Annotated in this window: 50 protein-coding genes and 1 pseudogene (1 of these 51 cut by a window edge); 27 read left to right on the top strand and 24 right to left on the bottom strand. The window is 73.8% G+C overall.

What is annotated here, in order from left to right:
- A protein-coding gene (locus tag ACIQGV_RS01370; protein WP_402488773.1) for a phosphotransferase enzyme family protein crosses the window boundary here: on the top strand, positions 1-437 show its 3' portion. It extends 427 nt beyond the left edge of the window; only the last 437 of its 864 coding nucleotides appear in the window; its start codon lies beyond the left edge, outside the window; its stop codon occupies positions 435-437.
- A gap of 11 nt (positions 438-448) precedes the next feature.
- On the opposite strand, the gene ACIQGV_RS01365 is transcribed toward ACIQGV_RS01370, so the two are convergent.
- From ACIQGV_RS01365 to ACIQGV_RS01350, 4 genes are all read right to left on the bottom strand, one after another.
- Positions 449-1,180, bottom strand: coding sequence for a 3'-5' exonuclease (locus tag ACIQGV_RS01365; RefSeq protein ID WP_402488770.1), 732 nt, complete (start codon positions 1,178-1,180; stop codon positions 449-451).
- 100 nt (positions 1,181-1,280) lie between these two features.
- Positions 1,281-2,519 (bottom strand): SAV2148 family HEPN domain-containing protein, encoded by a 1,239-nt coding sequence (locus ACIQGV_RS01360; RefSeq protein ID WP_402488767.1) that lies wholly within the window; start codon positions 2,517-2,519, stop codon positions 1,281-1,283.
- A gap of 103 nt (positions 2,520-2,622) precedes the next feature.
- The gene (locus tag ACIQGV_RS01355) at positions 2,623-3,942 is read right to left on the bottom strand and encodes a copper amine oxidase (RefSeq protein WP_402488764.1); all 1,320 of its coding nucleotides are present in this window, start codon (positions 3,940-3,942) and stop codon (positions 2,623-2,625) included.
- A gap of 58 nt (positions 3,943-4,000) precedes the next feature.
- On the bottom strand, positions 4,001-4,828 hold the full coding sequence (locus ACIQGV_RS01350; RefSeq protein ID WP_402488761.1) for a Tat pathway signal sequence domain protein: 828 nt from the start codon (positions 4,826-4,828) through the stop codon (positions 4,001-4,003).
- Positions 4,829-5,009: 181 nt separating this feature from the next.
- Here ACIQGV_RS01350 and glgX point away from each other — a divergent pair, with 181 nt between their 5' ends.
- The 3 genes from glgX to ACIQGV_RS01335 all read left to right on the top strand — a co-directional run bounded on the left by glgX (position 5,010) and on the right by ACIQGV_RS01335 (position 11,056).
- Positions 5,010-7,133 carry a glycogen debranching protein GlgX gene (glgX, locus tag ACIQGV_RS01345; RefSeq protein WP_402488758.1) on the top strand — a complete coding sequence of 708 codons (2,124 nt, stop codon included), beginning with the start codon at positions 5,010-5,012 and terminating at the stop codon, positions 7,131-7,133.
- Positions 7,134-7,327: 194 nt separating this feature from the next.
- Positions 7,328-9,685, top strand: a complete 2,358-nt coding sequence (treY, locus tag ACIQGV_RS01340; protein WP_402488755.1) for a malto-oligosyltrehalose synthase — start codon at positions 7,328-7,330, stop codon at positions 9,683-9,685.
- Between the two features lie 120 nt (positions 9,686-9,805).
- Complete coding sequence (locus ACIQGV_RS01335; RefSeq protein ID WP_402488753.1) at positions 9,806-11,056, top strand: M14 family zinc carboxypeptidase; 1,251 nt, start codon at positions 9,806-9,808, stop codon at positions 11,054-11,056.
- Between the two features lie 213 nt (positions 11,057-11,269).
- On the opposite strand, the gene ACIQGV_RS01330 is transcribed toward ACIQGV_RS01335, so the two are convergent.
- The 3 genes from ACIQGV_RS01330 to ACIQGV_RS01320 form a co-directional block, all read right to left on the bottom strand.
- Positions 11,270-11,686: an SSI family serine proteinase inhibitor gene (locus tag ACIQGV_RS01330; RefSeq protein ID WP_402488750.1), complete on the bottom strand. Its 417-nt coding sequence runs from the start codon at positions 11,684-11,686 to the stop codon at positions 11,270-11,272.
- Positions 11,683-13,035, bottom strand: a complete 1,353-nt coding sequence (locus tag ACIQGV_RS01325) for a M14 family zinc carboxypeptidase (protein ID WP_402489473.1) — start codon at positions 13,033-13,035, stop codon at positions 11,683-11,685. The genes ACIQGV_RS01330 and ACIQGV_RS01325 overlap by 4 nt, the downstream gene beginning before the upstream one ends.
- Positions 13,036-13,153: 118 nt before the next feature.
- On the bottom strand, positions 13,154-13,708 hold the full coding sequence (locus tag ACIQGV_RS01320) for an FHA domain-containing protein (RefSeq protein WP_402488747.1): 555 nt from the start codon (positions 13,706-13,708) through the stop codon (positions 13,154-13,156).
- Positions 13,709-13,880: 172 nt separating this feature from the next.
- Between ACIQGV_RS01320 and treZ the strand changes: the two genes are divergently transcribed.
- Entirely contained in the window at positions 13,881-15,629 is a 1,749-nt protein-coding gene (gene treZ / locus ACIQGV_RS01315; RefSeq protein ID WP_402488744.1) for a malto-oligosyltrehalose trehalohydrolase, read from the top strand.
- Between the two features lie 508 nt (positions 15,630-16,137).
- On the opposite strand, the gene ACIQGV_RS01310 is transcribed toward treZ, so the two are convergent.
- On the bottom strand, positions 16,138-17,106 hold the full coding sequence (locus ACIQGV_RS01310) for an aminoglycoside phosphotransferase family protein (protein WP_402488742.1): 969 nt from the start codon (positions 17,104-17,106) through the stop codon (positions 16,138-16,140).
- A gap of 326 nt (positions 17,107-17,432) precedes the next feature.
- Here ACIQGV_RS01310 and ACIQGV_RS01305 point away from each other — a divergent pair, with 326 nt between their 5' ends.
- On the top strand, positions 17,433-18,188 hold the full coding sequence (locus tag ACIQGV_RS01305) for a metallophosphoesterase (RefSeq protein ID WP_402488739.1): 756 nt from the start codon (positions 17,433-17,435) through the stop codon (positions 18,186-18,188).
- On the opposite strand, the gene ACIQGV_RS01300 is transcribed toward ACIQGV_RS01305, so the two are convergent.
- Positions 18,181-18,735, bottom strand: coding sequence for a PDZ domain-containing protein (locus tag ACIQGV_RS01300; RefSeq protein ID WP_402488736.1), 555 nt, complete (start codon positions 18,733-18,735; stop codon positions 18,181-18,183). The genes ACIQGV_RS01305 and ACIQGV_RS01300 overlap by 8 nt on opposite strands.
- A gap of 98 nt (positions 18,736-18,833) precedes the next feature.
- The gene (locus tag ACIQGV_RS01295; RefSeq protein ID WP_402488733.1) at positions 18,834-19,700 is read right to left on the bottom strand and encodes a LysR family transcriptional regulator; all 867 of its coding nucleotides are present in this window, start codon (positions 19,698-19,700) and stop codon (positions 18,834-18,836) included.
- Between the two features lie 84 nt (positions 19,701-19,784).
- Between ACIQGV_RS01295 and ACIQGV_RS01290 the strand changes: the two genes are divergently transcribed.
- Positions 19,785-20,552, top strand: a complete 768-nt coding sequence (locus tag ACIQGV_RS01290) for a hypothetical protein (RefSeq protein WP_402488730.1) — start codon at positions 19,785-19,787, stop codon at positions 20,550-20,552.
- Here ACIQGV_RS01290 and cyc2 read toward each other — a convergent pair.
- Entirely contained in the window at positions 20,513-22,675 is a 2,163-nt protein-coding gene (gene cyc2 / locus ACIQGV_RS01285) for a germacradienol/geosmin synthase Cyc2 (protein WP_402488727.1), read from the bottom strand. The two genes, ACIQGV_RS01290 and cyc2, sit on opposite strands and share 40 nt — an antisense overlap.
- A gap of 155 nt (positions 22,676-22,830) precedes the next feature.
- Here cyc2 and ACIQGV_RS01280 point away from each other — a divergent pair, with 155 nt between their 5' ends.
- The gene (locus tag ACIQGV_RS01280) at positions 22,831-23,616 is read left to right on the top strand and encodes an alpha/beta fold hydrolase (RefSeq protein ID WP_402488725.1); all 786 of its coding nucleotides are present in this window, start codon (positions 22,831-22,833) and stop codon (positions 23,614-23,616) included.
- On the top strand, positions 23,613-24,878 hold the full coding sequence (locus ACIQGV_RS01275; protein WP_402488722.1) for a cytochrome P450: 1,266 nt from the start codon (positions 23,613-23,615) through the stop codon (positions 24,876-24,878). The genes ACIQGV_RS01280 and ACIQGV_RS01275 overlap by 4 nt, the downstream gene beginning before the upstream one ends.
- Positions 24,879-24,988: 110 nt before the next feature.
- Here the strand turns inward: ACIQGV_RS01275 and ACIQGV_RS01270 are convergent, their stop codons facing one another.
- Positions 24,989-26,791 (bottom strand): S8 family peptidase, encoded by a 1,803-nt coding sequence (locus ACIQGV_RS01270; protein ID WP_402488719.1) that lies wholly within the window; start codon positions 26,789-26,791, stop codon positions 24,989-24,991.
- Positions 26,792-27,192: 401 nt separating this feature from the next.
- Here ACIQGV_RS01270 and ACIQGV_RS01265 point away from each other — a divergent pair, with 401 nt between their 5' ends.
- The gene (locus tag ACIQGV_RS01265) at positions 27,193-28,182 is read left to right on the top strand and encodes a lytic polysaccharide monooxygenase (RefSeq protein ID WP_402488717.1); all 990 of its coding nucleotides are present in this window, start codon (positions 27,193-27,195) and stop codon (positions 28,180-28,182) included.
- An 18-nt stretch (positions 28,183-28,200) separates the two neighbouring features.
- Here ACIQGV_RS01265 and ACIQGV_RS01260 read toward each other — a convergent pair whose 3' ends face one another.
- On the bottom strand, positions 28,201-28,848 hold the full coding sequence (locus ACIQGV_RS01260) for a Tat pathway signal sequence domain protein (RefSeq protein ID WP_402488714.1): 648 nt from the start codon (positions 28,846-28,848) through the stop codon (positions 28,201-28,203).
- 392 nt (positions 28,849-29,240) lie between these two features.
- Here ACIQGV_RS01260 and ACIQGV_RS01255 point away from each other — a divergent pair, with 392 nt between their 5' ends.
- Both ACIQGV_RS01255 and ACIQGV_RS01250 read left to right on the top strand, forming a co-directional pair.
- Positions 29,241-29,921, top strand: a complete 681-nt coding sequence (locus ACIQGV_RS01255; protein WP_402488711.1) for a DUF6230 family protein — start codon at positions 29,241-29,243, stop codon at positions 29,919-29,921.
- Between the two features lie 4 nt (positions 29,922-29,925).
- Positions 29,926-30,351 (top strand): DUF6114 domain-containing protein, encoded by a 426-nt coding sequence (locus ACIQGV_RS01250; protein WP_402488709.1) that lies wholly within the window; start codon positions 29,926-29,928, stop codon positions 30,349-30,351.
- Positions 30,352-30,553: 202 nt separating this feature from the next.
- On the opposite strand, the gene ACIQGV_RS01245 is transcribed toward ACIQGV_RS01250, so the two are convergent.
- Entirely contained in the window at positions 30,554-31,513 is a 960-nt protein-coding gene (locus ACIQGV_RS01245; protein ID WP_402488706.1) for an ABC transporter substrate-binding protein, read from the bottom strand.
- A 379-nt stretch (positions 31,514-31,892) separates the two neighbouring features.
- On the opposite strand from ACIQGV_RS01245, the gene ACIQGV_RS01240 reads away from it, so the two are divergent.
- The 4 genes and pseudogenes from ACIQGV_RS01240 to ACIQGV_RS01225 all read left to right on the top strand — a co-directional run bounded on the left by ACIQGV_RS01240 (position 31,893) and on the right by ACIQGV_RS01225 (position 36,411).
- Entirely contained in the window at positions 31,893-34,535 is a 2,643-nt protein-coding gene (locus ACIQGV_RS01240; protein ID WP_402488703.1) for an ATP-binding protein, read from the top strand.
- Positions 34,532-35,008, top strand: coding sequence for a roadblock/LC7 domain-containing protein (locus tag ACIQGV_RS01235; protein WP_402488700.1), 477 nt, complete (start codon positions 34,532-34,534; stop codon positions 35,006-35,008). The genes ACIQGV_RS01240 and ACIQGV_RS01235 overlap by 4 nt, the downstream gene beginning before the upstream one ends.
- Positions 35,009-35,387: 379 nt before the next feature.
- Positions 35,388-35,816 (top strand): annotated as a pseudogene (locus ACIQGV_RS01230) (DUF742 domain-containing protein); the annotation flags it as partial.
- Complete coding sequence (locus ACIQGV_RS01225; RefSeq protein ID WP_402488697.1) at positions 35,803-36,411, top strand: GTP-binding protein; 609 nt, start codon at positions 35,803-35,805, stop codon at positions 36,409-36,411. The pseudogene ACIQGV_RS01230 and the gene ACIQGV_RS01225, both read left to right, overlap by 14 nt.
- Positions 36,412-36,417: 6 nt before the next feature.
- Here the strand turns inward: ACIQGV_RS01225 and ACIQGV_RS01220 are convergent, their stop codons facing one another.
- The 4 genes from ACIQGV_RS01220 to ACIQGV_RS01205 form a co-directional block, all read right to left on the bottom strand.
- A complete protein-coding gene (locus ACIQGV_RS01220; protein ID WP_402488695.1) occupies positions 36,418-37,086 on the bottom strand; it encodes an ABC transporter permease in 669 nt (222 codons plus the stop codon).
- The gene (locus tag ACIQGV_RS01215) at positions 37,083-37,763 is read right to left on the bottom strand and encodes an ABC transporter permease (protein ID WP_402488693.1); all 681 of its coding nucleotides are present in this window, start codon (positions 37,761-37,763) and stop codon (positions 37,083-37,085) included. The genes ACIQGV_RS01220 and ACIQGV_RS01215 overlap by 4 nt, the downstream gene beginning before the upstream one ends.
- Positions 37,760-38,920: an ABC transporter ATP-binding protein gene (locus ACIQGV_RS01210; RefSeq protein ID WP_402489470.1), complete on the bottom strand. Its 1,161-nt coding sequence runs from the start codon at positions 38,918-38,920 to the stop codon at positions 37,760-37,762. Before ACIQGV_RS01210 ends, ACIQGV_RS01215 begins: the two co-directional genes overlap by 4 nt.
- A 226-nt stretch (positions 38,921-39,146) precedes the next feature.
- Positions 39,147-40,319 (bottom strand): PP2C family protein-serine/threonine phosphatase, encoded by a 1,173-nt coding sequence (locus ACIQGV_RS01205; protein WP_402489467.1) that lies wholly within the window; start codon positions 40,317-40,319, stop codon positions 39,147-39,149.
- Between the two features lie 604 nt (positions 40,320-40,923).
- On the opposite strand from ACIQGV_RS01205, the gene ACIQGV_RS01200 reads away from it, so the two are divergent.
- Positions 40,924-41,919: a YbhN family protein gene (locus ACIQGV_RS01200; RefSeq protein ID WP_402488690.1), complete on the top strand. Its 996-nt coding sequence runs from the start codon at positions 40,924-40,926 to the stop codon at positions 41,917-41,919.
- A 107-nt stretch (positions 41,920-42,026) separates the two neighbouring features.
- On the opposite strand, the gene msrB is transcribed toward ACIQGV_RS01200, so the two are convergent.
- The 4 genes from msrB to ACIQGV_RS01180 form a co-directional block, all read right to left on the bottom strand.
- A complete protein-coding gene (gene msrB / locus ACIQGV_RS01195) occupies positions 42,027-42,434 on the bottom strand; it encodes a peptide-methionine (R)-S-oxide reductase MsrB (protein ID WP_402488687.1) in 408 nt (135 codons plus the stop codon).
- A 13-nt stretch (positions 42,435-42,447) separates the two neighbouring features.
- A complete protein-coding gene (gene murC, locus ACIQGV_RS01190) occupies positions 42,448-43,836 on the bottom strand; it encodes a UDP-N-acetylmuramate--L-alanine ligase (protein ID WP_402488685.1) in 1,389 nt (462 codons plus the stop codon).
- A gap of 92 nt (positions 43,837-43,928) precedes the next feature.
- On the bottom strand, positions 43,929-44,402 hold the full coding sequence (locus tag ACIQGV_RS01185) for an indole-3-glycerol phosphate synthase (protein ID WP_402488682.1): 474 nt from the start codon (positions 44,400-44,402) through the stop codon (positions 43,929-43,931).
- A gap of 154 nt (positions 44,403-44,556) precedes the next feature.
- The gene (locus ACIQGV_RS01180; protein ID WP_402488679.1) at positions 44,557-45,411 is read right to left on the bottom strand and encodes a pyrimidine reductase family protein; all 855 of its coding nucleotides are present in this window, start codon (positions 45,409-45,411) and stop codon (positions 44,557-44,559) included.
- 37 nt (positions 45,412-45,448) lie between these two features.
- Between ACIQGV_RS01180 and zapE the strand changes: the two genes are divergently transcribed.
- The 7 genes from zapE (at position 45,449) to ACIQGV_RS01145 (ending at position 52,647) form a co-directional block, all read left to right on the top strand.
- Complete coding sequence (gene zapE / locus ACIQGV_RS01175; protein WP_402488676.1) at positions 45,449-46,552, top strand: cell division protein ZapE; 1,104 nt, start codon at positions 45,449-45,451, stop codon at positions 46,550-46,552.
- 375 nt (positions 46,553-46,927) lie between these two features.
- A complete protein-coding gene (locus tag ACIQGV_RS01170; RefSeq protein ID WP_402488673.1) occupies positions 46,928-47,509 on the top strand; it encodes a carbonic anhydrase in 582 nt (193 codons plus the stop codon).
- An 8-nt stretch (positions 47,510-47,517) separates the two neighbouring features.
- Positions 47,518-49,002: a SulP family inorganic anion transporter gene (locus ACIQGV_RS01165; protein ID WP_402488670.1), complete on the top strand. Its 1,485-nt coding sequence runs from the start codon at positions 47,518-47,520 to the stop codon at positions 49,000-49,002.
- A 198-nt stretch (positions 49,003-49,200) separates the two neighbouring features.
- Complete coding sequence (locus ACIQGV_RS01160) at positions 49,201-49,977, top strand: slipin family protein (protein ID WP_402488668.1); 777 nt, start codon at positions 49,201-49,203, stop codon at positions 49,975-49,977.
- A gap of 86 nt (positions 49,978-50,063) precedes the next feature.
- Entirely contained in the window at positions 50,064-51,428 is a 1,365-nt protein-coding gene (locus ACIQGV_RS01155) for an alkaline phosphatase PhoX (RefSeq protein ID WP_402488665.1), read from the top strand.
- A 138-nt stretch (positions 51,429-51,566) separates the two neighbouring features.
- Entirely contained in the window at positions 51,567-52,448 is an 882-nt protein-coding gene (locus tag ACIQGV_RS01150) for a polysaccharide deacetylase family protein (protein ID WP_402488662.1), read from the top strand.
- Between the two features lie 19 nt (positions 52,449-52,467).
- Positions 52,468-52,647: a hypothetical protein gene (locus ACIQGV_RS01145; RefSeq protein WP_402488660.1), complete on the top strand. Its 180-nt coding sequence runs from the start codon at positions 52,468-52,470 to the stop codon at positions 52,645-52,647.
- Here the strand turns inward: ACIQGV_RS01145 and ACIQGV_RS01140 are convergent.
- Both ACIQGV_RS01140 and ACIQGV_RS01135 read right to left on the bottom strand, forming a co-directional pair.
- Positions 52,639-53,310: an ABC transporter gene (locus ACIQGV_RS01140; protein WP_402488657.1), complete on the bottom strand. Its 672-nt coding sequence runs from the start codon at positions 53,308-53,310 to the stop codon at positions 52,639-52,641. The genes ACIQGV_RS01145 and ACIQGV_RS01140 overlap by 9 nt on opposite strands.
- On the bottom strand, positions 53,307-54,185 hold the full coding sequence (locus ACIQGV_RS01135; protein WP_402488654.1) for an ATP-binding cassette domain-containing protein: 879 nt from the start codon (positions 54,183-54,185) through the stop codon (positions 53,307-53,309). Before ACIQGV_RS01135 ends, ACIQGV_RS01140 begins: the two co-directional genes overlap by 4 nt.
- Positions 54,186-54,269: 84 nt before the next feature.
- On the opposite strand from ACIQGV_RS01135, the gene ACIQGV_RS01130 reads away from it, so the two are divergent.
- From ACIQGV_RS01130 to ACIQGV_RS01120, 3 genes are all read left to right on the top strand, one after another.
- Positions 54,270-54,977, top strand: a complete 708-nt coding sequence (locus ACIQGV_RS01130; RefSeq protein ID WP_402488652.1) for a peptidyl-tRNA hydrolase — start codon at positions 54,270-54,272, stop codon at positions 54,975-54,977.
- Positions 54,978-55,065: 88 nt separating this feature from the next.
- Positions 55,066-55,854 carry a DUF4142 domain-containing protein gene (locus ACIQGV_RS01125; RefSeq protein ID WP_402488649.1) on the top strand — a complete coding sequence of 263 codons (789 nt, stop codon included), beginning with the start codon at positions 55,066-55,068 and terminating at the stop codon, positions 55,852-55,854.
- 127 nt (positions 55,855-55,981) lie between these two features.
- Positions 55,982-57,111, top strand: a 1,130-nt coding sequence (locus ACIQGV_RS01120; protein WP_402488647.1) for a DUF692 domain-containing protein, incomplete at its 3' end; no start/stop codon positions are given.

Genomic DNA, 57,111 nt, shown 5'->3' with positions numbered 1-57,111 from the left:
CCGCGGACGCGGCGTATCTGCGCGAGCGCCGCGACGGCTTCGCCGCGGCCGCGGCGGCGCTCACCCCTCATCTGCCGCCGGGCCCCATCCACGGCGACGCCCTGCCGCGCAATGTCCATGTCGGCCCCGACGGACCCGTCCTGGTCGACCTGGAGACGGTCTCCTGCGATCTGCGGGAGCACGATCTGGTCGTCATGGCCCTCTCCCGCGACCGCTACGGCCTCCCGGCCGAGGCGTACGACACCTTCACCGCCGCCTACGGATGGGACGTCCGGGCGTGGGAGGGCTGCGCCGTGCTGCGGGGCGCCCGCGAGACGGCGAGCTGCGCCTGGGTGGCCCAGCACGCGCCGAGCAACCCGAAGGCGCTGGCCGAGTTCGGACGACGGGTGGCGTCCCTGCGGGACGGCGACGAGTCGGTGCGCTGGTACCCCTTCTGAGCGGAAGGACGCTACGAGGCCCGCTCGGCGTCCGCCAGCAGCTCCCTCAGGGGCCAGGTGCCGTCCACCACGGCGGCCTCGTCGCCCTTGCGGCGCAGGAAGCTCTGGAAGTCCGCGGCCCAGTCGGCGTACCACTCGATCTGCCGGCGATGCAGTTCGGCCGGTGCGAGGGCGGCGACCTTGCCGTGGCGGTCGCCTATCGCGCAGGCGAGTCTCGCGGCGGCGAGCGCGTCGGCCGAGGCGTCGTGCGCGGAGTCGAGCGGGACGCCGTACTCGGCGCAGACCGCTTCGAGGTTGCGCTTGCCCCGGCGGTAGCGGTCGGCCCAGCGGTCGATGGTGTACGGGTCGACGACCGGCGCCGGGTCGCGGCCGCCGAGGCGGTCCCGCAGGGACGGCAGACCGTGCCGGTGCAGTTCCGCGGAGAGCAGGGTCAGGTCGAAGGCGGCGTTGTAGGCGACGACGGGGACGTCTGTCCTCCAGTACGTCACCAGGACGTCGGCGATGGCGTCGGCGACCTCGGCGGCGGGGCTTCCCTCGGCGGCGGCCCGCTCGTTGCTGATGCCGTGCACGGCGACCGCGTCGGCGGGGATCTCCACACCGGGGTCGGCGATCCACTCCCGGCGCCCGAGCTCCTGCCCGGCCCTGACCTCTGTCACCGCGCCCGTGACGATGCGCGCCTCGCGCGGATCCGTCCCGGTCGTCTCCAGGTCGAATCCGATCAGCAGCTCACGGTGCCAGCCCATGGGCGGTCCCCTCCTTGGTGGTGCTTTCCCCCGGTGGCCTCCACCTTCGCACGGACCACTGACAACGAGAGGAACGCGCTCCGCCCCACCGGGGGAATATTCAGGACACAGGCCGCGAATCAGCCCATGCCGTGTCGAATTCCTCGCGATAGGTCGGGAACAGCCCGGCCTCCTCCTCCTGCCCCGGCTTGACCACCCGGCTCCCGGCCCGCAGCACCAGCACCGGCGCCTCCATGCCGCGCGCGCGGCGCAGATAGGACTGCACGACCGCTATGCCGTCGGAGCCGTCGCCGTCCACGAGGTACGCGGTGGAGCGGGGGGTCTCGTCGTAGACCTGGATCTCGAAGGCACCGGGATCACGGAGCCGGGAACGCACCCGGCGCATGTGCAGGATGTTCATCTCCACGGACCGGCTCAGCTCGCCGCGCCTCATGCCGAGCTCGCGCTCGCGCCGCTTGACCGCGCTGGAGGCGGGGTTGAGGAAGAGCAGCCGCACCCGGCAGCCGGCCTCCGCCAGCCGGACCAGCCGGCGGCCGGAGAAGTTCTGCACGAGCAGGTTCAGGCCGATCCCGAAGGCGTCCAGGCGGCGGGCCCCGCCGAAGAGGTCCTCGGCCGGGAACTGGCGCAGCAGCCGCACCCGGTCGGAGTGCACCGCGACCACGTCCGCGTACCGGTCGCCGACCAGGTCCTCCACGGCGTCGACGGGCAGCCGGCGCGCGGAGGGCACGTCGCCGCCCGCCCCGAGCGTCTCCAGCAGCCGCGCCGAGGCCCGCTCGGCCTGGTTCAGCACGGCCTCGGACAGCGCCCGGTTGCGGGAGACGACGTTGCGGGTCACCTCCAGCTCGTCCAGGGCGAGTTCGACGTCACGGCGGTCGTCGAGGTACGGCTCGAAGCACGGCCAGTGCTGCACGATGAGCTCGCGCAGCTGGGGCAGGGTGAGGAAGCTGAGGACGTTGTCGTCGGCCGGATCGAGCAAGTAGCCCTTGCGGCGGCTGACTTCGCGCACGGCGACCGCGCGCTGCACCCACTCCTGCCCGGCGGGTCCGGCCGCGGCGACCACCCAGTCGTCGCCGTGGACCGGTTCGTAGATCGGCCGCAGCACCGCGGCGACGACCGCGCGCAGCCGCTGCTCGACCAGGTTCAGCCAGATGTAGGCCCGGCCGGCCCGCTGGGCGCGGGTGCGCACCTCGCGCCAGGCATCGGCGTCCCACTCCAACTCCGGCCCGATGGAACCCGTCTCCATGGGACGGGCCAGTGACACCGTGCCGGGCGGGACCTCTGCGGAGTCCCCCGCGTGACCCTCGTCACCAGGGGGCAGCTCCAGCCCTCCCGAGCCCACCCGCGCACCGCCTTCCGCTCCCCCGAGCTCTCCCCGTCCCAACGATCAAGGAAGGGTACTCCGGGAGCGGTCGGCGATGCAGCCCGATGGGCAGGGTCGTTTCTCAACTGCGCGGTCGCCAGTGGCCGTTCTGCCATTCGAGCTCACCGGGAGTGAGCGGATTCATAGCGGTGACGTCACGCGGGACGACGGAGAAGCCCTGCCAGTGGACCGGCATCGGCTGCTGGTCCTCGTCGCGGGCTATGTGGTGGAAGCCTACGTTCATCCACACCACGGGGTGCGTGAGGGTCTGTCCGTTCACCCACTTGTCCACGGACTTCGCCTGTCCGGCGGGGCAGCCGGGGTTGTGGCTGGCGAACTTCTCGCACGCGTTGTACTGGGTGACGTACATGTCGTGCTTGGTGTAGCTGCGGCCCGGGTACTTGGTGGTGGTGCCGGGGACGATCTCGTACGAGCGCGGGTGCAGGTCCTTGTTCTTGCCGGTCGCGCTGACGACCCGCCACCAGCGGTACGCCTTGGCGTCGCCGGCGAGTTCCTTGGTGACCTTGGTGCGGGTGGTCTTCGTGGTGGGGGCGCGGTTGCCGGCGACGGGCGCGGAGACGGCCGAGTCGTACTGCTCGACGCCGTTCTTCGTGGAGCCGTCCAGGGCGAAGTCGAGCCGCCAGAAGACGTTGTGGCTGTGGCTGGTGGCCTTGGCGCGGTCGCCCTTGCCGATGGGCCAGCCGCGGCCGTCCCCGGCGTCGTAGTCCTCGTAGGACAGGCTGCCGGTGGCACCGACGTTCATGGTGACGGTGCCGTCGTCCTGGAACCGCCACTCCGTCATGTACTCGTACCAGCCGACCTGGTTGACGGTGTAGACGAGCAGGTCCTTGCCCTGGGCCTGGAAGACCTTGTTGGCGGTGTCGCCCTGCATGCGGTAGGCGTGGCCGCGCGAACGGGTCGTGGTGCACAGGCCCTTGACGTTCGGGTCCTGCCAGGCGTCGGGGACCTTGACGGTCTTGATGGTGCCGCCGGGGCACTCGCCGGGCGCGAGGTTCATCAGGCCCTGGGCGAAGCCGAAGCCGGTGAGGTCGTCGTACTCGACGCTGCCGTCGTCGTAGGGGACGTGGATCTGGCCGAGGCGGGCGCTGTTGAGGACCTTGATCGGCTTGGTCTCGCCCTTGGGCTGGTAGGAGATCTTCTCCAGGACCAGGCCGGCCTTGCTGTCGTAGCGCCAGCACATGCGCCAGGTGGTGCCGCTGGTGAGCTTCTGCTGGATGCGGTAGGCCGCGCTGCAGTCGGCGGCGGGCGCGGGGGCGGCCTGCGGCCGGGCGGCGGGCTGGGCGGAGGCCGGGCCGGCGGCGGTCGTCGCCCCGGCGGCCAGCGCGGCCACGGACAGGCCGACGGCGGCCCGGCGGGCACGGCGGATTCGGTTCGCGCGCATGAAGAAATGGCTCCCTAGGAGGAAGTGCAAGTCGGTTTGAAAAGCGGACCGGGACGGCTCAGCCGAGATCGAGGCGGCCGACCTTGCGGGCGCTGAGGTCGACGACGAACGCCCGGGCGTCGATCCACGGGCCGTTCTTGACCTTCGGGAACAGCCGCACGCACCGGTGCTCGCCGCACTTGTCGAGCAGGGCCGGCTGGGCGCCCTGGGCCGCCCGGTACACGGCGCCGTTGAGCAGCAGCTGGTCCGGCCCGGTCAGTTCCTTGCCGGTGGCGTCCTTGTAGTCGGCCTTGAGGTCGGCGCCGAGCGGGTCGGCGATCAGCAGCCGGGCCGCCTCCGTGTACTCGGCGCGGCTCAGCGGCGGCTGGACGCCGCGCTCGGTGGCCGTCCTCTCGACCTTCCCCGTGTCGAGGTTGACCGTCTTGGTCACCAGGGTGTCGTTCTTGTAGTCGTAGAACGACACCTCCGCGCGACGCGCGGCGGGCGCGTCGGCCTCCGGTTCGGCGAGGTCCACGGCGAGACGCTGCGGACCGCGGTCCCCGTCGACGTCCTGGGCCACGTTGCTCAGCTGCGGGCCCGCCGCGAGCTTCGCGACCCGCTCGACCTCGTCGTCGGTCAGCGGGTCGCTGCCGGTGCCTTTCTCGCCCTCCTCGGGCGCCGCCTCGACGACGCCCGGCGCGACGGCCGGGGCCTGCCCGGGCGCCCCCTGGCCGCCCTCCTGGCCCGCCGCCGCGGACGAGCCGTTCCCGGCGCCCGTGGCGCCCCCGTTCTCACCGGCCCCGGCCGTGCCGGGCAGGGTGACGCCGACCATCACGGCGGTCCCGGCCACGGCGATGGCGGCACCGGCCACCACCTTGCCCAGATGGCGGTGCACTATCGTGCGCACATCTTCCCCCTACTCCCCGTACGTCCCCGGGAGTACCTGTTTGCCCCACAGATTCGGCATACGTCGTATGCACTGGTCGTTCGGTAAGAGGGACGTAAGTCATAGGTGGTTCCATCACTTTCCGGGAGACTCGGAGCCAAGGCGACCCCAGCCGGGGCTCACACCTGAAAGAGTCGTATCCATGCAGGTCTGGCCTGGAGAGGCGTACCCCCTCGGTGCCACGTACGACGGCGCCGGCACGAACTTCGCGGTGTTCACGGAAGCCGCGGACCGAGTAGAGCTGTGTCTGCTGCACGACGACGGCTCGGAGACGGCGGTGGAGCTGCGGGAGAGCGACGCGTTCGTCCGGCACGCGTACGTGCCGGGTGTGATGCCCGGACAGCGGTACGGGTTCCGGGCGCACGGCCCGTACGCCCCGGAGCGCGGGCTGCGCTGCAACTCGGCGAAGCTGCTGCTCGATCCGTACGCGAAGGCGATCAGCGGTTCGATCCAGTGGGGCGAGGAGGTGTACGGCTACCACTTCGACGCACCCGAACGGCGCAACGACCTGGACTCGGCCCCGCACACCATGTCGTCCGTCGTGGTCAACCCGTACTTCGACTGGGGCGACGACCGGCGCCCGCGCACCGACTACCACCACACGGTGATCTACGAGGCCCATGTGAAGGGCCTCACCATGCGGCACCCGGGACTGCCGGAGGAGCTGCGCGGCACCTACGCGGCCCTCGCGCACCCGGCGATCATCGAGCATCTGACCGAACTCGGGGTGACCGCCCTGGAGCTGATGCCCGTACACCAGTTCGTGAACGACCACCGACTGGTCGACATGGGACTGAACAACTACTGGGGCTACAACACCATCGGCTTCTTCGCCCCCCACAACGCGTACGCCTCCTGGGGCGACCGCGGGCAGCAGGTGCTGGAGTTCAAGTCGGCCGTGCGCGCGCTGCACGAGGCCGGGATCGAGGTCATCCTCGACGTCGTCTACAACCACACGGCCGAGGGCAACCACCTCGGCCCGACCCTGTCCTTCCGCGGCCTGGACAACCCGTCCTACTACCGGCTCACCCAGGACAAGCGCTACTACATGGACACCACGGGGACCGGGAACTCGCTGCTCATGCGGTCCCCGCACGTCCTCCAGCTGATCATGGACTCGCTGCGGTACTGGGTCACCGAGATGCATGTCGACGGGTTCCGCTTCGACCTGGCGGCCACCCTGGCCCGGCAGTTCCACGAGGTGGACCGGCTGTCGTCGTTCTTCGACCTGGTGCAGCAGGACCCGGTGGTGTCCCAGGTGAAGCTGATCGCCGAGCCCTGGGACGTCGGCGAGGGCGGCTACCAGGTGGGCAACTTCCCGCCGCTGTGGACCGAGTGGAACGGCAAGTACCGCGACACCGTGCGGGACCTGTGGCGGGGCGAGCCGCGCGCGCTCGCGGAGTTCGCCTCCCGGCTGACCGGATCGTCCGACCTGTACCAGGACGACGGACGCCGCCCGCTGGCCTCCATCAACTTCGTGACCTGCCACGACGGGTTCACGCTGCACGACCTGGTGGCGTACAACGACAAGCACAACGACGCCAACGGCGAGGGCAACCGGGACGGCGAGAGCCACAACCGGTCCTGGAACTGCGGAGCGGAGGGCGAGACCGACGACGAGGAGGTGCTGCGGCTGCGGGCCCGCCAGATGCGCAACTTCGTCGCGACGCTGATGCTCTCCCAGGGCGTGCCGATGATCAGTCACGGCGACGAGTACGCCCGCACCCAGGACGGCAACAACAACGCCTACTGCCAGGACAGCGAGCTGGCCTGGGTGCGCTGGCCGGAGCCCGGGGACGAGGAGGACGGCACCGGCCTGTTCGACTTCACCCGCGCGATGGCGCGGCTGCGCAAGGAGCACCCCGTCTTCCGGCGCCGGCGCTTCTTCCACGGACGGCCGGTGGAGGGCACGCACGACGACCTGTCCGACATCGCCTGGTTCACGCCCGAGGGGCGGGAGATGACCCAGCGGGACTGGGACTCGGCCCAGGCGTCGGCGCTGACGGTGTTCCTCAACGGCAACGCCATCTCCGAACCGGGCAGCCGCGGGCAGCGGATCTCCGACGACTCGTTCCTGCTGATGTTCAACGCCTCGCCGAAGGAGCTGGACTTCGTGGTGCCGGTCGATCACGGGCGGCAGTGGCAGGTCGTCGTGGACACCTCCAGCGTGGAGGGCGTCCCGCCGGGCAGCGGCCCGAAGGTGGCGGCCGGGGAACGTCTGACGCTGGCGGACCGCAGCCTGACGGTGCTCCAGCGGCCCGCGTAGGCGTCCGTCCGGACGGGGCCGGCAGACCCGCACGCGGGTGCGGCCCGCCCGGCGCCGACGGTGCCGCACCCGCGGGTGACACCGTCGGCGCTCACCCGTCCGGGCGACCTCGCCGCCCGGATCCGGCCATGCGCACGGACCCGGGTGGCGGGGGCGATGACAGAGAAGGCCGTCGGGCGGGTACGTAGGTCTGCATGACACCTGAGCGATCCGTCCCGCCGGTGCCCACGTCCACCTACCGGCTCCAGCTCCAGCCCGCGTTCCCGTTCGCGGCCGCCGCGGCGACCGTGCCGTACCTGGCCTCGCTCGGCGTCTCGCATCTGCATCTGTCCCCCGTGCTGGAGGCCGTCCCCGGCTCGACACACGGCTACGACGTCGTCGACCACGCGCGCGTGCGCGAGGAACTCGGCGGCGAGGACGGCCTGCGCGCCCTCGCGCACACCGCGCGGGAGCACGGGCTGGGCCTGGTCGTGGACATCGTGCCGAACCACATGGCGATGGCCCCGGCCCACAACCACGCCCTGTGGGAGGTGCTGCGCGAGGGGCCGAAGTCGCCGTACGCGCGCTGGTTCGACATCGACTGGGAGGCGCAGGGCGGCCGGCTGCTGCTGCCGGTGCTCGGGGGGCCGCTCGGCGCCGAGCTGGACGCCCTGCGGGTCGACGGCGACGTGCTGCGCTACTACGACCACTCCTTCCCGCTGCGCGAGGGCACCGGGGACCTGCCCCTGCCGCAGCTGCTGGACGCGCAGTGGTACCGGCCGGCCTGGTGGCGCCTGGCCCGTACGGAGCTGAACTACCGGCGCTTCTTCAGCATCTCGGAGCTGATCGGGGTGCGGGTGGAGGAGCCGGAGGTCTTCGACGCCACCCACGGCAAGATCCTCGCGCTGCTGGAGGAGGGCGTGATCGACGGGCTGCGGGTGGACCACCCCGACGGGCTCGCCGACCCCGACGCCTACCTCGCGCGGCTGCACGAGGCCACCGGCGGCCGCTGGACGGTCGTGGAGAAGATCCTCGCGGACCACGAGCGGCTGCCGCTCTCCTGGCCGGTGGCGGGCACCACCGGCTACGACGCGCTGCGTCGGATCGACGGGCTGTTCACGGACCCGGAGGGCGCCGCGGACCTGCTCGGCCACTACCGGCGGACCGCGGCCCCGCAGACGGACCGCGGCGGCGACTGGGAGGCGACCGTGCGGCGGGCCGCCTACGGCGTGGTCGGACACGAGCTGGCCGCCGAGCTGGACCGGCTCCTGCGGGTGGCGGTCCGGGTGTGCGCCTCCTCGCCCGACCTGGCGCTGCGCGACCGGGCCCCCTGGGCGCTGGCCACGGCCCTGCGCGAGCTGCTGGTCCGCATGGAGGTGTACCGCCCGTACGGGCCCGGGGACGCGGCCGCCGTCGTCACCGAGGAGGCCGCCGCCGAGGCCCGGCTCGCCTTCGTGGTGCCCGAGGAGGCCGGTGCCGTGGACGTCGTACGGGATCTGGTCCTCGGGCGGTACGGGGACGGGCCGGACCAGCTGGAGTTCCGTACCCGCTTCGCGCAGCTGTCGTCGGCGCTGCGGGCCAAATCCGTGGAGGACACGGCGTTCTACCGGTACGTGCCGCTGCTGTCGGCGACGGAGGTGGGCGGCGACCCCGGTGCACCCGCGGTGTCGCCGCAGGACTTCCACGCCCACTGCGCGCGCGTGCAGCGCGACTGGCCCGTGGCGGGCACGGTCGTCTCCACGCACGACACCAAGCGCAGCGCGGACGTGCGCGCCGCGCTGGCCGTGCTCACGCAGGTCCCCGGCCGCTGGGCGGACCTCCTGGAAGGGGTGTCGCGCACCGAGGACCACGTGCCCGACGGGCAACTGGCCTGGGCTGCCTGGCAGACGGTGTTCGGGCTGGGCCCGGCGGACCCGGAGCGGGTGCGGGACGCGCTGCTGAAGCACGTCCGGGAGGCCGGGCTGTACACGAGCTGGACCGAGCAGGAGCCGCCGTACGAGGAGGCGGTGGCGGCGTTCGTGACGGAGGGCCCGTGCGGGGTGCCGGGCGAGCGGGTGGCCGCCTTCCGGGCCTCGCTGGAGCCGCATGTCCGGGCGAACGTGCTGGGCACGGCGCTGGTGCATCTGACGATGCCGGGCGTGCCGGACCTGTACCAGGGCACGGAGGCCGAGTACCGGGCCCTGGTGGACCCGGACAACCGGCGGCCGGTCCCGCTGCCGCCGGACGAACCCGGCGACAAGGCGGCGGTGACGGCGGCCGCGCTGCGGCTGCGGTCGCAGCGGCCCGAGGCGTTCGGGGAGACGGCGACGTACGAGCCGCTGCACGCCGAGGGTCCGGCGGCGGCGCACTGCGCCGCGTTCGCGCGTACCAGGCAGGTGGTCACCGCCGTGACACGGCTGTCGCTGCGGCTGGCGGAGGCGGGCGGCTGGCGCGACACCGTGCTCCCGCTGCCGCCGGGCCGCTGGGCCGATGTGCTCACGCCGGGAAGGGAGTTCACCCGGCACGTGCGCGCGGCGGAGCTTTTCGGACGGCTTCCGGTGGCCCTGCTGGAGCGGGTCGGGGAGGAACGGTAGACGAGGGCGGCCGGCGGACCGCGCCTCCGGACGCCCCCCGGTCGCCCCTGCTCACATTCTTGACAGAGGCTCAACTCCGTGCGGTACTGCGGTTCCAAGGGCAGGCCGGACCAATCGGGGGTGAGTCTCCTGCCTGAGCTGCGCTACCCCAGTGTGCCCGAACTCGTCTCGTCCGCCCGGGCGCTGGCCGCTCTCCATCCCGGCCTGTGCGCCCTGCGCGAGGTGGGCGTGTCGCGGGAGGGGCGTCCGCTGCACCTGCTGTCCGTGGGCCGGGCCCGGCGGACCGTGCTGGTCGTCGCGGGCGCCCACGCCAACGAGCCGGCCGGTGGTCCCACGCTGCTGTCGCTGGCCGGACAGGTGCTGTGGGACAGGGCGTTGCGTGACGGCGTGTCCTGGCACTTCCTGCTGTGCGCGGACCCGGACGGAGCGAGTCTGCATGTCACGCCCGCGCCGCGCAGTCTGCTCGACTACCATCGCGGCTTCTTCCGCCCGGCCGGGCCCGAGCAGCCGGAGTGGTCGCCTTCGGTGCTGCCGCCGGACCGGCTGCCGCCCGAGACGCTGGCGCTGACCGGGGTGATCGACGAGCTGCGCCCCTATCTCCAGGTGACGCTGCACGGCACCGATCTGGGCGGCAGCTGGGTGCAGCTGACCAAGGACATCCCGGGGCTGGCCGAGCCGTTCGCCAAATCGGCGGCGGAGCTGCACATCCCGGTGGAGACGGGCGCGTCGGACGCCGCGGGCTGGCCGGCCTCGGGTCCCGGGGTGCATGTGATGCCCGCGCGGGGGTCGGGGACCGCGTACCCGAGCATGCCGGACGACGCACGGCACAGCACCTGGTACCACGCCCACCGCTACGGCGGTCTCACGGCGGTCGTGGAGGTGCCGATGTGGGCGAGCGACCTGGTGGACGACGTGGCGCCGCATCCGGATCCGGCCGCGGCGCTGCGGCTGCTCGCCGGGCGGCTGCTGCGGGACACGGCGCAGGTGGAGCGGGTGCTCGCCGACGCGCTGCCCCGGCTGGAGGGGCCGGAGGGTCCGCTGCTGCGGGCCGCGAAGTGGGCGCTGGAACTGGTGCCGGGGCTGGCCGCGGACTGGATCCACACCCCGCCCGCGGAGGACTCCCGGGCGTACGTGGGCAGCGTGGACGCCTTCGCGCGGCGGCTTCCGCTGCGGGCCGCGGCGATGCTGCTGCGGGTGCTGCGGGAGACCGACGACCCTGCGGCCCCGCTGCTGGAGCGGCTGGTGGTGGAGTGGAGCGACTCCTTCGCCGAGCGGTTCCACGCGCGCTGGGTGCCTCTGGAGCACCAGGTCGAGCATCAGTCGCGCACGGTGCTCGCGGCGGCGCTGCACGCGCGCGAGCGGGCGGCGTGACAGGTCCCACCACCCGCCCGTGACACCGGCGGCCGGCCACCCGGGACGCCGGCGACCGCCCGCCCGGAACGCCGGCGACCGCTCGCCCGGGACACCGGGGCGTCCGACTCCCCGTGGCACCTACGTCCGACCACCCCCGTGACACCGGTACCCGGTGCCCCTGACATCGGCGCCCCGTGACACCGGCGCCCGGCGGCGCGGGCGCCCGGCCGCTCAGCCGTCCAGGGCGAACACCGGGCCCGTCCGGGCGGCCAGCTCGCAGTCGTTGCCGAAGGTCCGTTCGTAGGCGACGGGCCTGCCGTGCCAGCGCCCGTGCGCACGGACCGTCACCGGCGCGTAGACCATGGTGCACAGGGTGTCCCGCACCGGGATGCGGTCGATGTCGCCGCCGGCGGCGTCGAGCCGGTCGCACGCCTCGGCGGCACGCGCGTGGCCCCGGGGCGGGTCGCACAGCAGCAGGGTGCCCCGGGTGCCGCCGGGCCACGCGTCGCCGTGGGTGACGGTGAGGCGGAGCCAGTCGCCGGGGGAGGTCTCCTGACGGGCCGCCCGGGCCGGGGCGGCGGCGGCGAGCAGGAGAGCGGCCGCCAGCAGCACGCCGCGTACCGCTGTCGCGGTGGTGGTGTACGTCATTCCCGGTGCATCGGCACGACGGCCTGCGCACCCCACCCCGGCTCACCCGAACGGGAACCCGCGCGGGTGTCCTGTGCGGCGGCGAGCTCGAACGCGTCGAGGACGACACGGGTCTGGAACTCGGTCTGGAGCGCGACCGGGATCCAGCGCGCCCGGCAGCTGTCGCGGTAGTCGGCGCACCGCTGGTCGATGAGCCGGTCCAGCTCCGTCAGGGTCCCGGCCGGGACGTGTCGGGCGGCCCGCGCGAGCCGGCGCAGCAGCCCCGCGGTGCGCAGGGCGAGCCGCAGCCCGGCGATGCGCAGGGCGGCGAGATGGGCGTTGCTCAGGGCGGGAAGCGGGCGGGCGCCGGGGCCGGCGACGGTGTCGGGGTCCCAGTCGGCGGCGAGCCCGGGGCAGACCAGTAAATAGTCCTCGACGGGAGCCAGCAGGCGGGCCGCGTCCGGGACGGCGGCCAGATGCGGCCTCAGGCGGGTGAGGAGCAGTTCGAGGAGGCGGGTGTCGTGCCGCAGGGTGGTGGTGACGGCGCGCAGCACGGCGGCGGCGTCGGCGGGCTCGGAGTCGTCCTCGACGGCGGCCACGCCCCACATGGGGGCCTCGACGACGGCGGTGAGGGTGCCGTGGCGGTGCGGGTGGTACCAGGTCGACTCCACGGCGGCCTCGGTGATCGCTGCGGCCAGGTCGCCCCTGCTGGGCGGGGGGATCAGGTAGACGGCGGGGCCGAGCCGGGGCCAGTGCAGGGCGTCGAAGCAGCCGAGTTCGCGGGGGATGCCGAGACGGGCGGCGGTGCGGGCCAGCCGGCGGTCGAGTCCGGGCAGGTCGCGGGTGATCTCGACGAAGCCGCCGCCGACGTCGACTCCGTGCAGCGAGACCTGGAGGAAAGGTTTCAGCTCGTCCTGGAGGCGCAGCAGCGTGCGGGTCTCCGGCAGCGCGGCCGCGGCGGCGCCGTCGGGCAGCCACTCGGGCTGCTCCAGGAAGCCGGGCCGGAAGAAGTGGCGGAAGTAGTTGCCGAGGGTGTACGGACCGTGCAGCCAGTCCTCGTTGCGGCGCAGACCGTCCGGGTCGACGCAGAGCAGCAGGTTCCAGGTGACCCCGTCGGTGAGTTCGGGACGGGCGAGCACCCGCTCGGCCAGCCGCAGGGCGGTGGCGCCGCCCACGGGTTCGTTGGCGTGCGGCCCGGCCACCACGAGGACCTGGCGCTCGCCGTGCCCGGCGGACAGCAGCCACAGGGGTTCGCCGGCGCGGGAGGTTCCGGCCGGGGCCAGCCGGGCGTCGCCCGCACGGCGTTCGACGAGCGCGGCCGCGCGGGCGGCCAGTTCGCCGGCGGTGGGATAGCGCGGGAGGGGCGGCAGGGCACACCTCCACGGCGTGGGACCGGCAGTTCACCTGCTGTGCATGACGTACGCACAGTGAGTCACGAGCCGACCGGGTACGTCAACACCGCGGAAGGGGGCGAACTTTGCGGAACGGTCAGTTCACCGAGAGCCGGAACGCCATACGGCCGAAGCCGACCTGGTCGCCCTCGCGGACGACGGCGGAGCCGATCACCCTGCGGCCGTTGACGGTCGTGCCGTTGGTGGAGCCGAGGTCGCGCAGCACCCACATGCCGCCCTGGCGGGTCAGCTCGGCGTGCACACGCGAGACCGTCTCGTGGCTGAGCCGGAGCCCGCAGGCGGGGTCGCGGCCGATGCGCAGGGCGTGTCCGGTGGCCGGGTGGGGCAGCAGCAGCTTCGGCAGCCGCTCGGCCTGCCAGGCCCGGCGCAGGCGTTCGGTGAACCCGGACACCGCCTCGACGGTCCCGAACACCAGGCGGGAGACCCTGCCGCCCTCCTGGGGCAGATCGGCGGTGAGCGCCGCGAGCTCGTCGGGCCGGCGGGCGGCCAGCGCCAGCTCCATGCGCCGGACGAACGTGTCGTGCGACAGCCGTCCCATGGCGGCGCCGTCGCGCAGCACCTGCAGCGCCTTGTCGCGCTCCGCGTCGGACAGCCGCGCGGGGTAGACCGGGAACTCGAAGGACGACGTCACGCACGTGATTGTCGGTCAGTGAACCCCGGGTGTCCAGAAAACGGGGGACGGCCGCACGTGCGCACACCTCAGGACACCTGCGGGGAAAGGGGGGATTTCGAGCCCGGATCTCCCGTGGTTGGCGCACCATGGTGGGGCTACATCACGGTGAGCAGACGAAGGGGAACCGTCCGTGCAGTTCGAGGTGTGGGCACCGCAGGCCGGCCGAGTGACGCTCCAGTGCGACGGGGGCACGCACGCGATGGAACGCGATCCGCGGCGCGAGGGGTGGTGGACGGCACAGGCGGAGGCCGCCGACGGCTCGCGGTACGGCTTCGGCGTGGACGACGGCCCCGTGCGTCCGGACCCGCGCTCGCGGCGTCAGCCGGACGGCCCGCACGGGCTGAGCGCGGTCGTCGACCAGGGGCTCCACACCTGGCGCTCGCCCTGGGAGGGACGCCCGTTGCAGGGGGCGGTCCTGTACGAGCTGCATGTGGGGACGTACACGCCCGAGGGCACGCTGGACGCGGCCGCGGGGCGGCTGGAGCATCTGGCGGAACTGGGCGTCACGCACGTGGAGTTGATGCCGCTGTGCCCGTTCCCCGGGCGGCACGGCTGGGGGTACGAGGGGGTGTCGCTGTGGGCGGTGCACGAGCCGTACGGCGGCCCCGCGGCGCTGAAGCGGTTCGTCGACCGGGCGCACGGGCTGGGGCTCGGGGTGGTCCTGGACGTCGTGCACAACCATCTGGGGCCGGACGGCAACTATCTGCCGGTGTTCGGGCCGTACTTCACGGACACGCACCACACGCCGTGGGGCCAGGCGGTCAATCTGGACGCGCCCGGTTCCGACGAGGTGCGGGCGTATCTGCTGGGCAGCGCGCTGGCGTGGCTGCGCGACTACCGGCTGGACGGGCTGCGGCTGGACGCCGTGCACACGCTGGCGGACACGCGCGCGTACCACTTCCTGGAGGAGCTGTCGGCGAACGTGGACGCGCTGGCGGCGGAGCTGGGCCGGCCGCTGTTCCTGGTGGCCGAGTCCGATCTGAACGACCCGAGGACGGTCACCTCGCGCGAGGAGGGCGGGCTGGGGATGCACGCGCAGTGGAGCGACGACTTCCACCACGCGCTGCACGCCGCGGTCACCGGCGAGTCGCAGGGCTACTACGGCGACTTCGCGCGCGCCCCGTTCGCCGCGCTGGCCAAGACGCTCTCGGGCGGCTTCTTCCACGACGGCACGTACTCGAGCTACCGGGGGCGCCGTCACGGCCGCCCGCTGGACCGCAGCCGGGTCGCGGGGCACCGGCTGCTCGGCTACACGCAGACCCATGACCAGGTCGGCAACCGCGCCCAGGGCGACCGTCTCGCCGCGCTGGCCTCCTCCCCCGGGCTGCTGGCCTGCGCGGCGACGCTGGCGCTGACGGCGCCGTTCACGCCGATGCTGTTCATGGGCGAGGAGTGGGCGGCGGGCACGCCGTGGCAGTTCTTCACCGACCACACCGACCCGCAGCTCGCCGACGCCGTACGACGGGGCCGGCGGCGGGAGTTCGCGGCGTACGGCTGGCCCGAGGAGGACGTGCCCGACCCGCAGGACCCGGCGACCCGGGACCGTTCCTGCCTGGACTGGACCGAGCCGGGACGTGAGCCCCACGCACGCATGCTGGCCTGGTACCGGCGGCTCCTCACCCTGCGCCACGAGCTGCCCGACCTCACGGATCCCGACCTCGCCGACACCAAGGTGGCCTTCGACGAGGACGCCCGCTGGCTGGCCTTCCGCCGGGGCGACATCTGCGTGGCCGTCAACCACGGCAAGTCGTCCGCCGCGATCCCGATCGGCAGCCGTCCGGCCCGTCTGCTCGCCGCGTGGGAGCCGGTCGAGATGCCCGGCGACGACGGGGTGCTGCACCTGCCCGCCCAGTCGTGCGTGGTACTGGCCCGGGACTGACACCCCGGCGGACGACGGCCCGCCGGACAGGCCCTGACGCGCGGCGCCGGACACCCCACCGCACGCGACGGCCCGCCCGGCGGGCCCCGGCACGCGGCGCCGGTGTCACGCGGCCGCCGCAAGCCTCCTCCCGGGCGAAGCCCCGGCGCACACGCCCCGGCGGAGACCTGGAGTGTGCGCACCGGGCGCCGCCCCGCCCCGTGCAGCGGTCCGCCGGACAGGGCCGGGCATGCGGCGGGCGGGAGTCGTCCGGACCGGGTCCGGTGCGCGCGTGCCGGTGCGGTGTCCGGCGGGAGGCCGCCGGACGGAGCCTAGGGCCCTTCTGGCGGATCTCCGTGGGAGAAGGAGCGGCGTTCGGTGCGTGCGATCGGTGTGCGGCGCGGAGGGTCATGTGGCGGAGCCACCTGGCCCTCCGCGCCGTGCGGCTGGGGGCACCTCCCGCGCCCTTGAGGCAGTGGGGGAGTGCGTGCCGGGCGTCGCGACGCCGCGGAGATCCGCCAGAAGGGCCCTAGTACGCCTCGTCCTCCTCCTGCGGGCCCGGTTCCAGGTCCTCCCCGCGGAGTTCCGTGACGCGTTCCAGCAGGATCGCCTCCCAGGCGTGACGGAGCTGGGTGCGCAGCAGGGGCAGGGGAACGGCGGTTTCGTGGCCGTCGAGGTGGGCGGCGAGGCGGAGCACCGCGTCGCAGCGGGCCAGCCAGAGGCCGCGCAGACAGGGGCGGGCCCCGTACCCGGCGAGGGTGGCGGCGCGCACGGCGGCGGGCGAGCCGACGGCGAGGGCGAGGCCGGCGATGTCCTCGGCCGGGTCCCCCAGGATCGCGAAGCCCCAGCCGAGGGCGCCGCGCACCCGGCCCTCGCCGCTGACGACGAGGTGGTCGCCGGTCAGACCGTGATGCACCAGGACGGCGCCACCGGGCTGCACGGCCAGCTGGACGGCGGCGGGCGGTGCGAGCTGCTGCATCCGCACCGGGTCGAACTCGTCGGCCCGGGCGAGCCGTTCCGCGGCCCGCACGGCCGCGCGGCGCAGCGACTCCAGGGAGCGCGGGGCCGTGCGCGGCACGCCGAGCACCTCGGCCTGCCGGGCCGGCACGTCGCGCAGCCCGGTGAGCAGCCCGGCCAGGTCGGCCTCGCCGACCGCGGAGACGTCCTCCCGGTCGCCCGAGCCGCCGGGCAGCAGGGTGTCGAGCGTGCAGGCGAGGCCGGGCGCCCACTCGCCGTGCGCCACGCACGCCGGCACGGCGACGGGGACGTGCGCCCGGACCAGGTCGCGCAGGCGTGCCTCGCGGCGCAGCCGGACGGATGCCTCCGGGTCGGGGGCCAGGCGCAGCACATGGCGGTCGCCCACCCACCAGGTGGTGCGCCGGCCGCTCTCGTCGACGGGCCGCACCTCGGGTCCGGACGCGTCCTGCGTGCCGTCCCTGATGAGGGTCCGGACCAGTCTGCGGACGGTGTCCGCGGTGGGTGTCGGTGCCTGGGTCATGGTCGCGCCGTCCGTCGCTCGGGGATGTGGTCGGCCGGGGGACCGGGTGCCCGCGGGGGTGCCCGGTCAGTCCGTTATGACCAGCTCGCGCGGGGAGCCGGCGAGGCGGCGGCCCCCGTCCGGGGTGACGGTGTCCTCGATGCCGGTCATCCGGGCCTCCCTGGACGGTGAAAGGGCTACGGGCAGCATCCTGCCCGGCCGCCGGGGGCGACGCGAGCCGGTCGGCGGCCCCGCCCCCACACCTAATGCCGGACACTTGCACAACCATTAGGGCTAATGTTTTGATCACCTCACACCATTAGCCCAGGGCGGAAGGACGCGCCACCGTGCTCGTACTCGCACACATCAGCGATCTGCACCTCGACGGGACCCCGCGCGCCACCGAGCGCGCCGAGCGGGTCCGCGACCGGCTGTGGAGCCTGCCGGGCCGGGTGGACGCGCTGCTGGTCACCGGCGACATCGCGGACCACGCCGCGGAGTCGGAGTACGAGGAGGCCGCCCGCGTCCTGGGGCTGCGCGACGGCGACGCGCCCTTCCCGGTGCTGACCTGCCCGGGCAACCACGACAGCCGGGCGCCGTACCGCAAGGCGCTGCTGGGCGGGGCCGCCGGCGAGGGGCCGGTCAACAGCGTCCGGGTGTTCGACGACGCCGCGGTGCTGATGTGCGACTCCAGCATCCCGGGCGAGGACGACGGGGCCCTGGACGAGGAGACGTACGACTGGATCGAGACCACGCTCGACGGGCTCGACGCGGGCCTTCCGGCGCTGCTCGCCTTCCACCACCCGCCGGTGGCGCTGCACCACCCGCTGCCGGACTCCTACCGGCTGGCCGACCCCGACCGGCTCGCCGCGCTGCTGGAGCGGCGGCCGCGGATCGCGGGGCTGATCACGGGGCACGCGCACAGCCCGGCCGCGACCGTGTTCGCCGGGCGGCCGCTGCTCGTGGGGCCGGGTGTGACCTGGACGCTGAATCTGCCCTGGGAGAGCGAGCAGGTCGCCGACCGGGACGCCCCCGTCGGGCTGGCCTTCCACGTCCTGGACGACGCGGGCCGGCTGACCAGCCACTTCCGGGTGGTCAGGTGACGATGCCCGGGACGACCGTCAGCCGCTGACGGACCCCGTTCTCATGACGCACCGTCACGGTGACCTCCCCGCCCGGGCGGGCCTTCTCCACCGCGCGGGCCAGGTCCTCGGCGGTGCCGACGCGGGCGTCGCCGAAGGTGAGCAGGACGTCCCCGCGGACCAGGCCCGCCGACCAGCCGGGCCCGGGCACATGGACGCCGACGAGCAGGGCGCCCTCCTGCCGCGCGTCGACGGCCTCCACCCCGAGGGTGGCGGGGGCCGCGCGGACCGGGGCGGGCGAGGGCCTCGCGGAAGGCGCGGGCGGACGGGGGGCCGTCCGCCCCGGGAGCACGGCGAGCCCGCTCGTGCCGATCACGGTGGTGCCCACGGCGCCGAGACCGACCCCGGACAGCACCAGCACCGTGCCCGTGAACAGGACGAACAGCAGGGTCCTGAGCCGCCGGCCGCGGCGCCGCACGGCATGCGGGCGGCGGACGGGCACCGGGTCGGTACCCCCGCCGGGCTCCTGGCCCGGCATCGGCTTGGGACGCAGCGCAGTCTGTTCCATGGTTCGCCTCCGGCCGGTGCTCTACCCGGCGCACCGGGCCGCGACGATCCACGAACGAGTGAGACTGGCCCGCGGGCGGCCGCGGGAAGCCTTACGTGTCACCCGCGCCCGAGCAGCACGTCCACGGCCCGCGCCGCCGCCCCGCGCGGAGTCCCCGCGTACACCAGCTCCGTACGGTGCACCAGACGCGGCTCCACCAGCACGACCGCCGCGGCACCGGGGACGTCCGCCGCGACGGAGTGCGGAAGCAGGGCCAGGCCCCGGCCCGCTGCGGCCAGGGCGGTCAGCACCCGCAGGTCGGTGCCGTCGTAGCGCAGGGCCGTCCGCAGGGCCCGGCCGCCGAACGCCGCGCTCAGCTCCGCCGTGGGCAGACCGGCCTGCGGGGCGTCGAGCCACAGGGCGTCCGCGAGGTCGCCGAGGCGCAGGCCCGGACGGCGGGCCAGGGGGTGCGCGGCGGGCAGCAGCACGCAGACGGGCTCCTGCGCCACGCCGTGGGCCGTCAGCGGCGCCACGTCGGGCAGCGGAAGCGGGTCGCTGGGTGCGGCCGCCCCGTCCACGAGGCCGAGGTCGGCGGCTCCGGTGGCGACCGCCGCGGGGATCTCCGCGCGCGGCAGCACCCGCAGGGTCACCCCGGCCCTCGGGAGCGCGGCGAGGACGTGCGGCCCGAAGGCCGTGGGCGTGAGGGCGAGCGTCAGGCCCTGCCCGGGCGCCGCCGCGATACGCGCCACGTCGGCACGGGCCGCCTCCAGGCGCAGCAGCAGGGGACCCGCGTGCTCCAGCAGCCGCTCGCCCGCCTCGGTCGGCACGACCGGACGGCGGGTCAGCAGCGGTGCGCCCAGGTCCCCTTCGAGCGCCGCGATGTGCTGGGACACGGCGGACTGGGTGTAGCCGAGTTCGCGGGCGGCCCCGGAGAAGGAGGCGAGCCGGGCCACGGCGACGAAGGTGCGCAGGAGATGCGGGTCCATGGGGAACCAGTATCAGTGCTGCTCATGGAACGACCGTGAATCATCGTTGGACGTGAACGGGCGGGGGCCCGGAGCATGACCCGTATGACGTCCACACCTCCTGTCGCCCGGATCGCCCTCGTCGGGGACCGCTCCCCCGGTGTCGTCTCGCACACCCGCGTGCCCGTGCTCCTCCAGGCCCTCGCCGAGCGGGACCTCCTCGTCCTCGACGCCTACTGGATCCCCTCCGAGGACGCCGCCGACGAGGAGGCGGTGCGCGGCTTCGACGCGGTGTGGGTGCTGCCGGGCAGCCCCTACCGCAGCGAGGCCGGTGTCCTCGCCGCGATCCGGGTCGCCCGCGAGGAGGGCATCCCCTTCCTCGGCACGTGCGCCGGCTTCCAGCACGCGCTGCTGGAGTTCGCGCGGGGGGTGTGCGGGCTCACGCGGGCGGCGCACGCCGAGAACGACCCCGGCGCGGCCGACCTGCTCATCGAGCCGCTGGCCTGCTCGCTCGTGGGCCACCAGGGCACCGTGGTGATCGAGCCGGGTTCCCTGGCCCATCGGGTGACCGGCGCCGAGCGGACCGTGGAGCGCTACCACTGCGCCTACGGGCCCTCCCGCCACCTCGGCACCCTGCGGGCCCATGGCATGCGCTTCTCCGGGCACGACGAGAACGGCGGCGTCCGTGTCGCCGAACTCCCCGGCCACCCCTTCTTCCTGGCCACCCTTTTCCAGCCCGAGCTCTCCGGCGGCACCCGTCCCCACCCGGTCGTCCGCGCCCTGGCCCGGGCGGCGGCGGAACACGCGGCACGCCGCCCGGGCGTCTCACCGTCTCAGCCCGCGAGCAGCGACAGGGCAGGGGCCGGAGGATGATCCGGCAGGAAGCCGTGGGTGCGGCGGGCCAGGTAGTCGGCCCGGTAACGGGGCACCGAGCGGTGCCAGTTGAGGATCCCTGACATCCAGTTCTGAAGTGCCGTCACATATCCCGCCATCGCCGCGCGGTCCTCGGCGGACAGCTCGAAGTCGTCGTACAGGAGCGGCAGTTCGACGGCGGCCACGTGCTCGAACTGCTCCATGCGCTGGTTCATCAGGTCCGCGACGACCCCGAGGCCGGTCGGGTAGTCGCAGCCGAAGAAGTTCTGCACCACCAGGACCGCGTTGTGCACCTCCCCCTCGTACTCGATCTCCTTCTGGTACGAGAAGACGTCGTTGAGCAGGCACGCGAAGTCGATCGCGGCGTTCTCCAGGGAGCGCACCGGGCCGCTGCGGCGGACCTCGGGCCGCACGTCGGGGACGTGGCCCATCCGGCACAGGCTGAGGGTGAGGTCGGAGCCGAAGGTGGCGCGGCGCATCTCCAGGTAGTCGACGGGGTCGGGGACACGGTGGTGGATCTGGTTCGCCAGCTCCCACAGCCAGCTCTCCGTCATCACGTCCACCGACGCCTTCAGGCTGCGTCTGGCCTCCTGGTCCATGCCCGCGGTGGTCCGCGCCCACAGGTCGGTCAGACCGTGCTCCATGGCGCTCACCGGCGGCAGCGGGTCCTCGCCGTCCAGCGGCATGCAGGCCGACAGGCGTGCCGTGGTGAGGCGGGCGGCGGCGAGGTCGCGGCGGTGCCCGAACACCAGCGGGTAGTAGTCGTCGCCGTAGGTGCCCCAGGCGAGCCAGTGGGCGCTGAGGTCGAGCGCCTCCTGGCTGCCGTCCGGGTCGAGCCCGGCCGAGCACAGCGCCAGGTCGCAGGAGCCGAGCTTGTCCTCGTCCCAGACGCCCTCGGTGAGGATGCCCGTGCTGTGCGACCAGGCCACGAGGGAACGGCGGGCCTCGTCGAGGCCGGGGTTGAGACGCAGCGCGAACGGCATACGGATGTCGGGGACGACGGACGGGCCGACCTTCCGGAACGGCGTGTGGAGGTGGGCCCGCAGCCGTTCGGCGCCGGCCGAGGCGAGCAGGGCGCGGATGCCGGCGGTGCCGCCCGGGGCGCCCGGGGCGCTCCACGCCGGGGCGGTGACGGCGTTCTCGTTCATGTACCGGCTGGAGCGCAGATGCCACTCGTGGCCGCCGGACTGCCAGTCCTGGAGGCCCTTGGCGTACGCGGCGACGGCGGCGACCTCGGCCGGGGCGAGGCCCTTCTCCAGCGCGACGGCGGGCACCTCGGTGAACGCGGTGTGCTCGAACTGGTGGAGGCGTGAGGTGAGGACGTCGTTGACGGTGTCGGCGGCCTCCTGGGTGGTGCAGCCGAAGAAGGTCTCCAGCACGAGCACGCCGTTGCTGTTCTCGCCCTCCTCCTCGACCTCCCGCTGGTAGGAGAACAGGTCGTTGCGCAGATGCACGGCGTCGGAGAAGGTCTCCATCAGCACACGCAGCGGCCTGGAACCGGCGACGGCGGAGGGCACCTCGGCGGTGGCGTACTCCACGAGTCCGGCCGACCAGGGGGCGCCGCCGACCTTGCGGCGCATCTCGATGTACTCGACCGGGTTGGCGATCCGGCCCTCGTTGATGTTGGACAGCTCCCACATCGACTCGTTGAGCAGGTGCTCGGTGGCGACGGCGAAGCGGCGGCGCCAGTCGGCGGACATCGCCGGGACGGTGCGGGTCCACAGGTCGGCCAGGCCCGCCTCGACCGCGTTGACCGGCTCCGGCATCGGCGTCGCCGGGTCCATCGGCATGAACAGCGGCAGCCGGTCCAGATACGCCTTGCCGCCGGTGCGGTCCTGGCTGCGCTTGAAGGTCTCCAGGAAGTGGTCGTCGAAGAAGAACACCCACACGTACCAGTCGGTGATCAGCGACAGGGCGGGACCGTCGCAGTCGGGGTGGGTGTAGGCGCAGAGCAGGCCGTAGTCGTGCGCGTCGAGGTCGGCCTGCTCCCAGATCCCGGACCCTTCCAGCATGCCCATCTCCCGCGCCCACTCGGTCGAGTGGGTCCGTGCCTCGTCGAGGTGCGGGTTCAGGCGCGCGGGATGCGGCATGTAGAAGTGCGGGAGTTCGAACGGCTGGGTCATGGCCGGGGCCCTACCCGTGGGCCGCCGGGCGCATCCGTCCGGGCCCACATGATCACACCATCGCGTGAATCGCCCCCGGAACCAGGGAGGTTCCCGGCGCGCGGGCCTGCGCGTGCGCCCTTGCCGAGCCGCTTCCCGCCGGTCACCTTGGTCGCATGACCTCCTTCACCCTCCCTCATGAGCTGCACGGCGAAGGCGCCCACAAGGTGTTCGCCGTGCACGGCTGGTTCGCCGACCGCTCCGCGTACGCGGCCGTCGTCCCGGACCTGGACGTCACGTCCTTCCAGTACGCGCTGGTCGACCTGCGCGGCTACGGCCGGGCCGCGGACGCCCAGGGCTCCTGGACCACCGGGGAGGCGGCGCTGGACCTGGTGGAACTGGCCGACCGGCTGGGCTGGGAGCGGTTCTCGGTGGTGGGGCACTCGATGGGCGGGGCGGTCGCCCAGCGGCTGCTGGCCGTGGCGCCGCAGCGGCTGCGCCGGATCGCGGGCGTCTCGCCGGTCCCGGCGTCGGGGCTGGCGCTGCCGCCGGAGCAGTGGGAGCTGTTCGCGGACGCCGGGCACCGGCCGGAGAACCGGCGCGCGATCATCGACATCACGACCGGCGGGCGCCGCCCGGACGCGTGGCTGGACCGGATGGTGGCCCGGTCCCTCGCGGTCAGCGACGCCAAGGCGTTCCGCGCGTGGCTGGACTCGTGGGCGCTGGACGACTTCCACGCGCGCGTGGAGGGCGCGCAGGTGCCCGCGCTCGCGGTGGCCGGGGCGCTGGATCCCGCCCTGTCGGCCGAGGTGATGCGGCAGACGTGGATGGCCTGGTACCCGCGCGCGGAGCTGGCCGAACTGCCCTGCGCCGGGCACTACGCCATGGACGAGACACCGCTGGAGGTGATCCGTGCGGTGGAGGACTTCCTGCGCGCGGACGGGGAGGACGGCGGGGCGTGACCGTGCGCGACGCCGCTCCCGCGGTCCCCGACGTCTTCGATCCGCGCCGCTACGCCGCCGGGGTCCCGTACGACGACTACCGGGTCCTGCGCGATCATCACCCGGTGGCCCGGCAGGAGGAGCCGGAGGTGCTCGGCTGGCCGGCCGGGCCGGGCTTCCGGGCGGTGACCCGGCACTCGGACGTGGTGCGGGTGCTGAAGGACGCGGCGGTCTTCTCGTCGTACGCGGGCGCGACCCAGATCCGCGATCCCGACCCGGCCGATCTGCCGTTCCTCCGGCGGACGATGCTCAACCAGGATCCGCCGGAGCACGGCGGGCTGCGGCGTCTGGTGAGCCGCGCCTTCACCCCCGGACGGATCGAGCGGTTCGCCGCGGTCGCCGGGGAGCGGGCCCGCGCCCTGTGGGCGGACGCGCTGCGGCGGGCCCGGGAGGAGGGCGGCACGGTCGACGTGGTCGCCGCGGTCACCGACGAGTACGCGCTGCTCAACCTGGCCGATCTGCTCGGCGTTCCGGAGAGCGACCGCGGGCTGCTGCTGCACTGGACCCGGCGGGTGATCGGCTACCAGGACCCGGACGAGGCGGACGTGCCGGTGCTGGACGACGGGGGCCGGCCGGTGAATCCGCGCTCGCCCGCGCTGCTGGGGGACATGTTCGCGTACGCACGGGAGCTGGCCCGGCACAAGAGGCGCCGGCCGGGCGACGACGTGCTGACCGTGCTCGCGCACGACGGTGAACTCGACGGCGCGGAGCTGGAGATGTTCTTCTTCCTGCTGACGGTCGCCGGGAACGACACCGTCCGCAGTGCCGCCCCGGGCGGACTGCTGGCGCTGGCGGAACATCCGCGGGAGTACCGGCGGCTGTACGAGGGGGAGGTGGAACTCGGCACGGCGGTGGAGGAGTTGCTGCGCTGGCATCCGCCCGTGCTCAGCTTCCGGCGTACCGCGGTGCGGGACACCGAGCTGGCCGGGCAGAAGATCCTCGCGGGCGAGAAGGTGGTCGTCCTCCACGCCTCCGCCAACCGGGACGAGCGGGTCTTCGCCGATCCCGGCCGGCTGGATCTCGCCAGGACACCCAATCCGCACGTGTCCTTCGGGCACGGACCGCATGTCTGTCTGGGCGCGCATTTCGCACGGCTCCAGCTGCGGCTGCTGTACCGGGAGGCGCTGCGGGCGCTGCCCGCCGGGTGGACGGCCGGGCCGCCGCGGCGGCTGGTGTCGAACTTCATCAACGGCGTCAAATCACTCCCCCTGTCAGTGACTTGACGCCGTCGATCCGCCTTCCCGGGGCCGCGGGCCCGGGCCCGGGAAGGCGGAGGCGTGCCGGCCGGCGCCCATCCGCACCGGCCGGCACGCCCGTCAGGGGCCGGCCTCGCTCAGAAGGTCAGGTTCCAGCTGTTGAGCGTGCCGCTGTCGGCCGAGTAGACGTCCTGGACGCGCAGCTTCCAGGTGCCGTTCGCGACCTCGGAGGAGGCGTTCACCGTGTAGGTGGTGTTGACGTTGTCCGCGGAGTCCGAGGAGCTGGAGGACTTCAGACGGTAGCTCGTACCGTCCGGGGCGACGAGGTCGACGACCAGGTCACCGCGGTAGGGGTGGGTGATGTTCACCCCGGCCTTGAGGGTGGCGGGGGCGTTGCCGGAGACGCCGGAGACGGTGATCGGGGACTCGATCGCCGCGCCGCCGTCCGGGACGGCCACCGCGGTGGTGCTGGAGAAGACGGTGCCGGTGCCGGTGCCGCCGGCGACCGCCTGGACGGTCTTGGCGGCGTCGGCCAGACCGGCGCCGCAGCCGCCGCTGCACGCGCCCGGCAGCGGGCGGGCGTTGGCCTTGAGGGCCGACTCGATCTGGGCCGGGGTCAGCGCGGGGTTCGCCGCCTTCATCAGCGCCACCAGGCCCGCGATGTGCGGGGTGGCCATGCTGGTGCCCTGGTAGTAGGCGTAGGACTCGGTGGACGGCGTCCTGGTGCCGGAGTTCAGCGTGGAGTAGATGCCGTTGGCGGTGCCGGTGCTGGTCTGGCCGCCGGGCGCCGAGATGTCCACGAGGGAGCCGTAGTTGGAGTAGGACGCCTTGGCGCCGGTGCGGCTGGTGGCGGCGACCGAGATGACGTTGCCGCAGTTGCCCGGCGAGTGGTTGGCCACGTTGTCGTTCTCGTTGCCCGCCGCCACGACGACCGTGGTGCCGCGGTTCACGGCGGCGGTGATCGCGGACTGGGTGGCGGAGGTGCAGGCGCCGTCGCCGCCGAGGCTCATGTTGATGACCTTGGCGACATTGGTGTTGGCGGGCACGCCGGAGACGGTGCCGCCGGACGCCCAGGTGATGGCGTCGATGATGTCGGAGTCGTAGCCGCCGCACTTGCCGAGCACCCGCAGCGGGGAGATCTTGGCGCCGTACGCGATGCCGGCCATGCCCTTGCCGTTGTTGGTGGCCGCGGCGATGGTGCCGGCCACGTGGGTGCCGTGCCAGGAGGAGTTGCCGGCCGGGACGCCCGCGCCGCAGTCGCCCGCGTTGTACCAGTCGCCCGGGTCGGCCGGGTTGGAGTCGCGGCCGTTGCCGTCGACGGAGACAGCGGTGTCGGAGATGAAGTCGTAGCCGCCGACGATGTTCGCGGCGAGGTCGGAGTGGGCGACGTAGCCGGTGTCGATGACGGCGACGGTCACGCCGGTGCCGGTGGTGGTGTTCCAGGCGCCGGGCACGTTCATGCCCGCGGTGGCCTCGAACAGGTCCCACTGCTTGGCGTAGTCGGTGTCGTTCGGGTCGGCCTTGGGCTTGTTCAGACGGTCCGGCACGACGTAGGCGACCTGCGGGTCCGCCCGGTACTCGGCGATGACGTCGGCGACGTCCGTGCGGGTGAGGTCCTCGCCGAGGTCGACGAGGGCGGCGCCGGTGCCGAGACGGCGCCGGAAGTCCAGGCTCTCGCCGGCCTCCTTGCCCTTGGCGACGGCGTCGGCCTCGGCGGCGGTGTTGGAGGTGGCCTCGGCGGCACCGGACTTGTAGCCGACGATCAGACGCTCGGCGGGGGCGCCGGGGGCGGCCTCGGTGCGGGCCGCGAGGTCGGCGGGGGCGGCCGGCGCGGCGGTGTCCTGGGCGACGGCGACCGTCGCGGTGGCGGCGGTGAAGAGCGCCGCGGAGACCGCGGCGGCGGATATGAGTCTGCGGCGGGTGGAGGGAGAAGTGCGCAAGGGCTTGCCTTTCGTGGCCGGACTCCGGGCAGCGCGGAGCGGCGGTCGAGCGCTTCGTCGTCGAAGCGGTGGGGGCTGTTCGAAAAGCGGTTCGCGATGGCCGGCCAGACCTGGTGCACCGACCCGGTGTGGGGGTTACCTGTGGGTCGGCGGTGCTCGAACGATAGGGAACGAGACGCGCGTAGGGGTACAGGGGAAACCCTTGATCAGGCCGGAAACCCACCCTCGCCGTCGGCTGCTTGAGCGGGGATGCACCCTTTGGTCCGGGCTTCGCGCGCGCGTTCGCGCCGCGGCGGCGGCGCGATGCGTGCCCTCGTGTCCGGCCGGCACTGAACGCTCGGGGCGCGAGGGCCGTACTGCCTTCGGAAGCCCGTACGCCCCACGAACCGGAGGAGGCCCGTATGCCCGGCGCCCCCACCACCGCAGCCACCGCCGCGGCAGCCGCCCTGCTGCTTCCCGCGCTGGTCCTCGCCGCGTCGGCCCCGGCCCACGCGCACGGCGCTCCGACGGACCCCGTCTCCCGGACGGTGGCCTGCTCGCCCGACGGCGGCGACCGCGCACGGTCGGCGGCCTGCCGGGCGGCGGTCGCGGCGAACGGCGGGCCCATCGCCGCGTGGGACAACCTGAGACTGCCGGACGTCGGCGGCCGGGACCGGCAGACCCTCGCCGACGGCCGGCTGTGCAGCGCGGGACTGCCCGGTTACCGGGGCCTCGATCTGGCCCGCGCCGACTGGCCGGTGACACGGCTGACGCCGGGCGGCACGATCACGGTGTCGTACGAGTCGACGATCCCCCACGCCGGGACGTTCAAGTTCTTTCTGACGAAGCCTGGTTACGACCCGACGCGGCCGCTCACCTGGTCCGCCCTGCCGGAGCGGCCGTTCGCCGAGGTCCGTGACCCGGCCCTGGAGGACGGCGCCTACCGGATGCGCGCGACCCTGCCGGCGGACCGGACAGGGCGGCATGTGCTGTACACGGTGTGGCAGAACAGCAGCACCCCGGACACGTACTACTCCTGCTCGGACGTGGAGTTCGCGCGGGCTCCCGGGACCGCGGCACCGACGGCCGCCGCCGGGGGCACGGCCGGGACCGGGAAGGGCGGTCCGGCCGGCGCCGGGACTCCGTCCGGGAGCGGGGCGGCGCCGGAGGCCGGGAGGAAGACCCCCGAGGCCGCGGAGCCGTCCGTGTCACGGCCCGCGGCCACCGCGGAGGAGGCCGCCGGGACCGTGAAGGACCCCGCGGACGGGAGCACTCACCCGCCGATCGCCGCGACCCCTGTGGCCCAGGCCGAGTCCGGCCCCTCCGCCCCCTGGATGGCGGGCGCTGCCGCCGGTGTGCTCGCGCTCACCGGCGGCATCGCCCTCGCCCTGCGACTGCGCCGCGGGGCGTGAACCGGGCGCGGAGGGACGTCAGTTGACGTAGACCGCCGCTCCGCCGGTCGTCACCGGCGCGTACTTGGCCGTGAAGTGGGCGTTGGCGAAGCACAGCGACGAGCCGGAGACCTTGCTGAAGGGCTGGTTGGAGAAGGCGATGCTGTTGTCGGTGTTGCTCGCGGTGCCGGTCAGGCTCGCGCCCTGGTAGACGCAGGTGATGTTGCCGAGCAGGGTGCGCAGCGAGACCGTGGTGCGGACGGCGGAGCCGCTCGGCGGGGTGACCGAGACGACGCCCTCGGAGGTCACGGTCGCGGTGTACGGCAGGTTCTGGAGCGTGATGCCGTTGACCCCGAGGACTCCGGTGACGTTGCTGGTGCAGCCGCCGAAGGTGTGCGCGGTGAGGGACTCGGTGGCCGTGCCCGGCGCGGTCGGGTTGCCGGTGACGGTGGCCGAGAACTGCGAGGACGTGCAGGTCACACCGCTGGTGCCGGTGGAGCTGGAGTAGAACGTGGCGGCTGTGCCCGCGGCCAGGGACGCGTTCAGGACGGCACCGGTGGCGACGGGCGTGCCACCGGCTCCCCCCGTGGTCAGCACGGGCCCGGCGGCCGCGCCGGCGGGCCCGGCCGCCGGAAGGGTGAACGCGGCCACCGCGGCCGCGAGACCGATGAAGGTGCGTATACGCATGTGGATGCCTCTCCTGCGGATGGGGGTGGCGGCCGTGCCGGTCCGGGTACGCGGCCGTGCCGCGGGACGGGCCGGATCCGGCGCCACGGATCCGGGCGAAGCAAGGGAGGTTGTAGAGCTGATGCTCCGTCAACGTCAAGGCTTCGAACATAAGTTGACGCCACATCAAGTAAATGTGTGCAGCCTGCTGACAACGGGTTCAACAAATGCGCACGCACTGTTGACCGGTGCATGTAACCGCCGGTAACTTCCCGGTACGGCCACTGCGGGGCGCGGGAAAGCCCTTGCGAACACCGGGAGTCGCAAGCGGGCGCACCGCCGTGGCCGCCGTCCGCGCCAGGACACCGCGCCACTGGAACCCACTCCGCACGCGTCTGCACCTGGGAGCAGTCATGGCCTCGTCCTCGGACCACACGCCGCACCCCGGCACCACCCCCGAACCGCCCGTGAACGATTCCGCCGAAGCGCCGGCGGTCCCCGAAAGACGCGGCCGGGTCCGGCTGCGGCGTGCCGCGCTGCCGGCCGTCGCCGCCGTCGCAGGTCTCGCCGGGCTGGCGGTCCTCACCGCCGAGGGAGCCCTCGGCGTGCAGTTCGCCATCTCCGGCATGCCGTTCACCGTCACCGCGACCGAGCTGAAGGGCACCGGCTTCGAGCAGTTCGGCGCGCTGGACAACATGGCGGAGGGCAGCCCCAACGCCGGCGACACCGGCGGCCAGGTGCTGGTCGTCACCTCCGTGATCAAGAACGCCACGCTGACCGATCTGTGCCAGAGCGTCGACCTCGGCGGCACCAACCTGCTGATCACCGCGGGCAGGGGCGAGCAGAAGGTGCAGGCGACCGATCTGACCACCGACTCCACCCAGCTGTCGGGCGACGCCCGGTTCGGGAACATCGAGATCGGCAACGACGCCAGCACCCTGACCAAGGGCGGCGTGCAGGGGCCGATCGGCGTGTTCAGCCAGCAGGCCGACACCGTACGCATCGACGATCTGCGGCAGACCAACTACGCCACCACGGCGGGAGTGTTCAAGCTGCCCGGCCTGAAGCTCCGCTTCAGCGAGTCGGGCTGCTGAGCCGATGGCACCGGATCGCGAACGCCCGCGGCCCCGGGCCGCCTTCCGCCGCTGGCGGGGCAGCCGGCCCTTCTGGGGCGGGCTGCTGCTCACCCTCGGCGGGGCGGAGATCCTGCTCACCATGAAGGCGTCGCTGAAGGTCGTGCTGCACATCGGCATGCAGGGGCTGGCCGGGTATCTGCTGCCGGTGCTGATGGTGCTGTGCGGTCTGCTGATCCTCTTCAGCCCCGCCCAGCGGCTGTTCTACTCGCTCACCGGCCTGCTGCTCTCGCTGGGCAGCTGGCTCACCTCGAACCTCGGCGGCTTCCTGCTGGGCCTGCTGCTCGGAGCCGCCGGGAGCTGTCTGGCCTTCGGCTGGCTGCCCGACCAGGAGCCGCGCCGCCGCCGGGGGCTCCGTCACGGCAAGGCACGGGCGGCCGCCGCCCGTTGAGCAGAACGGCCGCCGCGCGGTGGGCGCCGGGGGCCGCGGGAAAGCGGTGGGCACCGGGGGCAGGGCCGGGGACCGCGGGCCGCGGGGAAGGTGCACGCCACCGCGTACGCCGCTCCCCGCGGCCCCCGGCCCGCGCCGCCCGGCTCCTCCAGCCCGACCGGGACGGGCCGGGCGCCGGGCGTCAGACGTCGGGCGCCGGGCGTCAGACCAGACCGGCCGACTTCAGCCACGCCTTGGCCACGTCCAGCGGGTCCTTGTTCTCCAGCTGCACCTGGGAGTCCAGTTCGAGCAGCGTCTCGGTGTCGAGCTCGGCGGAGACCGCGTTCAGCGCGGCGACCCCCTCCTCGGACAGCCCGCTCCTGTGGACCAGCGGAGTGACGTTGGCGAAGCCGAAGAGGTTCTTCGGGTCCTTCAGGACGACGAACTTCTCCTTGGTGATGGTCGGGTCGGTGGTGAAGATGTCCGCGGCCTGCACGGTGTTCTTCTTCAGCGCCGCCTGGGTGAGCGGGCCGCCCGCGTCCAGCGCCTTGAACGACTTGAACTTCAGGCCGTACTCGGCCTCCAGCCCGAGCAGACCCTGGTGACGGGTCTGGAACTCCGGCGATCCGCCGATCACCAGCTCGGGCGCGGCCTCCTTGAGGTCGGCGAGCGTGGACGCGTCGGTGAGGCCGTACTTCTCCGCCGTCTCGGCGTTGACCGAGACCGAGTCCTTGTCCTCGGCGGGCGAGGACTCCAGCAGCGTCAGCTTGGGGTCCAGCTTCGCCTCGGCGGCGGCGTTGACCGCGTCGGCCGACTTCTGCTCGGCCTTGGGGTCGAGATAGGCCAGCAGGGAGCCGTTGTACTCGGGCAGCACGGTGATCGTGCCGTTCTTGAGCAGACCGTAGGTGGTCTCACGGCTGCCGATGTTGGGCTTGTAGGTGACCTCGATGCCCTTGGCCTTCAGGGCCTCGCCGTAGATGTCGGCGAGGAGGATGCTCTCGGCGAAGTTGTTCGAGCCGACGACGACGGAGTCCCCCTCCGCCTTGTCCTCGGCGAGCGGGTTGTCGGAGGTGCCGTCGTCCGAGCCACATCCCGCAGCGAGGGCCGCCATGACGGCGAGCGCGACGGCGGCCGCGCCGGGGTGTCTCGTGCTGGTCCAGCTGCTCTTCTCGGTTGAAGTCACAATTCCCGTTCCGGGCTCGGAGGTTGATGGGCAGGGCTGGGCGAACGCTGTCGAGGTGCGGGGTGCGGGCTCCGCACCCGCCGATCCAATCCAGCGGATTCTCGGTCAGTCAAGTGCTTCCCGGTGACCGATCGAGCGCGCAGAGTGCCGAGTCGGGCGGCCTGCATGAACGAAACGTCATCGGACGACGGCGGTTCGTAACGGAGTTTTGATCCGGACTCACGCCGCCCGCCTCCTCAAGAGGCGGTAGTCTCCCGGGAGTTGGCGTCCGCCACGGCAGTGCCGCGGCGCCGCGTCCACCCTTTCCCGTACCGGTCGGAACCGGTCTGCGACAGTCACATGAAATCTTCCCGAGCCCGGCAGGCCCGAAGGAGGCGCCGTGTCCCCGAAGGAACGGAGCGGCCTGCGCGGACTGCGCGGCCTCGCCGACCGGTGGCCCTTCCGCCGCAAGCTCAATGTGCTGCTGGGTGTTCCGCTCGCCGTCATCGCCCTGCTCCTCACCTATCTCGTCACCGACCTGCTCCAGGAGTCCGACCGGGCGCGGTCGGCGGCCCGGCTGGTGCGCGACAGCGGTCAGGTGGCCCGGCTGGTGGACCGGCTGGAGGCGGAGCACATGCAGGCGATCCTGCTGTCCGTGCGCCACGAGGCCGCCGAGGGCGTTGCCGCGCCCTCCGTCACGGCCTACCGCGACGCCCAGAAGGTCGTGGACCGGCAGATCGCCGAGGTGCGCGAGGCGTTCGGGGACCGGCTGCCGCCCACCGAGGCACGGGCGCTGCGCGAGGTCGAGGGCCTGGACGGGCTGCGCGCCACGATCGAGCAGGGCTATCTGCCCGCCGACAACATCGACCCCGCGTACGCGGGCGCCGCCCAGGGGCTCATCGACGGGCTCGGTCTCGGCCGTGACTCCGTGCTCGCGGCCACCCGCACCGGCTCGCTGCTGGAGTCGCTGCTGCGCGCCGGTGCCGCGCACGGCTCCTTCGAGACCGGCGTCTTCGCCGCGGGCACCCGCGACTCCAACGCGCTGACCCAGCTCCTGGGCGCCGTCGGCTCCTACGAGCTGTACACCTACCACGCGGACCGGTTCACCCGGCTGGCCACCGAGCAGCAGGCCGACCGGCTGCGCGGCATGGAGCACAACCCGGCCCAGGCCGCCATCGCCCTGAGCTACGCCGAGCTGCTCATCGACCCCAGCGGCCTCCAGGCCGGCTCCCTGCCCGAGATACGGACCGCGTTCCGGCGTGCGCTGTCCGCCTACCCCGACTTCCGCACACAGGCCGGGATCCGGCTCGGCGTCACCACCGCGCTGATCGGCCAGATCGCAGGCCGGGCGGACACCGCCGCCGACGACGCCCAGTGGCGCGCGGGGCTGCTGCTGGGTCTGGCGCTGCTGGGCTGCCTGGTGTGGTTCACCCTGTCCGTCGCCGTGCGCCGGTCGGTCGTACGGCCGGTGCAGGCGCTCACCGGCGCGGCGCGGCAGGTCGCCGAGGCGACGGGGCGGGAACTCGCGCGGGTGGCCGCCGACGACACCGCGGACGAGGGGCCGCCGCGGCTGCGGGCGGTGCCCGTCACCGCGCGCGACGAGATCGGCGACCTCGCCGAGGCGTTCAACCATGTGCAGACCACCGCGGCCGCGCTGCTGGAACGCCAGGTGCTCAGCCGCCGCAACGTCGCCGAGATGTTCGGCAACGTGGGCCGCCGGGTCAGCAATCTCACCACCCGGCAGCTCGCCCTCATCGACGCGGTCGAGCGCGGCGAGACCGATCCGGCGCTTCTCGAACGGCTCTACGGCATCGACCACATCGCGGTCCGGCTGCGCCGCAACGCCGACAGTCTGATGCTGCTGGCCGGGCTGCGCGAGACGGTCCTGGACGCCGGGCCGGCGAGACTCACCGACACCGTACGGGCCGCGCTCGGCCAGATCGAGGGCTATCAGCGCGTCGAGCTGCACGCCGGCACCGAGGCGACGGTGGCGCCCGACGTGACGGGCGACCTGACGCTGATGGTGGCCGAACTCCTCGACAACGCGGTCAGGTTCTCGCCCGCGGGCACCCCCGTGGAGGTGACGGTCGCCGCCGGCTCCGGTGCCGCCGGAGCGACGGTGACGGTCGTCGACCACGGCCTGGGGCTGAGCGGCGAGCGGCTGGCCGAGGAGAACGCCCGCCTCGTACGGCGTGAGCGGCTGGACCTCGTGCCGACGAAGGTGCTCGGTCTGTTCGTGGTGGGCACGCTGGCACGCCGCTGGGGCATCGGCGTCCGCCTCTCCCGCACCCGCGGCGGCGGGGTGACGGCCGAGGTGACGCTCCCCGCGGCCCTGCTGCCCTCGACCGGGCCCGCCGCACCTGCCTCCGTACCCGCCGAGCCCGCTGTACCCGCCGGACCCGGCGCCTCCACGGACGCGACCGGCTCCGGCGAGGACACCGGCCCGGCGGCCGGGCCCGAGGACGTCCCCGGGAAGGCGGTGAACGCCGCCGTCGAGGCGCACGGGCCGCCCGACGGCGGGGACGGCACCCGTGCGGACGAGCCGCGCGACCCCCAGGACGGCAGCGCGCTCCCCCGCCGGGTCCGGCGTCCGCAGGCCCCGGGCACGGGCACGGGCGGCACCCCGCTCATCCCCAAGGCCCGCACCGAGCCCGCCCCGGCGGCCGAACGCACGGACCCCGGCCCCGCACCCGAGGACCCGGACCCGGCGCGGCCCCGCGACGAGGCCGGCCGGGCCGCCTCGCGTCCCCTGCGCCGGAGGGTCCGGGGGGCGACCCTGCCCGCGTCGGCCACCGGGTCCGCCGGCCGGCGGTCCACGGACCGCGACAGCACGGCCCCCGCCGACGCGGACGCGGTGCGCAGCGAGCTGGAGGAGTTCGAGGCGGCCGTGGAACGCGCCCGCCGGGACAGCGCCCGGCGGCCCGGCACCGCCCCGGCGGACACCCACCCCACCGGCGGCCGTCCCCACGGCGCCGGCCCCGGCACGACGCGTCCCGGTGACGCGGACCCGGACCACAACCCCCCGGAAGGAGCGGAGCAGTGAGCACGTCGACAGAGGGCAGTGCGGCGGGAGGCGGCTCGGCGGAGGAACTGCGGGCTGCCGCGGCGGACTTCACCTGGCTGCTCAACCGTTTCGCGACGGAGACGGCAGGCGTGGTCGACGCGATCGCGGTGTCCTCGGACGGGCTGCTCATCGCGGTGGCGCAGCTGCGTGAACGCGCCCACTCCGAGCGGCTCGCCGCGATCGTCTCGGGCCTGACCAGTCTCGCCGCGGGAGCGTCCGGCAACTACGGCCTCGGCGCGCTGAACAAGGTCATCATCGATCTGGAGGGCGGCCATGTCCTGGTCTCCGCGATCGGCTCGGGCGCGGTGCTCGGCGTGGTCGCCGACAAGGCGGCCAAACTGGGCAACATCGCCTATGAGATGACCCTGTTCGCCAATCGCGCCGGCACCGCGCTCAGCCCTCAGCTCGTGCTGGAGCTGAAGAACAGCGTCGGCGTGGCGCAGTCCGGCTGACCGGCGGAAGAGGACGCGCGCGCCCATGACGGACGGCCGCACCGCGAGCGGGCCGGGCGGGGACGGCCCACCGTCGGAACCCGCCGGTCCGGTTGTCGCGGCTCCCGTGCCCGGCCCGGATCCGACGGGCCCGGCACCCGGGAGCCCGGCGTCCGGCCCCGCCACCACCGGCCAGGAACCCGCAGACCCGGCCCCCGCTCCCGCACCCGGTCCGGAACCCGTCGAGCCGGAACACGAGAGCCCGGCACCCGGTCCCGCCACCACCGGCCAGGAACCCGCAGAGCCGGCACCCGGTCCGGAACCCGTCGGCCCGCAACCCGGGAGCCCGGCGTCCGGCCCCGCCACCACCGGCCAGGAACCCGCAGACCCGGCCCCCGCTCCCGCACCCGGTCCGGAACCCGTCGAGCCGGAACACGAGAGCCCGGCACCCGGTCCGGTTCCCGCCGTACGGCCGTTCCTGGTCACCGCCGGCCGGGTGGCGCCCACCGCGTCCGGGCGGCCGATGCCCGTCGAGACCCAGGTGGTGGCCACCGCCGAGGGACTCGCCGCGCTCGGCCGGCTCTCCTTCGAACGGCACGACATCGTCGCCGTCTGCCGTCGGCCGCAGTCGATCGCGGAGATCGCCGCCCGGCTGCGGCTGCATCTGAACGTCGTCCGGGTGCTGGCCGAGGACCTGCGTGCGGCCGGGCAGCTGACGGTGCACGTGCCCGACACGGCGGCCACCCACGACGCGTCCGTCCTGCGCAGGGTCATCGAGGGCCTGCGCGCCATCCCCGACTCCCGAGGGGTACCGCGTGACTCCGACTGAGCAGTTCGCCGCCCCCGCCACGGCCGGGCCCGCCGGTGTGCGGCCGCCGCTGCCGGTGAAGGTGGTGGTCGCGGGCGGTTTCGGCGTGGGCAAGACCACCGCCGTCGGCTCGATCTCCGAGATCGAGCCGCTGACCACCGAGGCCCCGATCACCGAGGTCGCGGCGGGCGTGGACGACCTCACCCACACCCCGCGCAAGACCACGACCACCGTGGCGATGGACTTCGGCTGCATCACCATCGACCCCACGCTGAAGCTGTATCTGTTCGGCACCCCCGGGCAGGAACGGTTCGACTTCATGTGGGACGACATCGTCGAGGGCGCGGTCGGCGCGCTGGTCGTCGTCGACACCCGCCGCCTCGACGACTGCTACGCCGCCGTCGACTGGTTCGAGCACCGCGGCATCCCGTTCGCGGTCGCCGTCAACGCCTTCGACGGGCGGGTCGAGCACACCCTGGAGGAGGTCCGCTGGGCGCTGGACGTCTCCGACGGTGTCCCGGTGCTGGTCTTCGACGCCCGTGAGCGCGGCTCCGTGCGCGACGCCCTGCTCGCCGTGCTGGAACTGGCCCTGGCCCGGCAGGAGACCGGGCCCTGACCGTGCCTACGCGGTTCTGCGCACGCCCGGCGACACCGCGACGCGGCCCGCGGCCCAGAACAGCGCGAGGGTCACGAGGGCCAGTCCGGCCACCAGGCCGGCGCCGCCGACGACCTTCTCGTAGTCGCGCTGGTAGAGCCCGTCGACGATGTAGCGGCCGAGGCCGCCGAAGCCGACGTACGCGGCGATGGTGGCGGTGGAGACGATCTGGACGGCCGCCGTGCGCAGCCCGCCGAGGACCAGCGGGAGGGCGTGCGGCAGTTCGACGCGCAGCATGATGTCCTGCTCCCGCATGCCCATGCCGCGGGCGGCGTCCACCGGCGAGGGATCGACGGAGCGTACGGCCTCGTACGTGGTCACGAGGATCGGCGGCACGGCGAGCACGACGAGCGGGATCATCACCGGCAGCATGCCGAAGCCGAGCAGCATGGTCATCAGCACCAGCAGACCGAAGGTGGGCAGGGCCCGGCCGGCGGTGGCGATCAGCGCGAGGACGTTGCCGCCGCGCCCGTAGTGTCCGGTGACCAGGCCGACGGGCAGTCCGATGACGGCGGCGAGGGCGAGCGCCTCCAGCGTGTACCGGACGTGCTCGGTGACCCGTACGGGGATGCCGTCGTAGCCGTGCCAGTGGGCGCCGTCGGCGAAGAAGGCGTGGGCGAAGTCGATTACGTTCACCGGGCGGTGTCCTTCGCGGCAGACCTGGGGCGCCGGCCGCCGCGCGGCATCCAGGGGGTGAGCAGGGCGCGTACGCCGACCAGCAGCGCGTCGGCGAGGACCGCGAGGACGGCCATGGTGAGCACGGCGTTCCAGGCGAGTTCGGGCCGGTTGTAGATGCTCGCGTCGTGCAGCAGATTGCCGAGGGCGCCCTGGTTGCCGATCAGCGTGCCGACGCTCACCAGGGAGATGCTGGAGACGGTCGCCACCCGCAGCCCCGCGATGATCGCGGGCACCGCGATCGGCAGCTGCACCTGCGCGTAACGGCGCAGGGGACCGAGGCCCATGGCCCGGGCGGCGGCGAGGGTCTCCGGCGGCACCGAGCGCACGCCGTCCACGATGGCCGGGACGAGGACGACGAGGGTGTAGACGGTGAGCGGGATCATCACCGTCAGCTCGGTCTGCCCGGTGTAGTCGATGAGGACGACGAAGAAGGCCAGCGAGGGGACGGCGTAGAGCACGGTCGTCACCGCCAGCACGGGCGGGTACAGCCAGCGCAGCCGCACGCACAGCTGGGCCAGCGGCAGTGCGAGCAGCAGTCCGGCGAGGACGGGCAGCAGGGCCTCGCGCAGATGCAGGGCGATCAGACCGAGCCAGCTGTGCTGGAGGTCGCTGGGGATGTCGAAGAAGCGGTTCATCCGGCGACCCCGGCCTCGGCGACCCCTGCCTCGGGACGCCCTGCCTCGGGACGCCCGGCGGCGTGGGCGCCCCGGATGGCCTCGCCGATGGTCTGCTGGGACACCACACCGGCGGCCCGCCCCTCGGCGTCCACGGCGACGGCCCAGCCGGTCGGCGACAGCACGGCGCAGTCGAGCGCGGCCCGCAGCGAGTCCCTGCCGTGCACGAACGGCCTGCCGTGCGACAGCAGCCGGCCGGGGTCGATCGCGCCCGCGACGAGGTCCTCGGGCGCGCTCCAGCCGAGCGGGCGGCCCTCCAGGTCGGTGACGAGCAGATAGGGGGATCCGCCGGCGCCGCGGGCGGCGAGCTGTTCGGCGGTGGAGTCGACGGCCACGACCGGGGCGGTGAGCAGGTCGAGGCCGGAGGAGCCGAAGAAGGACAGCCGGCGGATGCCCCGGTCGGCGCCGAGGAAGTCCTCGACGAAGGCGTCGGCGGGGTGCGAGAGCAGTTCGGCGGGCGGGGCGAACTGGGCGAGCCGGCCGCCGGTGCGCAGCACGGCGACCATGGTGCCGAGCTTGACGGCCTCGTCGATGTCGTGGGTGACGAAGACGATCGTCTTGCCCAGCTCCCCCTGGAGCCGCAGGAGTTCGTCCTGGAGTCCCTTGCGCACCACGGGGTCGACGGCGGAGAACGGCTCGTCCATCAGCAGCACCGGCGGGTCGGCGGCCAACGCCCTTGCCACACCCACGCGTTGCTGCTGGCCACCGGAGAGCTGGTAGGGGTAGCGCCGGGCGAGCGAGACGTCCAGGCCGACGCGTTCCATGAGCTCACGGGCGCGTTCACGGGACCGCGCCCGGCCCCAGCCGAGCAGCCGGGGCACGGTGGCGATGTTGTCGAGGATGGTGCGGTGCTGGAAGAGGCCGGCGTTCTGGATGACGTAACCCATGGACCGGCGCAGGGTGTTGACCGGCTGCCGCCGGATGTCGTCGCCGTCGAGGAGGATCGCGCCCTCGGTCGGTTCGATCATCCGGTTGATCATGCGCAGGGTGGTGGTCTTGCCGCAGCCGGAGGGGCCGACGAGGACCGTGATCGACCGGTCGGGTATGTCGAGGGAGAGCCGGTCGACCGCCACCGTGCCGTCCGGGTACCGCTTGGTGACTGAATCCATCCGTATCAAGACGGACACCCTCCGGGGGTTGGGCAGGGGGCTGTTGACGGTCGAGTCTAGAGGGCGGGCGTTGCGGCGGTGTGGAGCGCGCGTGAGGCCGCCGGGTGCCGCCGCGTCCGGGCCGCGGGCGCGTGGTGACCGGTCGCGCGCGCGGGTGCGCGGCACGCGCGCGGCGGCCGGCCCGCGGTGAACTCCCGCCGGTGGACGGGGCCGTGGGTCCGTGTGGCGTCGGACGTCATGGGCCGGCCGGTTCGGGCCCGTGCCCTTCGGCCGTCTCCGCCGTGCCCGGGCGGGGCCGCAGCCGGGCCGCGAGGACGGCCACGTCGTCCTCGGCGTGTGCCGCGTCCAGCTCGGCGAGGACGGTCTCCAGGACCGCCTCCACACCCGGTGCGCCCGTGAAGCGGAGCCGGGCCAGACGGTCGAGGGAGAGGTCGATGTCCTCGCCGCGGCGCTCGACGAGTCCGTCGGTGAACAGCAGCAGCGTCTCGCCCGGCCCCAGCCGGCAGGTGGCGGGTTCGTAGCCGCCGAGGCCGGTGCCCAGCGGCGGGCCGACCGGGACGGGCAGCACGGACGTCTCCCCGTTCGCGTCGATCACGGCGGGCGGCAGATGCCCGGCACTGGCGAGGGTGATCTGCCCGCGCACGGCGTCGACGCGGGCGATCAGACAGGTGGCGGGCCGGCGGTCGGGTTCCCCCGAGACGATGTCGTCCAGCTGGCGCAGCACCCGGTGCGGGGGCAGGTCGGCGGAGGAGATGTAGCGCAGGGACTGCCGGTAGGCAGTCATGTCCACCGCGGCCTCCACACCGTGCCCCATGACGTCGCCGACGACCAGCAGGGTGCGCCCGAAGTGCAGCCGGACGGTCTCGCACCAGTCGCCTCCGACGAGGGTGCGCTGCCCGACGGGCCGGTAGCGGATGGCCACGTCCAGGTTGGGGTGCGGGCGGCCCGGCTCGGCGAGCAGGGCACGCTGGAGGTCGCCGACGATCCGGCTGACCCGGTCGTGCTCACGGGCCTGCCGGATGTGGGAGGCCGCCCGCTCGGCCAGCAGCGCGAGGAGTTCCTTCTCGGAGCGGGTGAAGGGCGTGCCGGGCCGCCCGCAGACCAGGACGCCGTAGTGGTCCGGGCCGGTGACCAGCGGCACGCACAGCGCGGCCCGGGTCCCGCCGCGGCGGCGTCCGGCGCCCCCGGCCGACACGGCCTCGGCCCGGCCCGGGTCAGGCAGCAGGCCCGCGTCCCCCTGGACCGCCTCGTAGCGCGGCCCGGTCCCGCCGGTACCCCGCAGCAGCGCGGCCGCGCATCCGGTGGCCAGGGCGGCGGCCCGGGTCAGCTCGGCGCGGGTGGTGTCCTCGTCCAGCGTGGTCCCCACACCCGCGACCGCCGCCCGCACGGCATCGGGCAACGCCCGCACGGGCCTTCGGACGGGCCGTGTCCATCGCGCCAGACTCACCCTCACCACCCTCAAAGGGTCACAAATCCCTACGGACAACGCACCGGCACCGCACCCCGCGCCTCTCGCCCCGCACCCCGCGCCTCTCGCCCCGTGTCCCGCACCCCTCACCCCGCGCCCCGCGCCTCTCGCCCCGTGTCCCGCACCCCTCACCCCGCGCCCCGTGTCCCGCACCCCTCACCCCGCACCCCGTGTCCCGCACCCCTCACCCCGCACCCCGTGTCCCGCACCCCTCACCCCGCACCCCGCGTCCCGCACCCCTCACCCCGCGCCCCGCGTCCCGCGCCCCGCGCCCCGTGTCCCTCACCCCTCACCCCGTGTCCCGCGCCCCGCGTCCGCTCGGGGGTGCCGCGCCGCCGTTCCTCTCCTCTCCCGCCCCGGGATGCCGCGTCGCCCTCCCGCCCGCGCCGCTTCCGCGGGCGGACACCGGGGCGTCATGCCGGGCGGGGACCCTTCCGTCGTCCCCCTCCCCCGCGCGCCCCTCCCCGGAGCCCCTCCCCCTCCCCGTTTGCCTACGTCCGCCCGGCGTACCGCACGGGCGTGACGCGGAAGGACGACGTACGCCGTGACGCTGCTGCCGCTCTCCGGCCTCCCCCGCCCGCTCCCCGCCGCCGTCCGCTCACCCGGCGCCGCCCGCGCCCTGCGCCTGGCGGTGAGCCTGCTGCCGCTGCTGCTGATCGCCGTCTGGGCGGTGCTGGACCGGCGGTCCGCGCTCGACGGCGCCGCACGGCTCGCCGCGGCCCGTCCCGGCTGGCTGCCGGCGGCGGGGCTGTTCACCTGCCTGGGCTGGGTCGCCGCGGCCTGCGCCCGCCAGGGCGCCGTACCGGAACGGCTTCCACCGGGCCTGCTGCTCGCCTCCCAGTTCGCCGCGGGCGCCGCGAACCAGGTGCTCCCCGCCTCGCTCGGCGCCCACGCGGTGACGTTGCGCTTCCTACGCAACCGCGGTGTCCCGGTGGCCCGGGCGACGGCGTCACTGGCCCTGTACGCGCTGGTCAGGCCGGTGGCGAAGGTGCTGGTCCTGCTGGTCTTCGTGGTGGCCGTCCCCGGGTTGCCGCGCCTCGGCGGCCTCGCCCCGGACAGCCGGGGTCTGTCGGCGGCCGCGGCCGCCACGTTCGCCGCGCTCGCGGCGGCCGCCGTCGTCGTCGCGGCGGTCCGGCCGCTGCGCCGCCCTCTGCTGGGCTTCCTGGGCACGGCCCTGGGCGACGCGCGGCTGCTGCACACCATGCCGAGCCGGTTCCTGCTCCTGTGGGGCGGCGCCGCCGCGACCCCGCTGCTCCAGGGCAGCGTCGTCGCCTGCGTGGGTCTCTCGCTCGGCCTGCCGCTGAGCTGGGCGCAGGTGGTGCTGGCCCTGCTGGTGGCGAGCACGGTCGCGGGCGCCGTACCGGCCCCCGGCGGCATCGGGCCCGTCGACGCGGCCCTCGTCGTCACGATGGCCGCCTTCGGCGCCCCCGTGGGCCTGGCCACGGCGACCGTCCTCGGCTACCGCGTCCTGACGGTCTGGCTGCCGCTGCTGCCGGGCGCCCTGGTGCTGTCGCTGCTGGTGCAGCGCAAGGTGCTGTGAGCGGGCCCTCCCGGTCCCGCTCCCGCTTCTCGTTCTGCTCCCGCTTCTCGTCCTGCTCCCGCTTCTCGTCCCGGCCGACGCCGGCCGACGGCGACCGACGCCCGGCGTCAGCTCTCGCCGGGCGTCAGCCGCAGGGAGATGCTGTTGATGCAGTACCGCTGGTCCGTCGGCGTCGGATAGCCCTCACCCTCGAACACGTGCCCGAGGTGCGATCCGCAGCGGGCGCAGCGCACCTCCGTGCGGACCATGCCGTGCGTGCGGTCCTCGACGAGTTCGACCGCGTCCGAGTCACGCGGGTCGTAGAAGCTCGGCCAGCCGCAGTGCGACTCGAACTTCGTGTCCGAGGTGAACAGCTCCGCACCGCAGGCCCGGCAGGAGTAGACGCCCTGTGTCTTGGTGTCGGTGTACTCACCGGTGAACGCGGGCTCGGTGGCGGCCTGCCGCAGCACGGCGTACTCCGCCGGGGTCAGCTCCGTCCGCCACTGCTCGTCCGGCTTCTCGACGTCGTACGACATGAGCCCTCATTCCTCACTCAGACAGACGGTCCAGGATGCGCGGGCCGAGGTCGGTGACGTCGCCCGCGCCCATGGTGAGAACGAGATCGCCGGGCTTCGCCATTCCCGCGACGACCTCGGGGACGGCGGCCTTGTCCGACACGGCGGTGACGTCCGCGCCGGCCGCGCGGGCGGCCTCGATGATCAGCTCGCTGGTCACACCGGGGATCGGGTCCTCACGGGCCGGGTAGATGTCGAGGACGACGGAGGCGTCGGCGAGGGCCAGCGCCTGGCCCATCTCCTTGCCCAGCTCCTGGGTGCGCGAGAACAGATGGGGCTGGAAGACGACCAGGATGCGCGCGTCACCGGCCGCGGACCGCATCGCCTCCAGGTCCGCGGTCATCTCGGTCGGGTGGTGGGCGTAGGAGTCGATCACCTGCACCCCGGCCGCCTCGCCCTTGAGCTGGAGGCGCCGCTTCACCCCGGTGTACGCCGCCAGCGCCGGGGCCAGCTCCGCCGCGGGGACGCCGAGCGCCGCACCCGCCGCGAGGGCGGCGACCGCGTTGTGCGCGTAGTGGCGGCCCGGGACGGACACGGCGAAGGTGAGTTCCTCGCCCTCCAGCAGGACGGTGACCTCGCTCTTCAGGCCCTGCGGCACGACTGACAGCACCCGTACGTCCGCGTCCGGCGCCTCGCCGTACGTCACCGTGCGCACGGTCCCGGCGATCCGCCGGGTCAGCTCCCGCGCGCCCTCGTGGTCGGCGTTGATCACCAGCGTGCCGCCGGGCACGATCCGGCCAGCGAAGGTCTGGAACGACTCGTAGATCTCGTCCATGGACGCGTAGTTCGCGTGGTGGTCGAGCTCGACGTTGAGGACGATCGCGACCTCGGGCGCGTACTTGTGGAAGCTGCGGTCGCTCTCGTCCGCCTCGGCGACGAAGATCTCGCCGTCGCCGTGCAGGGCGTTGGAGCCGGGCGCGTCCAGGTCCCCGCCGATCGCGTACGACGGCTCGCGGCCCAGTTCGCCCAGCGACACCGCCAGCATCGACGTGGTGGTCGTCTTGCCGTGGGTGCCCGCGACCGCGATCGGCCGCAGACCCTCCATCAGCGCCGCGAGGGCGTCGGAGCGGTGCACCACGGGAATCCCCAGCTCCGCCGCACGGGCCAGCTCCGGGTTGTCCGCGCGGATCGCCGAGGACACCACGACACAGCTGGCGTCGTCCGCGAGGTGCTCCGCCGCGTGCCCGATGTGCACCGTGGCGCCGAGGGCGCGCAGCGCCTCGGCGGTGGCGGAGTCCTTGGCGTCGCTGCCGGCCACCACGGCCCCGCGCTGCGCGAGGATCTTCGCGATCCCGGACATCCCGGCCCCGCCGATACCGATGAAGTGCGGCCGCTCCATGGCGGTGGGAAGGCCGGGTGCCATGCGTGTTCTCCCATGATTGCGCTACGACGGTGGGGCCCCAGCCTATGCCGTACGGGGCCCTGCCCCTTTCACGCCCTGCCGCACGGGAACCGTCACGCCTTGCTGTGCGAGAACAGCTTGAGCACCGGGACCCCCACCTTGTGCCGGGCCCGGGAGGCCCAGTCGCGGTGGAAGAACTCCTCCACGTAGTGGGGATCGGTCAGCACGATCACCTCGTCCGCGCCCACCTCCCCCACCAGGCCCCTGAGCGCGTCCAGCGGATGGTCGTCGACCAGCCGGCCCTCCGCCTCGCTCCCGGCGGTGCGCAGCGCGGTCAGCGAGACCTCCAGGGCCTTCTCGCCGACGGTCATCGCGGCGTCCCCCTCCGGGGTCTCCCCCTCCCGCACCGCCTCGTCCAGCTCGCCGAGGGCGATGTCGTCGATGGCGCGCAGCAGCCGGTCCGCCTGTTCGCCGCGCGGCTGGAGGAGCACGTGGAAGGAGACCTGCTCGTCCCCGTGCAAGGTCGTGACGAACTCCACGTCGGCGGACGTCAGGGCCTTCTCGATCATCAAAACGCTTGTGAACACCAGCGCCCCTTCTTGTTCGAGGGTCTTGTGGACCCTCCGTCCTGCGTGGGCCGTTCCAGGCCCTGCGGAAACCATCCTGCCCCGTGATCGCACGGGTACTGCCGGTCTAAGTCTGCCCATCGGAAACTAAACGGAACGACAGATTCCGACCGCTTCACGACCGACGGTAGCGACTGAACAGGAACCCGGCCTCTTCCAGCAGCGACACGAGTTCGAAGCGGCTCGGGACGGCGACGGACGGGCCTCCCGCGATCCGCTGCGCGTCCCCCGCCACGAGCATCGGCGAGACCGTCAGACACAGCTCGTCGAGCACACCGGCCGCCACCAGCTGGCCCAGCAGCCGTGGCCCGCCCTCGGTCAGCAGCCGGGTGTGCCCGAGGTCCGCCAGGGCCCGTACCGCCAGGGCGGGCTCGACCCCGGCCCCCTCCCCGGCGACCACCACCCGCGCGCCGGCCTTCTCCGCGGCGGCCCTGCGGCCGGGCACGGCGGCCGCGCCGGTCAGCACGAGGGTGGGGACGAGCGGAGAGGTGAACAGCGGCAGCGAGAAGTCGAGGTCCAGGCTCGCGCTGACCACGGCGACGGCGGGCGCGGGCCCCTGCCCGGCCGCCTCCCGGGCGGCGGCGAACTCCGCACGCGCGCGTGCCGGGCGGTACCCCTCCTGGCGTACCGTTTCAGCACCGACGACGACCACATCGGCCAGCGCCCGCAGGGTGCCGAAGATCCGCATGTCCGCCGCGTTGGAGATGGGCTGCGAACGGCCCTCGTGCTGGGCCGCGCCGTCGAGGGTGGACACCATGTTGGCCCGCAGCCACACCTGCGGCCCGGCGGGCCCGGCCGGCGGGTAGGCGTAGGCGGCGGCCAGCTCGGCGAGGCTCCACTCGCGGTCCGCCCGGGAACCCCCGGAGCCGCTCGGGCCCTCAGGAGCCCCGGGAGCCCCAGGGGCCCCGGGGTGGCCGCCCTCCGGGGCCGATGCCGGTGTTTCGTCGGTCACAGGGAACAGGCGTCGCATGCCAGGCAGTGTTCCACGCCGCTTAAGCTGGGGAACCGTGTCGTCCTCCACCGCCGCCTCCGGTCTCCGTCCGTCAGCCGACGCCGTCCCGCTGTCCCTGTGCGCCCGCGAGCCGCACGTCCCCGCGGACCGGCTGGTCGCCGAGATGGTGCCGCCGCCGCGGTTCGACTCGGTGCGCTTCAGCACGTACATACCCGACCCGAACCAGCCCAGCCAGAGCGAGGCGGTCCAGGTCCTGGAGGGCTTCGCGGCCGGACTCGGCGGCGCGCACGCCACCGGCAGCGGCCGGCGCGGCCTGTTCGGCTTCGGCCGGGCGAAGGCCCCCAAGACCCCGCCAGGACCGCGCGGCGTGTACCTGGACGGCGGCTACGGCGTCGGCAAGACCCATCTGCTGGCCTCCCTGTGGCACGCCACCCCGGCGGAACCGTCCCTGAAGGCGTTCGGCACCTTCGTGGAGCTGACCAACCTGGTCGGCGCCCTCGGCTTCCAGCAGACCGTGCAGACCCTCTCCGGTCACCGGCTGCTGTGCATCGACGAGTTCGAGCTGGACGACCCGGGCGACACCGTCCTGGTCTCCACGCTGCTCGGCAAGCTGGTCGACGCGGGCGTCGCGCTCGCCGCCACCTCCAACACCCTGCCGGGCAAGCTCGGCGAGGGCCGCTTCGCGGCGGCCGACTTCCTGCGCGAGATCCAGGGCCTGTCGGCCCACTTCCGCGCCCTGCGCATCGACGGCGAGGACTACCGCCACCGGGGTCTGCCCGAGGCCCCGGCGCCGTACTCCGACGAGCAGGTGACCAAGGCCGCCTACGCCTCCGGGAGCGCCTCGCTCGACGACTTCCCGCATCTGCTGGACCACCTCGCCCGTGTGCACCCGAGCCGCTACGGCGCGCTGTCCGACGGCCTCACGGCCGTGTGCCTCACCGGCGTGACGCCCGTCCCGGACCAGTCGACCGCGCTGCGGCTGGTCGTGCTGGCCGACCGGCTCTACGACCGGGAGGTCCCGGTGCTGGCCTCGGGGCTGCCCTTCGACCGGCTCTTCAGCGAGGAGATGCTGAACGGCGGCTACCGGAAGAAGTACTTCAGGGCCATCTCCCGCCTCACCGCCCTCGCGCGCGATGCAAAGCGGCTCGTGGAGTCCTGAGCCCGGCCGGGACCCGTACTTCAGATAGTCAGCCTGGTCAGCGGCCTGTTCAGGCCACCCGCCCAGCCTTTTGCGGCTCTTTCCGGACGGAAACGCCGGGTTAACCCTGCAAGCGACTTTGCAGGGTTAACGTGTTTCTTGACCACCTGTTGACCAAGCGTTGGGGTGCGCCATACGCGTGCCATGCCCGTGCCTTACGTGCGCCATACGCGTTCCATGACGATCCATGAGGCTCCACGGGACCACGACCGGGGTCCCGGCATTCCCTGACGGCCGCGGGGACATCCATCCATGTCCCCGCGGCCGCTCGCAGAGCGCCCCACCACTCTGTCCTGTCCGTCCGACGCGCCCGCCGGCGCGCCAGGAGGAATACCTATGCAACCCCTCATCGACAACGCCCGTACGTTCGGACAACGCCCTGAGGAGTTCGCCAGGCTCGCCGAGGGCCAGTCGCCCACCGTCCTGTTCATCACCTGCTCCGACTCCCGGGTCGTCCCGGCACTGATCACCGGAGCCGGTCCCGGCGAGCTGTTCGAGCTGCGCACCGCGGGCAACATCGTCCCGCCCCACGACCCGGCCCGCCCCAGCGCCGAGGCCGCCACCATCGAGTACGCCGTCGACGTGCTCGGCGTCCAGGACGTCGTCGTGTGCGGTCACTCGCACTGCGGTGCCGTCGGGGCGCTGGTGCGCGGCGACGACCTCGACGCGGTGCCCGCCGTGCGCGACTGGCTGGCGCACGCCGCCGGGGAACCGGCCCCCGCCGACCGCGACGACCCCGCCGTCGCCGACGCGGTGCAGCACCACGCTCTCGCCCAGCTGCTGCGGCTGCGCGCCTACCCGAGCGTCGAACGCGCCCTGGAGGAAGGCCGGCTGCGCACCCGCGCCTGGTACTACGAGGTGCACACCGGGGCCGTCCGCGAACATCGCGCGGAGTCCGACGCGTTCGAGGCCCTGTGAGGCACACCATGTCCAAATACCCCCACATCAAGCAGGACTTCCTGGCCTCCTTAGTGGTGTTCCTGGTCGCGCTGCCGCTCTGTGTCGGCGTGGCCGTCGCCTCCGGGGTCCCGGCCGAACTCGGCCTGGTCACCGGCATCGTCGGCGGCCTCGTCACCGGAGTGATGCGCGGCAGCAGCCTCCAGGTGTCCGGCCCGGCCGCCGGACTGACCGTGCTGGTCTTCGAGGCCGTCTCCGAGTTCGGCCTGGCCGTGCTCGCCGTGATGGTGCTCGTCACCGGGCTCCTCCAGATCCTCATGGGCACCCTGGGACTGGGCCGCTGGTTCCGGGCGATATCCGTCTCGGTGGTCGAGGGCATGCTGGCCGGTATCGGCCTGGTCCTGATCGCCGGACAGGTGTACGCGATCGTCGACGCGAAGGCCCCCGCCTCGGGCCTGGAGAAGATCGCCGGTGTTCCCGCAGCCCTGGCGGACACCTTCGGCGACACCGGGGCACTCGCCTCGCTGGCGCTGGGCGCGGGCACGATCGCGGTGCTGGTGCTGTGGCGGCACCTGCCGGGCAGGGTCCGCGCGGTACCCGGCCCCCTCGCCGGAGTGGGCCTGGCGACCCTGGCCGCCGTGGTCCTCGACCTGCCGGTGGCCACCGTCGAGGTGCACGGCCTGTTCGACTCCGTCCAGCTGCCGTCGGCCGGTGCGCTGGGCGAACTGGCCGACCCCGGGGTGCTCGCCACCGTCGTCGCGTTCACCATGATCGCCTCCGCGGAGTCGCTGTTCAGCGCCGCGGCGGTGGACCGGCTGCACTCCGGTCCGCGCACCGAGTACGACCGGGAGCTGGTCGCGCAGGGCGCGGGCAACACCGTCAGCGGCCTGCTCGGCGCGCTGCCGCTGACCGCCGTGATCGTGCGCAGCGCGGCCAACGTCCAGGCGGGTGCGCGCACCAAGGCATCCCGTGTGATGCACGGCGTCTGGCTGCTGCTGTTCGCGGCGATGCTCCCGCAGGCGCTCGCCCTCATCCCGCTCCCGGCCCTGGCGGGCATCCTGATCCACGCCGGCGCCAAGCTGATCCCGGTCCGCGCGATCGTGCCGCTGTGGCGCGACCATCGCGGCGAGGCGGTGATCCTCGCGGTGACGGCCCTGGCGATCGTCATGGTCAGCATGTTCGAGGGCGTGCTCATCGGCCTGGGCCTGGCCGTGGTCAAGACGGCGTGGGAGGCGTCGTCCGTCCGCACGGAGGTCGTCGACAAGGGCGCCGGACCGATCCAGGTGCACCTGTCGGGCAACGCGACCTTCCTGCGGCTGCCGAAGGTCCTCGACCGGCTGGAGGCACTGCCCGAGGAACGCCCGGTGGAGCTGGACCTGTCGGGCCTGCACCATCTGGACCACGCCTTCCGCACGGCGCTGGAGGGCTGGTCCGAGCGACACGGCGAGACCAGCGCCGAACCCGTGAAGGTCACCGCCGCGGGCTCCGAACCGGCGCGGGCCGCCGCGCCCTGAGCCTGTCCGTCCTGCTCCTGTCCGTCCTGCTCCTGTCCACGGCGGGTCCTGTGCGCGGCAGGGCCTGTCCGCGGCCGCTCCCGCTGCCGCCGCGATCCCCTCGCCCCTGCCCGGTCCGGCCGCTCATGGCCCCGGACCGGGCAGCGGGCATATCGTGGCAGAAGAGCGGGAACTTGGCCTCTGGGCGAGGAGGTCGCCATGGTCGAGCAACTGGTGGCGATGATCGCGGGGGCGGCTGCGGCCGGCGTGGTCGGCTTCGTCGCGGCGGCCCGGGTGGTCAAGCAGTACGAGCGCGGGGTGGTCTTCCGGCTCGGCCGGCTGCGCGGTTCGCCCCGTACCCCGGGGCTGACGCTGATCGTGCCCGTCATGGACCGGCTGCACAAGGTCAATCTGCAGATCGTGACGCTGCCGATCCCCGCCCAGGAGGGCATCACCCGTGACAACGTCACCGTGCGGGTGGACGCGGTCGTGTACTTCAAGGTCGTGGACGCGGCGGCCGCGATCATCAACGTCGAGGACTACCGGTTCGCGGTCTCGCAGATGGCGCAGACCTCGCTGCGCTCCATCATCGGCAAGAGCGAGCTGGACGATCTGCTGTCCAACCGCGAGAAGCTCAACGAGGGCCTGGAACTGATGATCGACAGCCCGGCCATCGGCTGGGGCGTGCAGATCGACCGCGTCGAGATCAAGGACGTCTCGCTGCCGGACACCATGAAACGCTCGATGGCCCGTCAGGCCGAGGCCGACCGCGAGCGCCGGGCCAGGGTCATCAACGCCGACGCCGAGCTCCAGGCGTCGAAGAAACTCGCCGAGGCCGCCCAGCAGATGGAGGAGACTCCGGCCGCGCTCCAACTGCGCCTGCTCCAGACCATCGTGGCGGTGGCCGCCGAGAAGAACTCGACTCTGGTGCTGCCCTTCCCGGTGGAGCTGCTGAGATTCCTGGAGAAGGCTCAGCAGCCCCCACCGGAACGGTGACACCCAGGACGCGCGTTGTTCCCGCGCGGCCCCGCGGGTGATAGACACGGCTGGTCAGTCCTGTCCGCCAACAGGAAGGCCGCACCATGTCCATGACGCGTCGTCATGTCCTCGGATCGGGTGCCGCGGGAGTCGGCATCGCGTTCTCCGGAGCGCTCTTCGAACTGTTCGCCGGTACGGCCGCCGCCCAGGGCATCGGCCGCTGGGCGTACGGCCCGCTCGTGCCCGACCCCCGGGGCCTGCTCGACCTGCCGGAAGGTTTCAGCTACCGGGTGCTCTCCCGTGAGGGCGACCCGCTGCGTTCCGGCGAGGGCCCGGTGCCCTCCAACCCCGACGGCATGGCCGCCCTGCCGGGCAGGAGCGGCCGTGTCGCTCTCGTCCGCAATCACGAGAACCGCGTCACCGGCCGTATCGCCGTCCCCACGGTCCAGGGCCTGACCTACGACCCGGGCGGCAAGGGCGGCTGTACGACGCTGACCCTCGACGCACAGGGCCGCGTGCTGTCCGAACGGGTCTCGATCGCCGGTACGGCCGTGAACTGCGCGGGCGGGCACACCCCGTGGAACACCTGGCTGACCTGCGAGGAGACCGAGGACAAGGCCGGCACCAACGGGTACACCAAGGACCACGGCTTCATCTTCGAGGTGGACCCGGTGAACCCGCACCGCAGCGGCGCGGTGCCGCTGACCGCCATGGGCCGTTTCGCGCACGAGGCGATCGCGGTCGACCCGGCCTCCGGGATCGTCTACGAGACCGAGGACGCCTTCCAGAAGCCGTTCGGTCTCTTCTACCGCTTCCTGCCGGAGCAGCCGCTGCGCGGCCACGGGTCGCTGCGCGCCGGCGGCCGGCTCCAGGCGATGCGGGTGCCGGGCGTGCCCGACCTCTCGGTGGTCCAGGAGCCGGGCGCCGCGTTCGAGGGGGTGCGGTGGGTGGACGTGCCCGACCCGCTGGCCAGGGCGACGCCCATCCGGCTCCAGGACTTCGGCCCGGGCGGCATCACCCACGCCCAGAAGCTGGAGGGCTGCTACTGGGGCGGGAGGTCGGTGTACTTCGTGTCGTCCTTCGCGCACAGCGCCGACGGCTCGGGGGCCGACCACTACGGGCAGGTCTGGCGGTACGACCCCGCGTCCCGCCGGCTGACCCTGGTGGTGGTGTTCGGCCCCGACACCGACGTCCAGCTGCCCGGCGAGTCCCCGGACAACATCTGTCTCACGCCGAGCGGGGGCCTGATGGTCTGCGAGGACGGCAACGGCGCCCAGTACGTCTTCGGCGTCACCCTGTACGGCAAGGTCTACTCGATGGCCCGCAACCGGCAGAACATCGGCACTCCCGGGAACCCCGACTACGGCGAGTTCGCCGGCGTCACCTTCTCCCCGGACGGAAGGACGATGTACGTCAACTGCTACACCCCCGGCACGACCTTCGCCGTGACGGGGCCATGGCGCCGCTGACGTCCGCCGGGAGGGGACCCCGGCGCCGCTGACCGACACCGCCCCGGCGGGCCCGGGCGGGTGACTCCCGCCCGGTGCGCGGCGCCCGACCGGCGCCGCCTGCCCGGAATGCCGGACCGGGCCTTCTACGTTCGTACGATGATCGACCCGGTACGATCCGCGCGGCCTGCGCGGGCCGCGCGACCTGTCCGGCGGTTCGCCGCCGTCTGCGCGCTCGGCGCGGCCCTCGCCGCGTGCGGCGCCCCCGAGACGCCGCCCACGCCCCCTGGGGCCGCCCGCCCGGCGCCCCTGCGCACCGTCGCCCGGCCTCCCACGCTGGCTCCGGGCCCGGCGGGCCTGGCCCCCGTCTTCCGCAACGGCCCCCGCACCCCGGACAGGACGGTCGCGCTCACCTTCGACGCCGACATGACCGCCGACCAGGGCGCCCGGGCCGCGGCGGGCGAGCACTTCGACAACCCGTCCCTGATCGCCGCCCTGCGCTCCCTGAAGGTGCCCGCCACCGTCTTCATGACGGGCCGCTGGGCCGAGCAGTACCCGGGCCAGGCACGCGCCATCGGCCGCGACCCGCTCTTCGAGGTCGCCAACCACTCGTACAGCCACCACGCCTTCACGGGCGGCTGCTACGGCCTGCCGGACCTGCCCGCCGACCGGATGCGGGCGGACGTGGAGCGGGCGTACACCGCCTTCCGCGCGGCCGGCGTACCGGACGCGATGCCCTACTTCCGTTTCCCGGGCGGCTGCTACGACCGCCGGGCCCTGCGGGCGGTCGCCGCCACCGGGGTGACGGCCGTGCAGTGGGACGTGGTCGGCGGCGACGCGTTCGCCACCGACGCCGACGCGGTGGCCCGGCAGGTCCTGGACGGCGTGCGCCCGGGCTCGGTCGTCGTGCTGCACTGCACCCGCAGCGCGGCCCCGGCCACCGAGCGGGCCGTGCGGCAGATCGTGCCGGAGCTGCGCCGGCGGGGCTACCGCCTCGTGAAGGTGTCGGAGCTGATCGGGGCCGCCTCCGGGCGGCGGTGACCGGCCTACGCTGGAGGGCATGAGCGAGAACGACTACTGCCTGATCGGCCCGGCCAGGCCGCCGAAGGCCGACGGACCGCCCTACGCGGAGTGCGTGCTGTGCCGGGAGCCGACGGAGTACCCGGAGTCGTACAAGGGGATCACGCTGTGCCCGGTCTGCGAATGGCAGGAGGCACAGCGCACGGCCTGTTCAGGGTGACCGGCGCGCGGTGAGCGCGCAGGCGGCGGCGGTCGCGGCGACGGCGAGCAGCGCCGCCGCGAGCAGCGGCAGCACCGGTAGCGGCACGGTGCCCGACCGTGAACCGGTGACCAGTCCGCTGACGGCCGCGTTCGCCGGGGAGCCGGTCACCACCAGCGCCAGCAGCGCCGCCAGCAGCAGCGCGGGCACCGCGCGGCCGGTCGTGCGCAGCACGGGCCGGGCCGTGAGGACGCCCACGGCGGTGCCGAGCAGCGCGCACGCCTGGGCGGCGAGCAGCCCGGCCGGCGCGGCCGCGGGACGCGCCACCCGGGTCTGGTGGTCGGCGCCCACGGGATCGCTGATCAGCGTCACCAGCAGGGTCGCGGCCACGCCGAGCAGGGCCGCCGCGCCCAGCGCGACCAGGACCGCGGCGAGATGCGCCCGCGCCGGTCCGACCGCGGCGGCCACGCACGCACGGGCCGCCGGGGGCTCCGCGGTGACGCAGATCCGTACCAGCCAGGCCGCCGTGGGCAGCAGCGCGGCAGCCGCGTACCCGAGCGAGTCGAGCACCGGCTCCCCGCCCTGCACACCGACGGCGAGGAAGACGGCGTACAGCACGAACGGCGGCAGCCAGCGCTGGGAGCGCACCAGGAGTGCGAGCTGGTAGCGCAGCAGGGCGGTCATCGGGTCTTCTCCTGGTCGCTGGGGGAGGCGGGGCGCACACCCGCCACGTGCCAGGGCGGACGGGCGGTGAGCAGGGCGCGCAGCAGGACGTCGGAGCGGGCGGCGGGAACGGTGAGCCGGTGCAGTCCGGGTCCGGTCCCGGCCGCCGTGGCCGCCACCCGCAGCGCCTCCGGCGGCAGCGGCGCTCCCGGTGCGCCCTGTGCCTCGACGACGACCAGCGGTCCGGCGGGCACGTCCGCGGCCTCGGTACGGCGGTGCAGACCTCCCTCCCGCACGGCGTACACCGCGTCGGGCAGACCGGCGAGCCGGGCCGGGTCGTGGTCGACGAACACGACCGCCCCTCCGGCGGCGGCCCGCTCCAGGACGGCCCGGTCCAGTGCGGCGCGCGCGTCCGCGTCCAGCCCGGTCCACGCCTCGTCCAGCACGAGCAGTTCCGGCTCGGCGAGCAGCGCCTGGGCGACGGCCACCTTCTGGCTGCCGCCCTTGGAGAGCCGGTCCATGGGCGTGTCCGCGTACTGTGCCGCGCCGAACCGCTCCAGCCACTCGCCGGCGGCGTGCCGGGCGGCGGGGCGGGTCAGGCCGTGGACGGCGCCGAGGTGACCGAGATAGCCGGAGGCGGTGAAGGGCAGGGCGGACGGGAAGCGTTCGGGGACGTACGCGGTGCGGGGGCGGCCGGTGAGCCGGCCCTCGGTGGGGGCGTCGAGCCGGGCGAGGACGCGCAGGAGGGTCGACTTGCCGGTGCCGTTGTGGCCCTCGACGCGGGTGAGGGTGCCGGCCGTGAGGGCGAGGTCGACGCCGCGGAGGGTCCAGGGGCCGTGCAGCCCGTAGCGGCGGCCGACGTTGTCGAGACGCAGAGCGCTGTGCTGGGAGGTCATCGTCCTGTGAGACGGAACGGGGAGGTGATCGGTTGGCCGCGGGGCCGTCGTTCCGCGCGGAACGGGTCCAGTAGCCTCGCAGACGTGAGCGACAGTCCCTTCCGGTCCGAGGCCGGTGTCCGAGACCAGGCCCCCCAGTTCGTGCTTCCGCTGGTCGCCCGTGTCGAGCGGGGTGATCCTCCGTCCCGCACGGACGCGCTGGAGACCGCCGCGCGCGCCGTCCTCACGATCCTCGGCGACCCGCGCTCCCTCGGTGAGGGCGAGTGGGCGCGGGCGATGCGGGACTGGCAGGACGCGCGGATCCGGAAGGTGGTGCGGCGGGCGCGGGGCGCGGAGTGGCGCCGGGCCGAGGCGCTGCCCGGGATCACCGTCACGGGGAAGGCGGCACAGGTGAGGGTGTTCCCGCCGGTGCCGCTGGACGGCTGGCCGAAGGACCTCGCCAGGCTCCAGGTGTCCGGGACCGAACTGGACGACCCCGAGGCGCCGGAGGCCGCGGACGCCGGGACCCCGGTGCTGTGGATGAGCCCCGAGGTGGAGATGTCGGCGGGCAAGGCGATGGCGCAGGCCGGGCACGGCGCGCAGCTCGCCTGGTGGGAACTGCCGGACGAGGAGCGCGAGATGTGGCGCGAGGCCGGTTTCCCGCTCGCCGTGCGCACCGCCGCGCCGGACCGCTGGCGCGAACTGACCCTGAGCGGGCTGCCGGTGGTGCGGGACGCGGGCTTCACGGAGATCGCCCCGGGGTCGTGCACGGTCGTCGCGGATCATCCGGCCATCGATCGAACGTCCGCTTGAACATTCGGGGAGTGCCGTCCGTATCACTGGGCGCTGGCCGTGCATCAGCTGACCCAGCGACCAGTCGGTATTTCCCGGGAGGCATCCTTTGCGGCGTATCAACGGTACGGCGTTCATCATCGCGGCCCTCGTCGCCACTGTGGGCGCGCTCGCGTTCCCCGTATGGTCCTACGCGGACCGGTCAGGCACCGGCCAGGCCAATCTGGACGCCGGGACGGTGAGCACCCGCTGGGGGCCGCTGACCGCCCAGGACCGGGACCTGATCGTGCGGGTGCGGCTGGCCGGTCTGTGGGAGCTGCCGGCGGGGCAGCAGGCGATCGAGCGGGCGCCGAGCGCCGCCATCAAGGAGGCGGGCGACCATCTGATCGTGGGCCACACCGACCTGGACAAGCGGGTGCGGATCGTGGCGGCCCAGCTCGGTGTCGAGCTGCCGAACCAGCCCAACGAGCAGCAGCAGGGGTGGCTCCAGGAGATGAGCGCGGCGACGGGCGCGGAGTACGAGTACAAGTTCGTCAACCTCCTGCGGGCCGCGCACGGCAAGATCTTCCCGGCCATCGGCGCGGTGCGGAACAGCACCCGTAACACCCTGGTGCGCCAGCTCGCGTCCGACACCAACCAGACCGTGCTCGACCACATCACGATCCTGGAGAAGACCGGCAAGGTCGACTTCGACGCCATCGCCAACGACGCGGCGAACGCCTCGACCGCCAGCCCCACGGGCCCGCCGCCGCCGGTCCCGGGCCAGCCCGTGCCGTCGGCGCCCGTCGCCGGGCCGACCGGGGACATCCGCACCACCTCGCGGCCGTCGCCGGGCGCGCCGGGCACGGTCAACACCGGCCGTCCGGAGCCGGTGGACTCCGAGGGGCTGCTCCAGTAGGGAGCGGCACGAACCTCAAATGTTGCTCTGAAGGCGCCCGCGGCGGGGTTCGTGCCCCGGCCGCGGGGCCATACCCCCCACACACGCAGCAGGCCGCGGCCTGCGCGGAGGACCAGGGGGAGGGACCATGGAGCGACTGGGGACGGGGATCGGCTGGCGGCCGGAGATCGCGGACGCCGTGGAGTCGATGCCGGGCATCGACTGGGTGGAGGTCGTCGCCGAGAACGTCTGTCCGGGGCATCTGCCCGAGTCGCTGCTGCGGCTGCGCGAGCGCGGGGTGACGGTCGTCCCGCACGGGGTGTCCCTCGGCCTCGGCGGCGCGGACCGGCCGGACGAGGGGCGGCTGACGGCGCTCGCCGAGCGGGCCGGGGCGCTGGGGTCGCCGCTGGTCACCGAGCACATCGCGTTCGTCCGCGCGGGCGGCCCGCTGACCGCGTCCCCGCGGCTGGAGGCCGGGCATCTGCTGCCGGTGCCGCGCACGCGCGACGCGCTGGACGTCCTGTGCGAGAACGTCCGGATCGCGCAGGACGCCCTCCCGGTGCCGCTGGCCGTCGAGAACATCGCCGCGCTGGTCTCCTGGCCGGGCGAGGAGCTGACCGAGGGCCAGTTCCTCTACGAACTGGCCGACCGGACGGGCGTACGGCTCCTCGTCGACGTGGCCAACCTGCACACGAACCACGTCAACCGCGGCGAGGACCCGGCGAAGGCGCTCGCCGAACTGCCCCTGGAGGCCATCGCCTACGTCCATGTCGCGGGCGGCTTCGAGCGCGACGGCGTCTGGCACGACAGCCACGCCCACCCCGTCCCCCGTCCCGTCCTCGACATCCTCGCCGACCTCGCCGCCCGCACGACCCCGCCGGGTGTCCTCCTGGAACGCGACGAGAACTTCCCGGAGCCGGCCGAGCTGGAGCGGGAGCTGGCGGAGATCCGCCGGGCCCTCCGGGCGGACCGCGCGACGGACCCCACGGGGACCGGAGCCGTCCCGCCGCACCGGAACGGCACGGACACCAGCCGCACGCCGCACCGGAACGGCACGGACACCAGCCGCACGCCGGACCGGAACAGCACAGACACCAGCCGCACAGCGGAACGGCACGGCACGGACGCGAGCCGCACGCCGGACCAGGACGGCACAGACACCAGCCGCACGCCGGACCGGAACAGCACAGACACCAGCCGCACAGCGGAACGGCACGGCACGGACGCGAGCCGCACGCCGGACCAGGACGGCACAGACACCAGCCGCACGCCGGACCA

The sequence above is a fragment of the Streptomyces sp. NPDC093094 genome (assembly GCF_044754345.1).
Lineage (GTDB): Bacteria > Actinomycetota > Actinomycetes > Streptomycetales > Streptomycetaceae > Streptomyces.
This window is presented reverse-complemented; position numbering and strand designations above follow the sequence as displayed.

Coding starts and splice junctions, on each gene's coding strand:
- ACIQGV_RS01365 (WP_402488770.1), bottom strand. CDS start 1,180: ATGGGCTGGCACCGTGAGCTGCTGATCGGATTCGACCTGGAGACGACC.
- ACIQGV_RS01355 (WP_402488764.1), bottom strand. CDS start 3,942: ATGCGCGCGAACCGAATCCGCCGTGCCCGCCGGGCCGCCGTCGGCCTG.
- glgX (WP_402488758.1), top strand. CDS start 5,010: ATGCAGGTCTGGCCTGGAGAGGCGTACCCCCTCGGTGCCACGTACGAC.
- treY (WP_402488755.1), top strand. CDS start 7,328: ATGACACCTGAGCGATCCGTCCCGCCGGTGCCCACGTCCACCTACCGG.
- ACIQGV_RS01330 (WP_402488750.1), bottom strand. CDS start 11,686: ATGACGTACACCACCACCGCGACAGCGGTACGCGGCGTGCTGCTGGCG.
- ACIQGV_RS01310 (WP_402488742.1), bottom strand. CDS start 17,106: ATGACCCAGGCACCGACACCCACCGCGGACACCGTCCGCAGACTGGTC.
- ACIQGV_RS01300 (WP_402488736.1), bottom strand. CDS start 18,735: ATGGAACAGACTGCGCTGCGTCCCAAGCCGATGCCGGGCCAGGAGCCC.
- ACIQGV_RS01295 (WP_402488733.1), bottom strand. CDS start 19,700: ATGGACCCGCATCTCCTGCGCACCTTCGTCGCCGTGGCCCGGCTCGCC.
- ACIQGV_RS01290 (WP_402488730.1), top strand. CDS start 19,785: ATGACGTCCACACCTCCTGTCGCCCGGATCGCCCTCGTCGGGGACCGC.
- cyc2 (WP_402488727.1), bottom strand. CDS start 22,675: ATGACCCAGCCGTTCGAACTCCCGCACTTCTACATGCCGCATCCCGCG.
- ACIQGV_RS01280 (WP_402488725.1), top strand. CDS start 22,831: ATGACCTCCTTCACCCTCCCTCATGAGCTGCACGGCGAAGGCGCCCAC.
- ACIQGV_RS01265 (WP_402488717.1), top strand. CDS start 27,193: ATGCCCGGCGCCCCCACCACCGCAGCCACCGCCGCGGCAGCCGCCCTG.
- ACIQGV_RS01260 (WP_402488714.1), bottom strand. CDS start 28,848: ATGCGTATACGCACCTTCATCGGTCTCGCGGCCGCGGTGGCCGCGTTC.
- ACIQGV_RS01255 (WP_402488711.1), top strand. CDS start 29,241: ATGGCCTCGTCCTCGGACCACACGCCGCACCCCGGCACCACCCCCGAA.
- ACIQGV_RS01250 (WP_402488709.1), top strand. CDS start 29,926: ATGGCACCGGATCGCGAACGCCCGCGGCCCCGGGCCGCCTTCCGCCGC.
- ACIQGV_RS01215 (WP_402488693.1), bottom strand. CDS start 37,763: ATGAACCGCTTCTTCGACATCCCCAGCGACCTCCAGCACAGCTGGCTC.
- msrB (WP_402488687.1), bottom strand. CDS start 42,434: ATGTCGTACGACGTCGAGAAGCCGGACGAGCAGTGGCGGACGGAGCTG.
- murC (WP_402488685.1), bottom strand. CDS start 43,836: ATGGCACCCGGCCTTCCCACCGCCATGGAGCGGCCGCACTTCATCGGT.
- ACIQGV_RS01180 (WP_402488679.1), bottom strand. CDS start 45,411: ATGCGACGCCTGTTCCCTGTGACCGACGAAACACCGGCATCGGCCCCG.
- ACIQGV_RS01170 (WP_402488673.1), top strand. CDS start 46,928: ATGCAACCCCTCATCGACAACGCCCGTACGTTCGGACAACGCCCTGAG.
- ACIQGV_RS01165 (WP_402488670.1), top strand. CDS start 47,518: ATGTCCAAATACCCCCACATCAAGCAGGACTTCCTGGCCTCCTTAGTG.
- ACIQGV_RS01160 (WP_402488668.1), top strand. CDS start 49,201: ATGGTCGAGCAACTGGTGGCGATGATCGCGGGGGCGGCTGCGGCCGGC.
- ACIQGV_RS01155 (WP_402488665.1), top strand. CDS start 50,064: ATGTCCATGACGCGTCGTCATGTCCTCGGATCGGGTGCCGCGGGAGTC.
- ACIQGV_RS01150 (WP_402488662.1), top strand. CDS start 51,567: ATGATCGACCCGGTACGATCCGCGCGGCCTGCGCGGGCCGCGCGACCT.
- ACIQGV_RS01145 (WP_402488660.1), top strand. CDS start 52,468: ATGAGCGAGAACGACTACTGCCTGATCGGCCCGGCCAGGCCGCCGAAG.
- ACIQGV_RS01140 (WP_402488657.1), bottom strand. CDS start 53,310: ATGACCGCCCTGCTGCGCTACCAGCTCGCACTCCTGGTGCGCTCCCAG.
- ACIQGV_RS01135 (WP_402488654.1), bottom strand. CDS start 54,185: ATGACCTCCCAGCACAGCGCTCTGCGTCTCGACAACGTCGGCCGCCGC.